This is a genomic window from Paraglaciecola sp. 2405UD69-4 (assembly GCF_047525415.1).
GTDB lineage: Bacteria > Pseudomonadota > Gammaproteobacteria > Enterobacterales > Alteromonadaceae > Paraglaciecola.
The window spans coordinates 1256590-1314260 of sequence record NZ_JBLIXM010000001.1 but is presented as its reverse complement, the minus strand read 5'-3'; the positions used below and the strand labels follow the sequence as shown (position 1 = coordinate 1314260).

Here is a 57671-nt window from a genome sequence, read left to right as displayed (position 1 = left end):
TTTTTTACTGGCCACAAATATTTAATAGTTATGCTATCAAACTACTAATTTACAACCCCTTAACAAGCCAAACAGCGTCAATAAAAGCCATAATAATCATATAATTAGAGTTTAAAGACTGAGAAATCATTAAAACCTAAGGTGTAACATCAACAATTACAATGAATAAACATTCAAAGCAAGTTAATACCCATTAACTTCATTGAAAAAACTTTAGAATCAATAAAAATAATAGAACAATAAACAAACAAAATAAAAAACCACTAAAAATCAACAAGATAAAATAATCATAAACCCAAAATATAAAATTATCTCTTCAAATAAAATATAAGCATTAGTTTTTATAATGCTTAATATCAATTTATTTCAGTTGTGTGACACTAGATTATGCATAGAATAGCACTTGTTCTTAGAGCTACAGAGTAACTTTAAAGCGAAGCTGCTAAAAGTGAAAATAGTTATTTGACATGTTCCTTGGATTTATTCCCTTTAACTAATTTTTTAGTTGCTCGCCCACACCATTGGTGTGGGCTTTTTTTTGCCTAAAATAAATCAATTACTCTGGCGAGTAATCTTTCCCAAAGTGCAAAAATGCCCTTTGTGATGCAATTCGTCCTCTGGGGGTTCGCTGTAAAAAACCTTGCTGAATTAAGAAAGGTTCAATAACGTCTTCAATGGTATCTCTTTCTTCACCAATAGCCGCCGCTAGGTTATCTAGTCCTACTGGGCCACCTAAAAATTTCTCTATAATGGCCAGTAACAACTTACGGTCCATGTAATCAAAACCTTCTTTATCAACATCCAGCATGTCTAAAGCTTCTGCCGCTACCTCAGCTGTAATCTTGCCGTTTGCTCTTACCTCTGCAAAATCTCTAACTCGCCTTAATAAACGGTTACTGATCCTAGGAGTGCCTCTTGAGCGCTTTGCTACTTCTAGCGCGCCCTCATCTTCCATGGTTAAATCTAAATAACTGGCAGAACGCTTTACAATTTGCGTTAAGTCTTTGACATTATAAAACTCTAACCGCTGCACAATACCAAAACGATCTCTAAGTGGGGACGTTAAAGAGCCCGCGCGGGTTGTTGCACCTATTAATGTAAAAGGAGGTAACTCTAACTTTATTGAGCGAGCAGCTGGGCCTTCGCCAATCATAATATCCAGTTGATAATCCTCCATGGCTGGATACAAAATCTCCTCTACGACTGGGCTTAAGCGATGTATTTCGTCAATGAATAACACATCATTTTCTTCAAGATTGGTTAAAAGAGCCGCTAAATCACCGGCTTTTTCTAACACTGGGCCAGAGGTGGTTTTAATATTCACCCCCATTTCATTGGCGACAATATTTGCTAGTGTGGTTTTACCTAAACCAGGAGGCCCAAAAATTAATAAATGATCGAGTGCATCATTACGCTTTCGAGCGGCTTCTATAAAGATTTCCATTTGCGAACAAACATGATCCTGCCCAGTATAATCAACCAACATTTTGGGTCGAATGGCACGATCAACCACTTCATCTTCATGGCTGGCTGTGGGTTTTATAATGCGGTCTGCTTCAATCATTGTGACTTATTGATAATTACTTTAGTGTCTTTTTATACAGTACCAAATTTATTGATGACAGTCTCTAAAAGAGTGTAACTAGCTTGCCATTGCGCGCAATGCTTCGCGAATTAACACTTCGCTACTCATATCTTCTTGGTGCACTGAATTAATCACTTTTGTGGCTTGCGGGGCTTTATAACCCAAAGCTATCAACGCACTTAAGGCTTCTTCTTTAGCATCAGTGCGTTGTACAAAGGTGTTTTCTACTGGAAGGTCTGGCGTTAAATGGACGGTTTCTGCGTAGCCTTGTTCTTTGGCAAGTTTACTCAAGCGGTCACGCATTTCTATTACTAATCGTTCAGCTGTCTTTTTACCAACCCCTGGCAATTTAGTTAGTCCGGTGACATCTTCCATACTCACACATTGCATAAACTGTTGAGCATTCATTCCCGATAAAATTGTTAGCGCGAGTTTAGGCCCCACTCCACTGGCTTTTATAAGCTCACGAAAAACGGCTCGCTCTTGCTTATTAGCAAAACCAAATAAAAGTTGTGCATCTTCGCGCGTCACAAAGTGAATACATAAGTTCGCTTCTTGCCCAATGTCAGGTAATTGATAAAAACTAGTCATGGGCACTTGTACTTCGTAACCCACCCCACCAGCTTCTATTAATATTTCAGGAGGCTGCTTCTCTAGTAAAATACCGCGAAGATTACCAATCATTGTGTTTCCTTATTTATTATTCAGTTTAACGCAGGCGACCACGAACAGTTTTAGAGGCTTGGCCAGACATCTTGATTAAGCTCTGTTGGGTGTGATTGTGACATAAGGCAACAGCTAATGCGTCTGCCGCGTCGGCTTGAGGTTTAGCACCAAGGCCAAGTAAGTAGGTAACCATATGCTGCACTTGAGATTTATCAGCACTTCCCTTCCCTACAACAGATTGCTTAATTTGCCTTGCTGAATACTCGGCTACGGGTAAATCAAAGTTAGTAGCTGCCACAATCGCAGCCCCTCTAGCTTGCCCAAGCTTTAGTGCAGAGTCGGGATTTTTTGCCATAAACACTTGTTCAATAGCAAACTCTTTGGGTTGAAACTGATGAATAATTTCACTTACGCCATCAAATATTTGCTTGAGCCTACCGGCGAGTTCATCACCCTGTACACGAATACAACCACTGGCGATATATTCTGATTTTTGTCCTGACTTTTTAATTACGCCGTAACCTGTAATCCGAGAGCCAGGGTCAATACCTAAAATTATCGCCATTATTGGGATACACTCATATTAAGGTGTACTCCCCATACAAAATATTTTACCGAGTGAACTTTACTCGGGAACATATGCAGCAATAGCCTCACGGTTAGTATCTGACCAGACCTTTTCCATTGCAGCTTGTTTATCTAACCAAAAATAGGCTGAGTGCTCAGTAAGCACAACAGCTTGATCGTTGGCCACTTCAACAGCAAACACATACTCGGTATTAAAAGGGGTATTAGGTGGGTACCTGTGTTTCCACATGTCCCGTATTTCGTAGGTATTAATTTTTTGACAGTCTAGAAGCTGATAACCATTTTTGGCGATATCAATTCCGGTTTCTTCTAAGACTTCTCGCATGGCAGTATCAAAGGGGTGTTCCCCCTCTTCAAGGGTACCAGTTACAGATTGCCAAAACATTGGGTCATCATTACGCTGCATCACCAATACCTGCCCAGCGCTGTTATAAACCACTGTCAGGGCAGATTTTGGAATACGGTATTTTGATGTCATTACAGCTAAAACTTAATCAGCTTTGTTTTCGGTTTCTTTTTTCTCGATAACCGTGCGAATAGAAAGCTCTTTAAGTTGCTCTGGGTTAGCTTCACCCGGTGCATCTGTCAGTGGGCAAGCCGCAGTCGTCGTTTTAGGGAAAGCCATAACATCACGAATAGAGGTAGCGCCCGTCATCAGCATTACCATACGGTCTAAACCAAAGGCCAGGCCAGCATGAGGCGGTGCACCAAACTTTAAGGCTTCAAGTAAGAAACCAAACTTCATTTCTGCTTCTTCGTCGCTAATGCCTAGTAACTTAAACACACAAGCTTGCATCTCTTGGTTGTGAATACGAACCGAGCCGCCACCAAGCTCACAACCGTTTAATACCATATCGTAAGCATTCGACAAGGCTCCAGCAGGATTAGCCGCTAGCTCTTCTGGTGTCATGTCACGGGGAGCAGTAAAGGGGTGATGTAACGCATAAAATTGGCCGTCTACTTCTTCAAACATTGGGAAGTCAACAACCCAAAGTGGTTTCCACTCGCCTTCAAGTAGCTCTAAGTCTTCACCTAGTTTTAATCTAAGCGCGCCTAGCGCTTCGGTTACTACTGTATTGGTATCAGCACCAAACAATAGAATATCGCCACTTTGTGCGCCTGCGCGCTCAACAATGCCTTTAGCTACGTCTTCATTTAAGAACTTAAGAATTGGCGACTGTAAGCCTTCCATACCGGCATCAAGGTCGTTGATTTTCATCCAGGCTAAACCTTTAGCACCATAAATACCTACGAACTTACCGTAGTCATCAATTTGTTTACGGGACAATTTAGCTCCGCCAGGTACACGTATAACTGCAACGCGCCCCTTGGCATCGTTCGCAGGGCCAGAGAATACTTTAAACTCAACGTTTTTCAGTAAATCTGCAACATCGGTTAATTCTAGTGGGTTACGTAAATCTGGCTTATCACTACCGAAACGGCGCATAGCATCGGCGTAAGTCATAGTTGGGAATTCACCCAAATCGACATTCAACATTTTTTGGAATAAGTCACGTACTAACCCTTCGGTAATAGACATCACACCATTTGCATCTAAAAAGGTGGTTTCGATATCTATTTGAGTAAACTCAGGTTGACGGTCTGCACGCAAATCTTCATCACGGAAACACTTCACGATTTGGTAGTATTTATCCATACCCGACATCATCAACAATTGCTTAAACAACTGTGGTGATTGCGGTAATGCAAAGAACTGCCCTTTATGAGTACGACTAGGCACCAAGTAATCACGGGCCCCTTCTGGAGTAGCCTTAGTCAAAATAGGCGTTTCGATATCTAAAAAGCCATCGTTTTCTAGGTAATTTCGCACATTGCTGGTGACTTTTGCTCTAAATTTAAGCCTGTCGCTCATCAAAGGACGACGTAAATCTAAATAGCGATACTTTAAACGCTGCTCTTCTGAATTTTCTTGATTCCAATCTAATGGTAATGGTGCAGCTTTATTTAAGATAGTCAAAGACTTACCTAGCATTTCAATTTCGCCGGTAGACATATCTTTATTTATTTGGCCTTCAGGGCGAGCTCTTACTAATCCAGTCAACTGTACACAGAATTCGTTACGTAAACTATTGGCTACGTCAAATACCTCAACTAGATCAGGATCAAACACCACTTGCACCACGCCTTCGCGGTCTCGTAAATCAAGGAAGATAACTCCCCCTAAATCACGGCTACGGTTAACCCAACCGCATAAGGTGACAGTTTGTCCGATATAAGAAGAATTGATGTTGCCACAATAGTCTGTGCGCATGGAAAACGACCTCTAAAAAGCGTAAAAATTGATAAAATTTAAGGCCGCGTAGTATATACCGAATACAGCACCCTCTAAAATAAAATATTGGTTTTCGTAAGAAATTGTTGCATCTATAGACTAATACTCTGAAATTAATCATATTTGGATAAATAAACAACAATTTCAGGGAACAAGGCATGCTAAAAATTAACGACGTAACCAAAACCTACGACAATGGTGTAAAAGCTCTAAACGGTGTAAACCTAGATATTCCCAAAGGCATGTTTGGATTACTTGGCCCAAATGGTGCTGGCAAGTCTAGTTTAATGCGCACAATTTCTACCCTGCAACAGCCAGACACAGGCACAATCCAGTTTGATGGCACAGACGTGCTCAGCCAGCCTAACGAGTTACGTAAACGTTTGGGCTATTTACCACAAGATTTTGGCGTATACCCTAGGGTTAATGCCTACGACTTATTAGATCACCTCGCCATTTTAAAAGGCATAGCCAATAAAGCAGAGCGTAAAGAAGCCGTAGATGGACTGCTGGCACACACCAATTTGTTCCAACACCGCAAAAAAGCCGTAAGTGGATTTTCTGGCGGTATGCGCCAGCGATTTGGCATTGCCCAAGCATTATTAGGTGACCCAGACTTAATTATTGTTGATGAGCCCACGGCAGGCCTAGATCCTGAAGAGCGTAACCGCTTTCATAATTTATTGGTTACATTAGGTGAAGAAAAAGTCATTATTTTATCAACTCATATTGTGGATGATGTATCAGAACTTTGTTCAAACATGGCGGTACTAGGCAGCGGTCAAATTTTATTGCAAGGCAACCCTATTGAAGTGACAGATAAGCTAACGGGGCAAATTTGGCGTAAAACAGTATCAATAGATGAAGCGGCAGAGCTTGAAAGCACGCTACCTGTCATTTCAAAACGCCTATTTGCAGGCCGCACAGTTTTAAATGTCATGGCAACAGAAGCACCAGAAGGATTTGAAGCAACCCCAGCTACCTTAGAAGACGTTTACTTTTCTACTTTGCACAACTCTCGCTTAAACCAAGCAGCATAAGGAAGCGCAATCATGTTTAGCAAAATGTTAGGTTTTGAATGGCGTTATTTTACTCGCCAACCCTCGTTTATTGTGACCTGTTTGGTGTTTTTTCTACTGCCTTTTTTAGCCATTACCATAGACCAAGTACAAATTGGCTCTGGTGGTAATGTGCTGTTTAACAGTCCCTTTGCTATCACTCAAATTCTATTAATTTTAAGTGTGTTTGGCATGTTTATGGTGGTGAACTTTGTATCGGGCACCGCCACCCGTAACCACACATCATTCATGTCTGAAATCATTTACACCAAACCTATTAAACCCTTTAGTTACAACCTAGGGCGTTTTTTAGGGGCATACCTTATATGCCTGACGGTATTTGCAATGGTGCCTTTAGGTACATTTATTGGCACCTTAATGCCATGGGTAGACGGCGAACGCATTGGCCCAAATAGCCTAATGATGTACCTACAGCCTTTTTTAATATTTTCTACTACCACTATTTTTGTTGTGGCTGCATTGTTTTATGCGGTAACTAACCTGTTTAGAAACATGATGGCGGGTTATATCTGCGCACTAGGGTTGTTTATACTTTATGTAGTCGCCGGGCAGGTCTTTAATGAACCCGAACAGCGCACTATTCGCGCCTTACTCGACCCATTTGGGCTCAATTCATTTCGTGAATATGCAAGATATTGGACTGCCTTTGAAAAGAACTCCTTAATGGTTTCTTTAGATGGTGCAGTTTTACAAAATAGGCTGTTATGGGTAGCTGTGGGCGGTTTTATATTACTAGCTGGAGGCGGCTTGTTTAAACCCTTAAACCTAACGCCAAATAAAGCCAGCAAAAAAACACACAAAGAAAACGCCAGTGTCATTCCTAAAACAATGAACATTGCCATTAAATCTACCGCAAACAATGGGTTTGCACAGTTTGTCACTCGCACTAAATTTGAGATAAAACAAGTGATGTTGAGCCCAGCATTTGCGGTGTTGTTACTGTTTTCTGCATTTCAATTAGTGGCGAGCTTTTTCAATATAAACGGTCTTTATGGCACCCCAAACTGGCCCTTAACTCAAACTTTAGTGCAAATCATCATAGGCGCATTTTCGCTTATGACCATAATTGTAATTACCTACTACACAGCAGAAGTAGTATGGCGTGAACGCAATGTAGGCATGGGCGATATTGTAGACAGTATGCCCGTGCACAATGTCACCTTTTGGTTATCTAAACTCATAGCTGTGATGTTAGTGATTGTGTCTTTACATTTTGTGGGTATGGCCCTTGCCATCATCAAACAACTGTTAAGTGGTTACGAAAACATAGAATTTGGTCAGTACCTAATAAGCCTTTTATATTTTGGCGTACTGCCATTTTGTTTAACCGTAGTATTGGCTTTTTTGATTCAGGTACTCAGCCCTAATAAGTACGTGGGTATGTTAATTTTTGTTGGCTACATATTTGTATCTCTTGTGTTTCCGCAAATAGGCATAGAACATAACATGTTCAACTTTGCAGCCGCCCCTATCCTGCAATACTCAGGATTAAACGGCTATGGCTGGTTTATGCAAACCCAAAATTGGTACATGTTGTACTGGTCCGCCTTAGCGGTAGTGCTAAGTGTGCTGAGTTATGGCTTGTGGAAGCGAGGCCCGCAAACCTCGTTAAAACAACGTTTTAGCTTGTTAAATTATCAACTAGGCACTCAAGGTAAGAGCATTGCTGTTGTAGCTTTAGTGGTATTTATTAGTAGCGGTGCTTACATTCATTACAACACCAAAGTGTTAAATACTTTTTATAGCCAAGACGACACCTTAAATACCCAAGCAGATTACGAAAAAGACTTTGTTGAATTTCGTGATGCCCCAATACCAACCATAGTGAGTGTTGATGCTGCTATTGATGTATTCCCTGAAAGTAGGCGCATAGATGCCAATGCTAAAGTAAAAGTCATTAACCGCACTAACACGCCTATCACGCGATTTTTAGTGAATATTCCCCAGCACACTAAAGCTTATACCGTTGACATACCCGGTGGCACCTTAGGTGAAATTGACAGTAAATATAATGTGGGCTGGTATGAACTCAGCGAACCACTTGCCCCTAACGAAGCAAGGCAAGGCACTATAACGGTATCTAGGTACCACAATGGCTTTAAAGACAGAGGTGAAGACAGCACCTTAGTCAAAAACGGCACCTTTATTAATAACTTTGATTTGTTCCCGTCTTTTGGTTTTAACGAGGGTTACCGCATAACCGACCAACACGAAAGACGCAAACGGGATTTACCGCCATTACAGCGAGCCTATAAACTAGAAGACACCTCACGTTATACCGAAAGCTTTTTTGGTAAGGGAGTCGAATTTATTGACTTTAGCGCCACTGTATCCACCAGCGCCGATCAATTTGCTATTGTGCCCGGGTATTTACAAAAAGAATGGCAAGAAAACGGACGCAACTATTACAGGTACGAAATGGATGCCCCTATGGTTAACTTCTTCAGTATTATGTCTGCCAAACTTGAAAGTAAAAAGGTTGAACACAAAGGCATCAAGATTGAAGTTTACTACCATAAAGATCATCACTGGAACATAGACCGAATGATAGAGTCTAGCCAAGACTCACTGGATTATTTTCAACAAGCATTTGGCCCATATCAACACAGGCAATTAAGGATCATTGAGTTTCCGGGTTACCGCAGTTTTGCACAAAGTTTTGCGAATACTGTGCCTTACTCAGAAAACATAGGCTTTATAACCGACCTAAGAGATCCAGAAAACATTGACCCTGTTTACTACATCACTGCCCACGAAGTTGCTCACCAATGGTGGGGCCACCAGCTTAATGCAGCCAATGTACAAGGCAGCGCGATATTGTCTGAAAGTCTATCTCAATACAGCGCGTTAATGGTGATGAAGCAAAAATATGGTGAAACCAAACTCCGTAAATTCTTAACCCACGAGCTAGACCAGTACCTACAAGGCCGTAGTGCCGAGCGTATTGAAGAAATGCCATTGCTGCGTTCTGAAAACCAGCAATATATTCATTATCAAAAAGGCTCGATTGTGATGATGGCGCTAGTCAACAAGCTAGGTGAAACTCGACTTAATCAGGCACTACAAGCCTTGCTAAATGAATATAAATTTAGAGAAGACTTGTACCCCACCACACTTGATTTAGTGAGGCACTTAAATAACGTCGCAACGGCACAAGAGCAAGCTTATATTCAAGACTTGTTTTCGCAGATCACCATCTACGACCTACAAGCCAAAGAAATATCACAGGCAACCGATGAAAACGGACAAACTACAGTGTTGTTCACCGTATCGGCCCAACAGTTTGCAGCAGACGGCAAAGGTAAAGAAACCGAACAGCCCTTCTCACAAGAAGTCGAGATAGTGCTATTTAGTGACGACCCCAACAACTTTGCCGCCGACAATAAGGTAATTTACAAAGGCCTACATACCATTGAAAGTGGCAACACCACCATTGAATTAACGGTTGATGAAGTCCCCAACTACGCTGGCATAGACCCATTCGTACGCTATATTGACCGCGACACGGGCAACAACATCATTAAGTTGTAACGGTAACTAAACCCAAAACACAAAGCCCTCAAAGTTGAGTAATGCCGATCAGTTAAGAAAAATAACTTGACGCTCAGCGTAATGAGATCAAAATCCTGTGATCACGGTCACAGGATTTTTTTATGTCTCTCGTCTCAGTTTTAGAATCAACGTTAGCCGAATCATCTGAACTTACCTCACTCGATAAGCTTCAAGGGTTACTCCACCCAGAGCTGCTAGAGCAAGACTTTGAACATGCAGGTGTGGCCACAGTACGTAGACGTCGTTTACCGCTGGATGCAGTGATATGGTCTGTCATTGGCATGAGCCTATTCCGTCACGAGTCAGTGTGGGATATTGCTAGCAAACTGGACATTTCATTGCCCGGTAAACATAAGTTAGTCGCACCCAGTGCCTTGGTACAAGCGCGTCAGCGACTTGGCTTTGAAGCGGTTCAAAAAACATTTGAATTACAAGCATCTAGAGCATTTGGCTCCTATACATTCGAACAATGGAATGGGCTAAATCTTCTCGCTGTAGATGGCGTGGTATATCGAACTGAGGATACCCCTGAAAACTTCACTGCATTTGGTTGTGATAGAAATAATCACAGCCTGAGTCCTTAGCCGTAGGTACGGATGTGTTGTCTGATGGAGGTATCCAGTCACCTGTTGCTAGGTAGTGCCTTTGATGGACGACACGTAGGGAAAATGCGTTTAGCCCAAGAACTTATAGCCCATGTCCCCAGTCTTTCATTAACACTGTTTAATAGAGGTTATTACTCTGTTGGATTACTTCATCAGTGGCAGCAAGCTGGTGAGAGTACGCATTGGATGCTCCCCGCTCGAAAAGACTTACAGTTTACAGTAGCACAGCAACTTAACGAAAATGATGCGCTCATCACATTGACGCCTTCGCCCCAAGCTAGAAAACGATTTGAATCGCTCCCCGATACGATAGAAGCGCGGTTGACGACATACTACGTAAAAGGTAAAGCCTATCGAGTACCGAGTTCATTAACCGACCCGCTACGCTTTCCCTATGACTCATTAACCGAAGTCTATGCAGAGCGCTGGGAAATTGAACTGGGCTTCAGAGAGATGAAACAAAGCTTACTGCACGCAAATTATACATTAAGAAGTAAGAAGCCTGACATGGTTCGTCAAGAATTATGGGGGCTGCTGCTTGCTTATAATCTTGTTCGTATAGCCATGCTTGATGCGACTAAAGAGCTGGACATCACACCAATACGACTAAGTTTCTCTCACTGCGCCCGACATGTAATGGCATTCTTAACCACTATTCCCATACGAAGCGCAAACAAATTACCGTTGCACTATCAAGAATTACTTGGCACGTTAAAACTATTTGTTTTACCCGACAAACGCCCAGAAAGGCAGTACCCAAGAGCGGTAAGAAGGAAACCTAAGAAGTATCCATACAAAAGAAAATGCCAGTCAGTTGTTAACTGACTGGCATTACTCAAAGTTGAGGGCTTTTTTGTTTAAAAATTTCGTGAACTTCAGGCGCAATATAAAAGCCAAGTAATCTTTTAATCCCATGTCATTCCCCAGAATTAAAAGCGACAAGGCCTGCCCTTCAGGAGTGAGGTTCAATAAAGTATCGGTATGTGTAAACAATAGTTAAAACTTTAAACGGGATAATGTCACTGCAATAAATAGTAAGCCATTATAAATCAATACCTTACTACTTTCATTTAACTTATGATTCCAATAGTTATTGCAGTAAGTATGCATTATACAGGATAATGTTAAACACTAAAATTTACTCCTATTAATAATTGTAACGCCACTGATTTATTGTTCGGGTAATAACAATAATGAAAAGAAGATAAACGCCTTTGCAATATACTTAATTTATAACAAATGACACAAAAACATAGCTAATCTAAAATATAAAATTAATGGAGTAAATTTTGAAAAATAGAATAAAATTCATTGACATTGCTAAAGGGATTTCAATAGCACTAGTAGCTTTGCACCATAGTGATGTAAAGCTTTATTTTCCAGAGTTAACACAAACTGTGTCATTATTTAGAATGCCATTGTTTTTCTTTTTGTCTGGTATTTTTTTTTCTTATTCATCAAATACTAAATATTTTATCCTTACTAAAGCGGATGCTCTTCTAAAGCCTTATTTCTTTATGCTTTTTGGTATTTTGGTACTCCATGCTCTAACTGGAAAAGGAAGTATTACAGACGAATTTTGGGGGATATTTTATGGAAGCAGTCATACACTTAGCATCATTACATTATGGTTTTTATCTCATTTGTTTATTGTGTATCTTTATGCCTACATAGTATTCCGTGGCCTAAAATTTGATAGATTTTCGAAAATTTATCAATACTTGTTTATTTTCGGCACTATGCTGGCTGGTATAATTTCCATCGGCTTCTTTTGGCAAAAAGAAATTCAAATAATGGGCACCCCCTACACCCTTCTGGGGCTGCCCTTTTCTATAGATATTACGCTAATCACGGGAAGCTATTTTATTGCAGGTTATTTGATGAAAAGTTACTTCGCTAAATTTAAGCCTAATATTTTCATTTGCATTGCTTCTATCTTAATTCTAGTTGCTATTTGGGGATTCTCAGACGCTAAGCTAGATTTAGCTGAACGAATATACTCTAGCCCCCTTTATGCGTTAATGGGCTCCATATGCGGCATTTATGCCGCTATATCAATATCATTTGGTATTTCAAAGTATAAATGGCTTAGTACAGTCCCTCTCCGTATGGGGGAAGCGAGCTTGTTTATACTGATATTCCATATGTTCATCTACGCAAATACTATGAAAGTTATGACCATATTGATCCCCAAACCTGAAAAAAATATATTGATGTTGGTTGAAGTGTTTTGTTACTTACTTAGTGTATTTTTACCTATTATCATTAGAAAAATAGTCGTAAGTAATGACGTTCTCGCTATGGGATTTTTGCCTTTTAAGAATAATAAATTGTTTAAAAAACTCAGCAATACTTAATGTCGGGCAGAACTTAACTAGCCATCCAAGTAATACTGGAATCGGCCCAGAACTTTGGCGCCGACAATAAGGTAATTTACAAAGGCCTACATACCATTGAAAGTGGAGACACCACCATTGAATTAACGGTTGATGAAGTCCCCAACTACGCTGGCATAGACCCATTCGTACGCTTTATTGACCGCGACACGGGTAACAACATCATTAAATTGTAACCGTAACTAAACCCAAAACACAAAGCCCTCGAAGTTGAGGGCTTTTTTGTATAAAAATCTCGTGAACTTTAGGCAATCGAAAAGCCAAATAATCTTTTAATCCCATGTCATTCCCCAAGGATTAAAAGCGACAAGGCCTGCCCTTCAAGAGAGGTTCAATAAAATATCAGGAGGTGTAAATAATAGTTAAAACTTAAAAAGGAACAATTTCACTTTGAGAAATAGCAAGCCATTATAAATCAATGCTTTACAAGTTTAATTTAACACTGCCCTCAATAATTACCAATAGTTGTAATTGAATACTTATAGTTTTTTGCACTAAACCTTGGGAGATGGTTTGCGCTATGACTTACTTGATTTTGCTAAAAACTAGACAATTTGCTCGGGTAATAATAGATTACTAGTAGGTTATATAAACATATGATTTGTAAAGGAATGAAAGCTTGATAGAAATCCCAGATCAAAAGCCATGGAACGAGTTAAAAGTGCTGGTTATTGATGGGCAACCTCTCGTACATACCGTTATTCAAAACGCTTTGGTTGATGCGGGCATAAATAATATTCACAGCGCGTTTAATGCCTATGCGGCGTTACGTTTATGCGGCACTATTAAGTTTGATATGGTGCTGATTGCATTTGATGTTAAAAGTGACAAGGACGGCTTTAACCTCTTAGAAGAAATGAAGTTTAAGGGGTACATTAGCAAAACCACTTGTGTGATTTTTCTGAGTGCAGATACCAGCGAAAGTTTAGTGAACTGTGTTGTAGAAATGGAGCCCACAGATTTTTGGGTTAAGCCATTAGATAAATCTAAAGTTGAGCATCGTATTAAGCAACTTTTGATGATTGAAAAAAAGCTTTACGCTTTACGTTATTGTTTTGAACAAGAAGAATATGCCACGGCTATTTATTACGCTGAAAGACAACTAAAAGACGACACATTAGTTTTATATCACCCCCATATAAACCGTTTAATTGGCCGCAGTTTAATTAACCTTCGAGAATACAAAGACGCTCAGCGATTTTATGAAAAACTGGCAGAAACATATGACTACGCTTGGGTACATGTAGGGTTAGCCAACTCACTTTTAAAGCAAAACATGATAACAGAGGCCACTGAGTTAACAGACGCTTTGTTAAAACGTGAAGACACAAAGTTTGCTACCTATGATTTATTGGCCGAATATTATATTGCCAGAGAGGAGTTTCAGCTTGGCTACGAGATCATCCAAGAGGCCACAAAACTCGCCCCTCGCAATATAGAGCGTAATAAAAACTCTTGGAATTTAGCCAGGTTAAACCATGATAGGTTAGGTCAATATGTTGCTACTAAAAACATGTTGAAATACGCCAAAAACTCCATCCATGATACTCCCTTACTACAACTTAACGTTATACGTTCTGCTATCGATCTAGCGCCTACCCTCACTTATGACGAAGCTAATAAGTTAATAGCGAGAACCGAAAGAATTGTTAATGAGCTTAAGTCTGACTTTGGTGCAGCCAATGAGCTGGGTGAACAATTAGATATTATTGAAATTCGTATCATGAATTCTCGGAAGAATAAACGGGAAGCAGAAACCGCCTTACAAAGGCACTTTCGGCAAACTTTACCGGTTAGAGCACAAAAATACTTTGAGGATAACTTAGATAAAGTTAAGGCATATCATGAAGTGGGCATGTGGGAGCAATCCATGTTACTACTTGAACAAATGAAAGAGTTTATGTCTCAAGACTCTTTCACAGGAAAAGTATTAACAGCTTACATAGACCAAGAGTCCCGCGAGCGTAAAGATATTAGGTATAACCCTAGAGAAATTGCCGAAATGGCATCTTCTTACTATAAAAACCAGCGCTACCATCCAGCGTACAATCTGTTGTGCCAAGCTACCCAGCTATCTCCAAAAAACAAAAGTATATTAATTAGTATTTTAAAAGTACTGGCTATTATTGCAGAAGAAGAAGGCCTTACCGAAGCAGAAACAGAGCATGCAAAAGGATGTATAGAAAATTTAGATGGCTCGGTGTTAACAGCTACCCAAGAGGAAGACTTTGAAGAATATAAAACACGCATTTCAAAGGCGCTAACAAAAGCAGCGTTAGGGATTTAGTTAGCTGTATAGGCTAATGTAGGTGCACTTAGTACTCTGCTTTACTTCAGCGTAGTAGTAATTGTACTCATTCATTAAGCCTATCACCCGCTCGTTTTGCATGAGGATAAGGGTTCTATCTCGTTCCCATGGCGGTACTTTCCATTGTTTAAACCATTGTTTGATAGGTTTACTATGGGGGCTACCGCTAGGCTTAAACTTGGCTGAGTATCCACCTAAGCGCACTGTTAATGGCCCAAAATCTGGGTTTATCACCAGTGCCTCTTTATTTGAATTTGATTTATGTTCACTAAAGCATAAATGACCAAGGCTTTCAGGCAGAGGCATCATGGCTTCACCTTGCCACACCTTTGTAAACTCTGGTAATTCCTTTGGCACAGGGATCACATAAAGGTTTTGATTAAAGCGTCTAAACTGCCAATCTTGCCATTGTAATATAGGGGTGGCATCGTCTGCTGCTAACAAAACTTGTGGTAATAGTTTATTTAAAACCGCTAGAGGCGGGCTCGAAATACTTTGTTGTAGTAACCAGTAGCGCACCACTTGATGTAACCACTTTTCAGTTAATTTACTAAGCTCGCTAATGGATAAGCTGTTTTCAGCGGTTTGAATATCAACTAATTTTTCGGCGCTTATCTCATCTAACATGTCTTGCTGTTGCGCGCATAAACTCGCACTACGAGAGACCGATTTAGCTAGCTCAGGCCACCTTTGTATTAAATTGGGGACAACATCTTGACGTAAAAAGTTTCTGTCAAACTGTGTATCTTGGTTCGACTCATCTTCACACCAATTAAGTTTTGCCTGAGTGGCATACTCATTAACTGCTTCTTGGCTAACGTCTAAAAGTGGGCGATAAAAATGCACCTGCTTTTTATCTGTATTCCCTGCGTTAACAGTCCACTTCTGATTCATAGCCGATAACCCCTTGGGGCCAGCGCCTCTTTTTAACTGTAATAAAAACGTTTCTAGTTGGTCGTCTTGGTGCTGAGCTAAAAGCACATAGCTTTTGTTGGGAGCTAACTCTACAAGCTTTTGATACCTAGCATCTCGAGCTTGGGCTTCTAAACTTTGTCTAGCTTTGACTGTAACGGCTACCTTGGCAGTTTGAAAAGTGACGCCCAATGCCTTGCAGGTTTGTTGGCAATGCTTTTGCCATTGATCGGCGTTTTTACTCAGCCCATGATGAATATGAATGGCATGTAAAGTAAACCTGTAACCATGGCTTTGCTTAAGCTGGCTAAGTGCATGAAGCAATACATGGGAATCAACCCCACCACTGTATGCAACTACTAGATCTTTGGCCTCATCCAAAGGGGCTGTCGATAAGTGAGTATGTAATCTAGTGAGTAGTGACATTTTATCCCAAAAACAAAAAAGCCATTCGCCTTAAACCAGCAAATGGCTTTGTAGTATATCCTAAGCTTAACGCTTAGCAGTAGCCAAAAGACATCAAACGTTTGTAACGCTCTTCTAGCAATTCTTCTACTGATAAACTCGCTAGTTGCGCCAGCTGTTGCTTAATAGTGGCTTTTAAGTTTGCAGCCATACTGTCGTGATCTCTATGGGCTCCGCCTAATGGCTCTTCAACTATATGGTTGATGAGTCCCAACTCTTTAATTTGCGTGGCACTAACACCCATTGCTTCAGCAGCTTGTGGGGCTTTCTCAGCGCTTTTCCATAAAATAGAAGCACAACCTTCAGGAGATATAACAGAGTAAGTGCTGTATTGCAGCATGTTCACTCTATCGCCAACACCAATTGCTAAAGCTCCACCAGAGCCACCTTCACCAATTACGGTACAAATAACAGGAACTTTTAATCCAGCCATTACTTTTAAGTTTTTAGCTATGGCTTCACTTTGACCACGCTCTTCTGCACCAACCCCAGGATAAGCGCCTGGTGTGTCGATAAAGGTGATAATAGGTAAGTTAAAACGTTCTGCCATTTCCATTAAACGCAGGGCTTTACGGTAGCCTTCAGGTTTAGGCATACCAAAATTACGTATAATTTTTTCTTTAGTATCACGGCCTTTTTGATGACCAATGATCATCACAGGTTGTCCGTCAATTTCAGCTAAACCGCCTACTATTGCTTTGTCGTCAGCAAAAGCTCGGTCTCCAGCTAGCTCATTAAAATCGGTACATATACGTTCGATATAGTCATAAGTATAAGGGCGCATCGGATGACGAGCCAATTGAGATACTTGCCATGCACCTAAGTCAGCAAAAATCTTGCGGCTTAGCTCTGCACTTTTTTCTCGAAGTTTAGTTATTTCTTCTTCAAGACTAACATCGAATTCTCCCCCTTGATTGACTAACCTTAACTCTTCAATCTTCGCTTCTAAGTCAGCGATGGGCTTTTCGAATTCCAAAAAATTTACACTCATTGAACACCTAATAATAATTTGTTGCGCATTTCATTTATAGCTTACTGACTACATTAATGAAATTCTAAATTAACCTGCGGCTTACCTAACAACTGTTGTAGGTCATATATTAACTCATCTTGTGGCGTAACGTACCACTGAGCGCCCAAAGTTAAGTCTGCTTTTGCATCCGGATGTACATAATGTACCTGAACTGGGCAACTTCCGCCCTGATATGGCTGAAATATTGTTTGTAGTTTACCCACGGTTGAAGCATTGCACCAGCTTGATTGCATTTGTAATTGCAAACATTTTGCATTTTTCTCCCGTGCTTGCACTAAGTCCATAGCATCGCGGGCCGACATTGTATTGCCACCTGAGAATTCATCAAAGCTGACCTGTCCAGTTATGACCAATATTTTATCCGTTTGCAGCAATTCTTCGTATTGTTCCAGCATATCGGGGAAAAACCTAACATCAATTCGGGCACTTTTATCATCTAAGGTCACTAACGCCCAGCGCTTGCCTCGTTTGTTTGTCATCACTCTGACCCCTAATACTAAACCAACAGCATAAGCAGTTTGGTCTTTAAAGGTAGGTTTTAAGTCAACTAAGCGAGTGGGTGCATAATGCTTGATTTCATTGACATATTGATTAATGGGATGACCCGTTAAATATAAACCTAAGGTGTTTTTCTCTCCCTCAAGCCAGACTTTTTCTGGCCATTCTGGAACATTAGCAAAGGCCTGCTGTACTTGTTCTGGCTCAGTGGTAAGTAATCCAAACATATCTGATTGACCAGACGTGAGATCTTTAGCGTGCTGCCCAGCGGCTGCTAATGCATCAGGCAATGATGCCATTAATGACGCTCGGTGCGGACCTAAATTATCTAATGCGCCTGCCAATACTAATTTTTCTAAAATACGCTTATTGATACGCTTAATATCAATTTTGGCGCAAAAGTCGAACAAGTCGCTAAATTTGCCTTGTTGTTCTCTTGCTTCAATAATGGCTTCGATTGGCCCCTCACCTACACCTTTTACAGCACCAATGCCGTATACAATGCGCCCTTCACTGTCTACTGTAAATTTATGACTACCTGCATTTACATCAGGAGGTAATATGGTTAATCCCATGCGGTCGCATTCATCCACCAAGGTCACTATTTTATCTGAGTTATCCATATCGGCAGACATAACTGCTGCCATAAACTCGGCGGGATAATGGGTTTTAAGCCACAGAGTTTGATAAGAAACCAAAGCGTAAGCTGCAGAGTGAGATTTGTTGAATCCGTAACCCGCAAACTTTTCAACCAAGTCAAAAATTTTACCAGCTAGGTTAGGATCAATACCGTTTGCTTCAGCTCCGTCTTCAAACGCTCCCCTTTGCTTTTCCATCTCTTCGGCTTTCTTTTTACCCATAGCTCGGCGTAATAAATCGGCGCCACCTAAGCTATAGCCCGACATAACTTGCGCTATCTGCATAACTTGTTCTTGATACAGGATAATGCCGTATGTGGGTTGCAGAATTTCCGTCAAGCACTCATGTTGATATTCAGCATCTGGATATGAGACTTCCTCACGGCCATGTTTACGGTCAATGAAGTTATCTACCATGCCCGACTGCAAAGGACCGGGTCTAAATAAGGCTACAAGTGCAATAATATCTTCAAATGAATCCGGCTTGAGGCGCTTGATAAGCTCCTTCATTCCTCGGGATTCTAATTGGAATACAGCCGTGGTTTCGGCGTTTTGCAATATCTTAAATGAGCGAGGATCATCTAAAGGAATGGATGCGATATTTACATCGATATTTTTCCCTAGCTTAATCATATCTATTGCCCATTGGATAATGGTCAAGGTACGTAAACCAAGGAAGTCAAACTTCACCAATCCTGCTGTTTCTACGTCATTTTTATCAAACTGGGTAACGGGGTTTTTACCTTCGTCATCACAATAAAGGGGGGCAAAGTCGGTAATAACTGTGGGGGCAATAACCACACCACCGGCGTGTTTACCTGCATTTCGAGTCACACCTTCAAGAATACGGCACATATCGATGAGTTCTTTGACTTCTTCGTCTTCATCATATGCTTCTTGTAACCTAGGCTCTTCTACAAATGCTTTTTCAAGAGTCATACCCGGAGTAGGAGGGATTAGCTTTGAAAGACGATCAACAAAACCATATGGGTGCCCTAACACCCTACCAACATCTCTTACTACTGCTTTTGCGGCCATAGTTCCGAAGGTAATAATCTGTGATACCGCATCACGTCCGTACATTTCCGCAACGTGGTCAATAACCTCATCACGTCTGTCCATGCAAAAATCGACATCAAAGTCAGGCATAGAAACCCGCTCTGGGTTCAAGAATCGCTCGAATAGCAAATCGTATTCAAGTGGATCTAAGTCGGTAATATCCAATGCATAAGCAACTAAAGATCCGGCACCTGAGCCTCGACCAGGTCCCACTGGAATATTGTTATCTTTACTCCATTGAATAAATTCCATTACGATCAAAAAGTAACCTGGGAATCCCATTTGGTTAATCACGCCCAGTTCGATGTCTAACCTTTCGTCATACTCTGGACGCTTTTCCTGACGCTCCTGTTCATCAGGAAATAAAAACGCTAATCGTCTCTCTAACCCTTCTTTAGATACCTTGACCAAATAATCCTTAATATCCATGCCTTCGGTTGGGAAGTCAGGCAAAAAGTAAGTTCCTAATTGCACGGTAACGTTACACCGCTTAGCAATTTCTACTGTGTTATGTAAGGCTTCTGGAATGTCTGAAAACAGCTCTGCCATTTCTTGTGGCGAGCGTAAGTACTGTTGTTCGCTGTATTCTTTTGGCCTACGAGGGTCAGCTAAGGTATAGCCATCTCGTATGGCTACGCGTATTTCGTGCGCTTCAAAGCCTTCTTTGTCAATAAAGCACACTTCATTCGTTGCCACCACTGGTAGTTCGTGATCAGTGGCCCACTCAACAGCGCGGTGTATATAGTCTTCTTCACCTAATCGCGCGGTACGTGTTAATTCAATATAATAACGGTCTGCAAAGTGTTCTTGATAAAACTGAGTAACTGCCAAAGCGACTTTATGGTTGCCTTTGGTTAAGGCAATACCTAAGTCTCCTGACCTTCCTCCAGAAATAATTAACACACCTTGATTGTGCTCAGCTAGCCAGTTTTTTTCTATTACAGGTTTGTCTTGAAGGCTGCCACGTAAATAAGCTTTAGAAATAAGTAAGGTAATGTTCTTGTAACCTTGGTTATCCATTGCCAATAAGGTTAAACGAAAAATTCTTCCTTCCATTTCATCACTTTGAACCCAAAAATCAGTCCCTATGATTGGCTTGATACCATTACCATGTGCTTGACTGTAAAACTTCACCAAGCCACACATATTCATTTGATCGGTTATTGCCACCGCAGGCATGTTCAAGTCTTTGACTCGTCCCATAATCGGCTTAATTTTATTTAACCCGTCGACCATAGAAAAGTCGCTATGTACCCTTAAATGTACAAAGCTTGGTGGAGCTGATGGGAGATGTTCTGTCATTTATGTGCCTGCTACTTAGCTAAGTCGTACTATGAGAGCCCGCTCTACTGGCTTAAAACTCATTCTATATTCTGGTAAAGGCCCCAATTCTTGTAACTTAGCCAGATGAAAAGCTGTTGGATAACCTTTATGTTTTGCAAACCCGTACTCTGGGTGTTTAGCGTCTAGCTCTAACATTTCTTGATCACGGGTGACTTTAGCGATAATCGAAGCTGCTGATATTTCTGCTATCAGGCCATCACCTTTTACCACTGCCTCACTTGAGTAACGCCACTGTGGGCAGCGATTTCCATCAACCATGACATGCTCCGGCTGTATGGTAAGGCCATCAACCGCTCGCGTCATAGCTAACATAGTGGCATGTAAAATATTTAACTCATCAATTTCTCTTGGGCTAGCGCGGCCAATAGACCAAGCCAAAGCTTTTTGCTTAATTTCTAGAGCCAATGTTTGACGTTTTTTTTCTGATAATTTTTTTGAATCTGTTAATCCAGATATGGGTTGGTTAGGGTCGAGTATTACCGCTGCGGTGACCACGTCGCCTACTAAAGGGCCGCGCCCTACTTCATCAACACCTGCTATCAAACGGCTCATTATTTTGCCTCTATTAGTTGCGATACCGCTAGGGCTGCTTGCTTATCAGCCCCTTTACTCAATGACTTATGTAAGCTTTCAAACTTCTTTAGCAACGCCTTTTGCGCTTCAGAGTCTTTATCTTTCAACATAGGTAACAGTAAATTCGCAATTGTTTGCGGGTTTACGTCATCTTGTAATAGTTCTGGAATTAACTTTTCGTTTGCCAATACATTAGGCAAAGTAAAATACTTGGCTTTGTAGAGCCACTTCATCATCTGATAAGTCAACTCACTTAGCTTATAGGCAGCAACCATATTTTTCTTACACAGCATTGCCTCTAGTGTTGCGGTGCCAGAGGCTAACAAAACTGCATTTGAGGCAATCATTACGTCTCTTGCGTGACCAATTACAATTTGAATATCCAAGTCGGGTAAGTTTTGCCGAATATAATCATCAACTTGGGCTTTACGTTGTCTATTTACAACGGGAATAACCACTTTGAAGTTTTCAAGGCTTGGCTTTAACAACAACGCAGCCTTGATAAATATATCTAAAAGTGTGTCTACTTCTCGTTTACGGCTACCGGGTAAAACAGCTAAAACAGTCTGAGTATCTTGTATGTTTAACGACTTTCTTGCCTTGGCAATATCTGGGGTGATATCTATGTCGTCTGCCATGGTATGGCCCACAAATTCACAAGGGATATTGTGTTTATCGTAGACTTGTTTCTCAAATGGAAAAATACTCAAGACTAGGTTTGTAGCTTTAGCAATTTTGAAGATTCGTTTCTCGCGCCAGGCCCAAACAGTTGGGCTAACATAATGCACAGTTTTTATCTTGTGTGCTTTTAACTTACCTTCTAAGGCTAAATTAAAATCTGGAGCATCAACACCAATAAATACATCGGGAGGGTTATTTAAAAAGTGCTGTAAAACGGATTTGCGTATGTAAAGTAGACGTCTGAGCTTAGGTAATACTTCTATTAACCCCATTACCGACAACTCTTCCATTTCGAACAATGAGTGGCAGCCTTGGGCCAACATTTTTGGCCCAGCTATACCTTCAAATATAGCATTTGGATAGCGTTGTTTTAGTTCTTTTATTAGGCCAGCAGCGAGTATATCTCCGGACGCTTCACCCGCGACTATCCCTACCCTAAGTATGTTGTCGCCCATGATTTAGCGCGCAATACCTCGTGAAGAATTTGCCACGAAGTCTGCCATGAGTTTAATTTCTGGTAAATCACCGGGCATTTCAAGTAACAACTTAACAGCTTCTTCAGCCCTGTGACCTTGACGATACAGAATTTTATAAGCACGCTTAATTTGCATAATAGTTTTACTATCAAAGCCTCTACGTTTAAGCCCTTCGGCGTTTATAGTCCTTGGAGTGCTGTCGTTTCCTAGCATCACAAATGGAGGGATATCTGCTAACACAATTGCTCCACCACCAACAAAGCTATGGTCGCCGATTCGGCAAAACTGGTGACAAGCTGTGGCTCCACCCATAATCACCCAATCACCAATATGTACATGACCGGCTAAAATTGCGCTAGTCGCCAAAATGCTATTGCTACCAATTGAACAATCATGGGCAACATGTACGTAGCACATTAATAAGTTATTAGAGCCTATTGTGGTAACGCTATTATCTTGTACCGTTCCACGATGAATAGTTACAGACTCACGAATAACGTTATTGTCACCAATAATAAGTTCTGTTAATTCACCGGCGTATTTTTTATCTTGGCAATCTTCACCTATCGATGCGAACTGATAAATGTGGTTGCCTTTACCTATAGTGGTTTTGCCTTTCACCACTACATGAGACTCAAGTTTGGTGTTGTCACCTATGGTGACATTCTCATCAATAAAACAGAAAGGCCCAATACTGACATTCTTGCCAATTTTGACACTTGGGTGAATAACGGCTGTTGAATGGATCACGTGTTACATTTTCCTCATTGCACACATAAATTCAGCTTCACATGCATCGACACCATTTACACTAGCAACACCATGAAACTTCCAAATACCACGACGTTCTTTAATTAGATCTACGTGCATGTCTAAACGATCGCCAGGTACTACAGGTGTTTTAAAGCGAGCTTTATCAACACCGGCATATAAGTATAGGTCATCTGTATTACCTTGGGTTTTGAATCCTAGAACACCGGCCACTTGAGCCAAAGCTTCTAAGATCATAACGCCTGGAAAAATAGGCTTACCAGGAAAATGTCCTGTAAAGCATGGCTCATTAAAGGTAATGTTTTTATACGCATCAATAGATTCATTGATAGTATAGTTAGTCACTCTGTCTACTAATAAAAATGGATATCTGTGGGGTAATAACTCCATGATATCTTCTATTTCAAGAGTGTTTAAACTATTATCCAAAGGGTATACTCCTAAACTGGTAAATGAGCAGTATTCTAACTGCCTTGCTGGGATTTTTCTAAGGTTTTAACACGCTGGTTTAGAGAGGCAATATTTCTAAGGGCGACCATATTTTTACGCCACTCTTTATTTACAGCAGCAGGTATACCCGAAGAATATACACCTGGTTCTGTAATACTTTTTGTCACCATACTCATGCCAGTAAAAACAACGCCGTCACATATCTCTATGTGGCCATTTATCCCTACTAATCCAGCAATGCTGCAATTTTTTCCAACCACTGTGCTGCCTGCAATTACAGAACAACCAGCCATGGCAGTGTTTTCGCCAATCTCTACGTTATGGGCAATCTGACATTGATTATCAATAATAACGCCATCAGCCAAAATTGTGTTGTCTATGGCGCCACGATCAATTGTAGTACTTGCACCGATTTCAACTCGATTACCTATTACCACAGAACCTAATTGAGGGATTTTGATCCATTTACCATTTTCATTAGCATAACCAAACCCATCACTGCCAATGACAGTATTGGCTTGAACCAAACAATCTGAACCTAGTACCACATTGTGATAAATGCTGACGTTAGCCCATAATTTAGTGTTAGCACCTAATTTAGCATTTTTACCAATAAAGCATCCGGGGCCAATTTGAACGTTGTCGCCTAGTTCAACCCCAGTTTCTATAACGGAATTTGCTGCTACTTTAACATTGTCACCCAATACAACGTCAGCAGCGATAACCGCATGAGGAGATATCTCATGGGCCGCATCTGGCGTGGTATCTAACAACTGTGCAGCTTTTGCAAACCCAATATATGGGTTTTTCATGACTAAAGCTGAACGTGAACAATGAGAGAGTTCATCAGGATGTAAAATAATAGCTTGAGCCATCGAATCCTGAAGCTGGCTACGATACTTGCTATTTGATAGAAATGAAATCTGACCATTACCAGCACTAGCCAATGTTGACAGGCCGGTAATTGGAGTATTTTGAGTATCGCTATTCGCTAGGTGCAATTCGGCACCTATATGATTGGCTAACTCAATTAAACTAACCGAATGACTCAAAATGCCTCCCGCTTATTAAATATAAAAAAGTTAACTAAGTTGCTTAGTTAACTTTACTGACTTGTTCTAATACTAGTTTAGATATGTCGTGGTCAGGATTAATAAAAGCAACTGAGTTTGCATTCAAAATAACGTCATATTTTTCTTTTGCAGCTACAGCATCAACACCTTGCTTAATTAAACCAAGCAATTTATTTTGCTCTTCTTGCAGACGTTGTTGAATTTCTTGCTGAAGCGGTTGAGCTTTACTTGCATATTCATTGCGAAGCCCTACGATTTTTTCTTCAAGCTCTTTCTTTTCTTTTGCGCTCATAGTGGCCGCATCACGTTGGTTTTTCTCAAGATAGTATTTAATGTCTTTTTCTAAGCGACTTACTTCTTCTGTTTTATCTTTAAACTCAACAGCAATAGCTTCTTGAATATTTGCAGCTTGCGGCATGTTTTGAAAAATACCTTGAACATTAACTGCACCAATTTTTTGTTCTGCAAATGCAGCTGAGCTTGTTACAGCGGTTGCGAACAAAGCACTTGCTACTAAACTTTTAGTAAATTTTTTCAAAAGAAACTCCTATTTCATAGTGATTGTCTACGCAATCATAAAATTAAAATGTTTGACCGATGTTAAAGGTAAAGAATTTAGAGTCATCGCCATCACGTGATTTTATGGCTTTGGAGAAACTAAATACCATTGGCCCCATTGGTGATAACCATTGTACAGAGATCCCGCTAGAAGCTCTATAAAGGAATGGGTCACTATAATCTAATAATGGATCATCATTAAATTGGGTGTTTAGCGTAAGGTCTCTGTAAGAGTCATAATCGAACTCAGTATCCCAGACGTTACCAACATCAACAAATAAACTGGTACGCACTGAGTTATCAAAATCCACCTCAACAAAAGGTGTAGGAACGATTAATTCAATGCCACCTAAAAACATAGCATTACCACCTAATGAACGTGACGATATAGTAACAGTATCACTTGTAGAATCACCTAATATCGCATTACCATTAGGATCTACAGCAGCAGTTGTTGGCGTTAACTGTACACCACGGGGCCCAACTGTATTGTTTTCAAAGCCACGTAAGCTATCTGCCCCACCAGCTGTAAAGTGTTGGGTAAAGGGTAAAATTTGGTCTATGCCACCGGCATCACCGTAACCGTTACCATAACCTGCTTTTAATCTTGCTAAGAAAGACCAACGCTGGTTACGGGAAAGTGGGAAATACCACTTACCGTCAATTTCTGTCTTAAAGTAGTTTACGTCCGAGTTAGGTGTAGTAATACCAAAAGATGCTCTTTGTGAAGACCCAGCAGTTGGGAACACGCCTCGGTTTAACGTTGAGCGAGACCAAGCGACAGAAGCTAAGAAGCTATCGTAGTTAATTGCTGAGTCTGGATTTTCTTCATCAACGAACTGGTTATTAAAACGAGTGGTTTGCTCGTAGGCTTGTCGTTGGAAAAGTTCAACATTACTGTAGGTTAATCCAAAATTAATACGGTTAAACTGGTTAATTGGATAACCAATATTAGCACCCAAAGAATACTGCTTACTGTTGTATTGAATTAAGTTAGCTGAACTACCGTCAAACTCACTGTAAGAAACAGAACCCCCTAAACTTATACCGTCAACTGTGAAGAAAGGGTCAGTATAAGAAAGTTGAACGCTTTTTTGATACGAAACTGTGCTCACGTTAAAAGCAATACGTTTACCTGTACCTAAAAAGTTATCTTGCTGAATGCCGGCATTCAAACTTAATTTAGTACGGTCACCATAACCGATACCTGCATTGAAGGCGCCTGATGGCTGCTCTTTTACCGAAAAGTTAACGTCAACTTTGTCTTCTTCACCCGGTAAACGTACAGTCTCGAAATCAACGGTTTCCATGTAGGTTAAACGTGATAATGCATTTTTAGATTGCTCTAAGGTTGCATTAGATAACCAAGAACCTTCCATTTGAGATACTGATTGGCGTAACACTTCGTCTGCGGTACTGGTATTTCCTGCAAAATTAATTCGACGTACATAGATGCGTTTGCCAGGGTCAACGGATAAAACCAGTTTTACTGTTTTATCTTCATCGTTAATATCGGGAATAGTTGTGACTGTTGGATATGCATACCCAAATCGGCCTAAGTATTTACTGATGAATTCTTCTGTGTAGGTGACTTCTGCTTGATTATACATTTCACCTTTTTTAAGAGGCAATACAGCATTTATGTAGTCTTCGTGACCTAAAACGTCACCAATAAGCTCAATATCAGAAATAGTATATTGTTCACCCTCATCGACATTTAGGGTCACATAAATCCCTGTTTTGTCTGGCGTCATGGTGACTTGGGTAGAATCTATGTTAAAACGAATATAACCGCGGTCCTTATAGTAACTAGTAATAGTTTCCATATCACCAGTTAAAGTTTGCTTCTGATAACGTGTTTCAGATAAAAAGTCCCACCAAGGAGCATCAAATTTTAGCTCAATAGGATCAAGTAATTCTTTATCGGTAAATGTTTCATTACCCACTACGTTTATCTGTTGAATTTTTGCTGAATCGCCTTCTTCAAACAAGAGTTTCAAATCTACTCGGTTTCTAGGAAGTGGCGTGATAATAGCCGTTACATTGGCATTATATTTACCGATACTGTAGAAAAAGTCTTTCAAGCCATTTTCGATAGAAGTTAATACGGTTTTATCGAGTGGCTCACCAATAAGAATATTGGCATCATTCAAACTTTCTTGTAGTTGCTCATCTTTAATATCGTCATTGTCTTCAAATACAATACTGCTGATAGTTGGGCGCTCTTTAACCCTCACAATAAGCGTATTACCATCTCGTAAAATTTCTATGTTTTCGAAATGGGTTGAAGAATACATAGAACGAATGAGCTGGGATACCCTAAAGCTATTCATTTCATCACCCACATTTATGGGCAAATAGGTTAGTGCGGCACCTAATGCAACACGTTGTAAACCTTCTATTTTAATGTCTTCGACTACAAATTCACTACCAGAGGCAGCTTTTGCAACGCTAGTAATGGATAATATTAATCCGGCAACAACTAACTGTATAAACTTCATTTATTAGTATTCTTCCTAAAAGCACAACAATAAAGCGTGCTTGGTCTAACAGACCGATAAAAATTATAAACGCGCAATATCATTAAAAATTGCGATGCTCATTAATAGCAGTAGCAACACGCCACCAACTTTAAACCCTATTTCTTGTACAGACTCAGGGACGGGACGACCACTAAAGAGTTCGATAACGAAATACAACAAATGCCCACCATCTAGAACCGGCAAAGGCAAAAGATTAATTATGCCTAAATTCACACTAATTAGCGCTAAAAACCCTAAAAAGTATACCAGACCAGAGCTGGCGCTCATTCCCGCACCTTGCGCTATCGCGATAGGCCCACTTAGGTTCTTCACTGATACATCACCAGTGAGTAGTTTACCAAGCATTTCAACACTGAGCGTCATCATACGCCAGGTTTTATCCATGGCTTTTTTTGTAGCGTCGACTACGCCATATTGATGTGTAAACAACATACCATCAGGCCAAGCTTCAAAAGTTGGAGTAACCCCCATGTAACCTTTGCTTATTCCTTGCTCGTCTTGCTGGCCTATAGTGCCCTCAAGTCTTACATTTTGACCTTCTCTTAATACATCAACCTTCACAAATTGATTTGCTCTAGATGATACGTATCCCACTATTTGTTCCCAATTATCCATAGTAGTTCCATCTAAACGCAGAATTTTATCATTTGGACGCAACCCAATATTATCTGCAGCGGAATCAGGCAGGACATAACCTATGATATTTGACACTTTTGGGCGAAAAGGAGTCAAGCCTAAACTCGCTATAGGAGACGCCTTATCTGGATCAAAAACCCAATCTTGAATGCTAACGACAGCTGAGCGCTCAGACACTTGGCCAGCTTCTGTCCATTTAAGCTGCATGGCATCTTTGCCTATATGTGAAATAAGTTCATAATTCACATCTTCCCAATCGGCAACCTTCCTATCGCCAATTTGCGTAATAATAGCATTTTTAGGTATTTCGCTCTGACTAAATATACTCTCTGGCTGGATATCACCTACCACTGGTTTTACCGTTTCTAACCCAATTAGGTACATGATAAATAGAGCCAATATAGCAAACAAAAAGTTAACCACTGGGCCTGCCGCTACTATAGCGATACGTTTCAACACGTGCTGTTGATTAAATGCGTAGGGTAAATCTTTCTGAGCAACTACATCTACTCTTTCATCCAACATTTTAACGTAGCCACCAAGAGGAATAGCGGCAATTACATATTCGGTTCCTAACTTATCTTTTCTTTTCCAAAGAGCTTTACCAAACCCTATAGAAAACCTTTCAACTTTAACCCCACAACGTCTAGCAACCCAAAAATGTCCCCATTCATGAACTGCCACTAGGATACCTAAAGCAATAACAAAACTTGCAACTGTCCATAGAAAACTTAACATTTAATTAGCTCCTACCATATGGGTAACACTTTTGTTTTTTATGATATCAGAGGCTATTTGCCTAGCATTTTTATCGCAGGCAATTACATCTTCGATGCTATTTAAAGCATGGGACGGTATTTGTTGTAAACACTCACTATTAACTTCCGCTATTTGCGTAAAGTTAATCTTGCCTTGTAAAAACGTCTCAACTACAACTTCATTCGCAGCATTAAGACTAGTGGTAGCGTATTGCCCAGCATTACTGGCTTGGATAGCTAGATCTAAGTTTGGATAACGTTCTTTACTTGGCTCAGTAAAACTAAAATCAGCAAGCTGCTTAAAATCTAGGGCTGACACACCAGATTCGACACGTTTAGGGTAAGCTAATGCATGGGCAATGGGAGTTCGCATGTCTGGATTTCCCATTTGAGCAATGACGGAGCCGTCTATATATTGCACCATAGAATGAATAATGCTTTGAGGATGCAACACGACCTGAATGTCATCTGATTGCAAGCCAAATAACCAGCGAGCTTCAATGAACTCTAAACCTTTGTTCATCATAGTAGCCGAATCAACAGATATTTTACGTCCCATACTCCAATTAGGGTGAGCACAAGCTTGCTCTGGACGCACCTTTGGCAGCTCTTCTAACGGCATAGATAAAAAAGGGCCACCCGAACCAGTCAACAAAATATTGCTAATACCAGAACCTTGTAAATCACCATAAGTGAAATCTGCAGGTAAACACTGAAAAATCGCATTGTGCTCACTATCAATAGGAAGTAGTTGAGCATTATGTTTATTCGCACTTTGAATAAACAAGTCACCAGACATAACAAGTGCTTCTTTATTGGCTAATAAAACCTTTTTGCCTGCTTTCACTGCTGCTAAGGTAGGCAGCAAACCTGCAGCACCGACAATAGCCGCCATGACCACATCGACCTCTGAGTCACTTGCCACTTGCTCAAGGGCATCAGTGCCAGCTAAGACTTCACAGTTTAATGAACGTTGAGAAAATAGCTCTTGGGCTTTTGCGAATAAACTTAGGTCGCTTACTACTACATATTTAGGGTTGCACAATAGTGCTTGCTCTAGCAGGAGCTCAAGATTGCTATTTGCAGTTAATGCAAATACATTAAAAGACTCAGGATGTCTTAGTAATACATCAATCGTACTTTTACCAATAGAGCCAGTAGCACCTAGTATGGTAACTTGTTGGATATCACCCGCCATTACGCCATCCACATGACATAACAAAAAGCAAAAATAGGAAAGGCTGCAGTTAGGCTATCTATTCTATCCATAATCCCCCCGTGACCTGGTAACAAGGTCCCGCTGTCTTTTATCCCTGCACAGCGTTTAAACATACTCTCATTCAGATCACCTAAGGCAGAAACACCAACGGTTAAAGCGCCAATCACAACGTGCAACCATATACGAGAAGGGTCGACTTGATAATGTAAGGCGGCAAAAGTAATGATGGCAGAAGAAGCAAAAATCCCCCCCATTAAGCCTTCGTAGGTTTTACCTGGCGACACTCTGGGACGTAATTTATGTTTTCCGAATTTTACGCCCACAAAAAATGCGCCTATGTCAGCCGCCCAGACAATTCCAAGTACATAGAAAATCAAAGAAGCACCATAATAAGGGTCAACGTCATATAAACTGGTTCGTAACGAAACAACCGCTACCCAAGTGGGGATAAGTGTAAAAAACCCAAAAATCCCTCTTAATACCTTACTGCAATACCAAATAGAGCTAAACTTCGGGTACCCCAATATCATGCCAAAAGATATCGCCCACCAAATTGCAGCTACCCCTAGAATATAAATATATAGAGTATTAAGCTGCCCTTGATACCAAATCAAATCTGTTGGCAAAAGTATGGATAGAGCAACACATACACCCGCAACCAATATGGCATAAGCATATTTTGTATAAGTTCTAGTTATGCCTGACATGCTCGACCACTCCCAAGCACCTAAACCTATAATTGCGGCAATAACTAGTTGAAAACTAAACAGGGGTAAAAATAAAATAGCAAATAATGCTAAGGGCGCTAAAATAAGCGCTGTGATAATTCGTTGTTTTAACACTTTTCCACCTTAAGCCTTACTCTTAAAAGACTTGTCATTCACTAATCTGCTCGCCAGTTTTACCAAAGCGTCTTTGACGTTCATTGAACGTATTTACAGCAGATTGGAAAGTTTCCTCATTAAAATCGGGCCAGAATTCTTCGGAAAAATATAATTCAGCGTAAGCAATCTGCCATAATAAAAAATTACTAATGCGTTGCTCACCGCCAGTACGGATCAATAGATCAACTTCAGGAATATCACAGGTACTTGTATATTGATTAAAAACATTTTCATCAATATCATCCAAATTAAGCTCACCAGCCTGAACACTCTTTATTAGATTTTTGCTTGCATTGACAACATCCCAGCGGCCTCCATAATTCGCTGCAATGTTTAAGGTTAAAGCATCATTTTGAGCTGTTAACCTTTCTGCCTCACGAATTTTTTCAACTAACTTGGTATCAAAACGGCTTGTGTCGCCAATTACCCGCAATCTAACATTATTCTTATGTAACTTTTTAACTTCGCTACCTAGAACCATTTTAAATAGTTCCATTAGCACACCAACCTCTTCCTCTGGTCGGCTCCAGTTTTCACTACTAAAAGCGAACAAAGTTAGAAACTTTACGCCATTTTTAAGGGAATAAGAAACCGAAGCCCTTACCGCTTTCACTCCAGCCTTATGACCAAAGGTACGGATTTTCCCTTTATTTTTAGCCCAGCGGCCGTTGCCATCCATTATGATGGCAACATGTTGGGGCGTAATATTTGAGTTTGGTAAATTAGATGTATTCATGAAATAGAAAAAGCCCAGTTATACTTCCATTAGGTCTTTTTCTTTAGCCAACAAAATCTCATCAACTTGTTTAACATACACATCTGTTAACTTTTGAATAGATTCTTCACCACGACGGCAATCATCTTCACCAATTTCTTTTTCTTTAAGTAGCTCTTTAATATCACCATTAGCATCACGGCGAATATTACGGATTGCTACTTTACCTTGCTCAGCTTCACCCCGAACCACGCGAATAAGATCTTTACGACGCTCTTCAGTTAATGCAGGCATAGGAATTCGCATGACAGCACCAGCACTCATCGGATTTAGTCCTAAATCAGACTGCATGATTGCTTTTTCTACTGCTTGAGCCGCACTTTGGTCAAATACAGTTAGTGCTAGGGTACGAGCATCTTCTGCAACTATATTGGCAAGCTGTTTTAAAGGAGTGGGAGCGCCATAATAAGGCACCATAATACTGTCTAGTAAACTAGGGTGCGCCCGTCCAGTTCTAATTTTACTTAGCTGCCCTTTTAAAGCGACAATACTTTTTTCCATACGCTGACGCGCATCATCATTAATTTCATCAATCACGGTAATATTCCTATTATTGCTTTTATCTTAAGAGTGGCAGATCACTGTGCCTACATCTTCACCCATAACGACAGACTTTAGACAGCCAGGAGTATTCATATTAAACACTCGAATAGGTACGTTATGGTCTCTTGCTAAAGTAAAGGCAGCTAAATCCATTACTTTAAGTTCTTTATCTAACACTTCATCATATGACAAAGTTTTATAGAGTTTTGCATCTGGGTTAGTTGCGGGATCAGAATCGTAAACGCCGTCAACTTTAGTCCCTTTTAGTACTGCGTCAGCATCGATTTCGATGCCACGAAGACAAGCAGCAGAATCTGTTGTAAAAAATGGATTACCTGTACCTGCAGAGAAAATGACAACGCGGCCAGATTTCAACAAGCTGATTGCTTCTGCCCAGTTATATGAATCACAGACACCATTTAACGGAAATGCAGACATCAAACGAGCATTGACAGAAGAACGGTGCAAAGCATCACGCATGGCTAATCCGTTCATAACCGTTGCTAACATCCCCATATGGTCACCAACAACTCTATTCATTCCTGCTTTGGCTAGGCCTTCACCGCGGAATAAGTTACCGCCACCAATAACCAAACCGACTTCAATACCTAACTCCACAATCTCTTTGATTTCAAGCGCCATACGCTCTAACACTTTGGGGTCGATACCAAAGCCTTCGTCCCCCATAAGGGCTTCACCACTCAACTTTAATAATATTCTGCGATAAGTAGATTTAGGTACGTTACTCATAGGTGGTATTTCCTTAATATGAAAAGACAGAGATCTCTAGGGTTGCTCACCCTTCTTAGTACATATAAAAAAGCACCTCAAAGTGAGGTGCCAGTATTATACCCAAACAACTTTAAAATGCATGTTTCAGCATGAATTAAAATTGATTTGAAGTTTAGCTGTTTACTTTTTAGCTGCTGCCATTTGTGCAGCAACTTCTGCAGCGAAGTCTTCTTCTTTCTTCTCGATACCTTCACCTACTTCAAAACGTACGAAGTTGATAACATCCGCACCTTTTGACTTAAGTAAATCACCAACTGAAGTTGAAGGATCTTTAACGAAAGGTTGACCAGTTAAGCTGATTTCGCCTGTGAATTTCTTCATGCGACCAAGAACCATTTTTTCTGCGATTTCAGCAGGCTTTCCTGATTTCATGGCGATATCTAGTTGAATTTCTTTCTCTTTAGCAACAACTTCGTCAGCAACGTCTTCAGGTTTTACGAATTGTGGGTTAGATGCAGCAACATGCATTGCAATATCTTTAGCCAATTCTTCATCACCACCTTGTAGGATAGCAATTACACCTATACGTGCACCGTGAACGTATGCACCAAGGTTATCACCTTCAACCGTAATAACACGACGAGGACTGATGTTTTCACCGATTTTAGCAACTAAAGTATCACGAGCTTCGCTTACTTTAACGCCATCGATTTCTGCATCATTTAATGTGTCCATATCACTAATTTTATTTGCAGAAGCAACGTCAATTAGTTTTTGACCAAATGCAATAAAACCGTCATCACGAGCAACAAAATCAGTTTCACTGTTTAATTCGATCATAGTTGCAACGCCAGGAGCAACTTTAGTCAAAATAACACCTTCAGCAGCAATACGACCTGCTTTTTTAGCGGCTTTAGCTTGACCATTTTTACGCATGTTTTCGATTGCTAGCTCGATATCACCATTAGTCTCAACCAATGCTTTTTTACAATCAAGCATGCCAGCGGCTGTACGCTCACGCAATTCTTTAACTAGGGCTGCAGTAACTGCCATTTTTGTTTCCTCAGCAATATAATTTAACTTTAAACATCTATGAAAACAGGGGCGTTGGCCCCCGTTTGTTTAATTTAATGTGGCAATAATAAGATATTGCCTAAGTGCTTCATTTTGTCAGCTAATTACTCAGCCGCTTCTACGAACTCACCTTTTTCAGCTTGCGCTTCAACAGTTTGCTCACGACCTTCGATTACAGCATCAGCTGCAGCATTCAAATAAAGTTGTACAGCACGGATCGCATCATCGTTACCAGGTACGATATAATCAACACCGTCTGGGTTTGAGTTAGTATCAACAATAGATACTACTGGAATACCAAGGTTACCAGCTTCAGTGATAGCGATATGCTCGTGGTCAGCGTCAACTACGAATAAAACGTCAGGCAAACCGCCCATGTTTTTAATTCCACCAAGACTTGTTTCAAGCTTAGTCATTTCACGCTGAAGCATTAATACTTCTTTTTTAGTCAACTTGTCGAACGTTCCGTCTTGGCTTTGTTGCTCAAGATCTTTTAAACGTTTGATAGACTGACGAACTGTTTTCCAGTTAGTTAACATACCGCCTAACCAGCGTTTGTTAACATAAAATTGGTCACACTTATCAGCAGCTTCTTTAACTGCATCACTTGCAGCACGTTTAGTACCAACGAAAAGAATTTTTCCTTTCTTAGCAGCAACGCCACCAACGAAGTTAAGTGCTTCGTTAAACAAAGGAACTGTTTTTTCTAGGTTGATAATATGAACTTTATTACGTGCACCAAAGATGAAAGGTTTCATTTTTGGGTTCCAGTAACGAGTCTGGTGTCCGAAGTGTACGCCTGCTTGAAGCATGTCGCGCATAGATACATTTGCCATTATATAGATTCCTCAATATGGGGTTAGGCCTCCATACATCCCAGATTTCGATCCTCTTAGGTTTACCCTAGAAAGACACCCCGAAATATGTGTCGATGTATGTGTGTTATTAATGCTAGAAAACCTAGCTACTTCGCGATAATTTGAAGACTATAATGTCCCCATTAATTTCAGCGGTGCGCTTTATAACATGAGTATTTTGAGGATTCAAGTTTTAGTCTAAAAATCCACGATTTATGCACCAATTCCCTAAAATTAGACCCTAGCGAGAATCTCTCCAAAAAGTTACAATAGCCTCCATTAATAAATGAATGAACTAGGATATTCGTTTTGTCAGGTACCATTAAAACCGCTGAAGAAATTGAAAAAATGCGAGTAGCAGGTCGTCTTGCTGCTGACGTACTACAAATGATTGGGCCGTACGTCAAAAAAGGCGTTACTACCAACGAATTAAATCAAATTTGTCATGACTATATAGTTAATGAACAAAAATGTATCCCTGCTCCACTAAATTACGGGCAGCCACCTTTTCCTAAATCTATATGCACCTCAGTCAACCACGTTATTTGTCATGGTATTCCAGCAGACAAGAAGCTGAAAGATGGAGATTCTGTAAACATAGATGTCACTGTTATCAAAGACGGCTACCACGGTGATACATCTAAGATGTTTGTAGTTGGTAAACCATCAATACTCACTGAACGGTTAATTAGGGTAACTCAAGAGGCACTGTACATAGGCATTAAAATGGTGAAACCAGGCGCCCGATTGGGTGATATTGGTCACGCTATTCAACAGCATGCTGAAAGCCATAACTATTCAATTGTTCGAGAATATTGCGGCCATGGTATTGGAGCTAATTTCCATGAAGATCCACAAGTGGTTCATTATGGTAAGCCTAATACTGGAGAAACCTTAGAGGCCGGTATGTGTTTCACTATCGAACCTATGGTAAATGCCGGTAAGCGCTATTCTAAAATCCTTCCTGATCAGTGGACAGTAGTGACCAAAGACCGAAGTTTAAGTGCCCAATGGGAGCATACTTTACTCGTCACAGAAAATGGCGTGGAAATACTAACACTTCGTGATGATGAGAATATAGATCGCATCATTAATCATTAGTTTGTATCTCGTACATTAATCATTTGAAAATAATCCTTTGCAAGGGGTAGACATTGTCGCTACAAAATTTATTAAACGAAGTTAAATCAATCAATAACATTGATAATTTTGCAGCCTGCAAAGGATTAATAACTAAGAGCTATGATTGGCTGACAAAAACTGACCTTAGTACCGCAAATATCGACGACCTAATTTTAGGAAGAGCCACTTTTATCGATGCTCTGCTAGGTCAAATTTGGGAGCTAATGGGATTATCTGCACAAAAACACATAAGTTTAGTGGCGGTTGGAGGCTATGGACGGGGGCAGTTACAACCTTATTCTGATATCGATCTGCTGATACTTAGTAAAAAAGCGCTATCAAAAGAACAACAAGAGCAAATTGGCACATTTATTACATTTTTATGGGATATAGGTCTGGATATAGGTCAATCTGTTCGCACTATCAAAGAAACCATCCAACAAGCTAAACAAGATGTCACCATTGCAACCAACTTAGTGGAAGCCCGTTTATTAACGGGTAGCGAAGATAACTTTTTAGCGCTACAACAAAAACTTCAAAGTAGGGGTTACTGGAGTAGCAAAGACTTTTTCTTGGCCAAGTATCAAGAGCAGAAGCTGCGCCACGCTAAGTTCAAAGACACATCTTATAATTTAGAACCAAATGTAAAAGAAAGCCCAGGCTGCCTAAGAGATATTCAATCAATAGGTTGGGTGGCTAAAAAACACTTTAACGCAATAGACGGCAAAGAGTTAGTCAGGCACGGCTATTTTACGCCTGAAGAGTTCTCTGAATTAATAGAATGTCGTGAAACCCTATGGCGCATACGTTTCGCTCTACACCTAGTTGCTGGGCGTAGTGAAAACCGCTTACTATTTGACTACCAAACTGACGTAGCCACTCGTTTAGGGTTTGGAAATGATGGTAAAGCCTCTGTTGAACGCATGATGAAGTCATTTTTTAGGACTGTCAGACGTATCAGAGAGCTAAACGATATGTTGCTGCAAAGATTTGGACAAGACGTTTTGGCACTGAAAGTTAAGCAAGGTGTTGACGTTAACCAAGACTATGAGCTGCTCGATGGCTTAATTGCTCCGAAGCATGAAAATGTATTTGCATCACCCGAGGATATTCTTAAGTTTTTGCTACTTGTTGCCAGCACTCCAGAAGTCAAAGGACTTCACTCAAGCTGCTTACAACAACTAAGACAAGCAAGGCGGACCTTCAGTAACCAATACTATGTTGAAATAGAGTCTTGCAGAACACTATTTTTAGAGTTGGTTAGGCATCCAAATTTCTTTGGTCTTGGATGGGATATCATGCATAAGCACGGTATTTTACAAGCTTATATCCCAGAGTGGGACCACATAGTAGGAATGATGCAGTTTGACCTCTTTCACGCTTATACAGTGGATGAGCATACCCACAGACTAGTTAAGAACATTCATCATTACAGCTCACCAGAGAACAAGGAATTTCCACGGTGTGGCAATATAATGAAAAGCCTCAGTAAACCTGATTTGCTCTTTATCGCAGCTATTTTTCACGACATAGGTAAAGGTCGTAATGGTGACCATTCCAAGTTAGGCGCTGTAGATGTGAAAAAGTTTTGTGAGCACCACGGCTTAAAAGACAAAGATACCGAGCTAATTCGCTGGTTAGTAGAAAGTCATTTACTTATGTCTGTGATAGCCCAAAGAAGAGACATATACGACCCTGAAGTCATTAATGAATTTGCACAAGCAGTGCGTACTCACAATAACTTAAACCATTTATATGTGTTAACCCTAGCTGATATCAGAGCTACCAATGACAACCTTTGGAATGATTGGAAAGCATCTTTACTGAGAGAGCTTTATTTGCTTACTCAAAAAGCTTTGGATAATGGTCTTGAATGTAAGGTTGCTCTGCAAGATAGAATAAACGAACACCAAACCATAGCCCGAGAGTCTTTGTTGGCCAATGGAATGAATAACACCCAAATTTCGCAATTTTGGCATAGGCTGAGTGATGACTATTTTGCTCGATTCAAACCAGAACAAATAGCTTGGCATGCAAATGTTATTTTAGCGTCACATCCTATGACTGACGACTTTTTATTGGTAGGCACCAGTGAAGGGACGTCTAAAGCCGGTGCAGAACTTATCGTTTACGGCAAAGACCGCGCCAGAATGTTTGCACAAATTGCTTCTGTTTTAGACAGTAGAAACTGCTCAATACGTGACGCACAAATCATGCGCACTCATGATGGGTACATATTCGATAGTTTCATTATTCAAGAGCATAATGGAGATAGGATAACCTCCCCATCCAGACTTAAGAGCTTAAAAGAAGCCGTTGAAGAACAGCTCAATAAACCCGGCGTACAGCATACTAATAAAAGAAAAATGTCTCGCCAAATGAAGCAGCTAGACGTTCCCACTAAAGTTCGTTTTTATACCAGCAAAACAAATACTTCAATTGTTGAGCTTGAAGCTTTAGACGCACCAGGCCTTTTGGCCACTATTACAGAGCAATTTATTGCCTTAAAGTATAAGCTGCACCAAGCTAAAATCACTACCATTGGCGAGAGAGCTGAGGATTTGTTTATTATTACTAACGAGCATGACCAACCACTGACCCATGCCGAACAAGTTGAACTTAAAAATCGACTTCGAGAAGCTTTGGATTAACACTCACCTAGACTACGCCCATTAAGATCCACCGGGCGTAGTCAATGTTACTTGTCACAAAACCGCCATTGTTTTGGCACTAAACTGTCATATTCACATAATACCCTTTAGCAAAGCTAATAATGAATTTGACAAGTGTTCTATGTTTTCAGTATCTGATGTTCTTGAGAAGCATTACCCTCAGGTAGCCAATAAACCCTTATTATCTAAAACCTTACGATTTATACTAAGGCGTTTACTCCACGAGCGTGAAATCCAAGAGTTTGGTCAAACCTACCCTCACTATCAAGGGTTAGACTTTGTAGAGCAAGTGCTGGAATACTTCAACATAAGCTACTCAACCAGAGACGTTGAAAAAGAGCGTATTCCACACCAAGGAAAACTTGTCATTATTGCCAACCACCCTATTGGCTCGTTGGACGCATTAGCACTAATCAAACTAGTAAGTGAAATCAGGCAAGATATAAAAGTTGTGGCCAATCAAATGCTAATGGCACTTGAGCCACTACACCCTATGTTATTACCTGTAAATAATATGAGTGGCGGCACAGCTAAAGAGCATATTCAAAACATCCAAGCACACCTGCAAACTGAAGGCGTTGTGATTGTATTTCCCGCCGGAGAGGTATCACGATTGCGCCCCCAAGGAATTCGCGATACGCGTTGGAGAAGCGGCTTTTTACGCATTGCCAAACAGGCAAAATCCCCCATTTTGCCTGTATTTATCGATGCTAAAAACTCCCATCTATTTTATGGTTTGTCTATGATTTACAAGCCCTTAGCAACTATCTTGTTAGTCAAAGAAATGTTCAAACATAAGCGCCATCACCTGCCAATGAGAATTGGTGAGTTGATACCCTTTGAGTCATATGACAACAATAAGATCACTCGCGCTCAACATGTATCTTTGTTTAAAAAGCACTTATACAAAATAGGGCATGGTAAAAAAGCTATATTTAAGACTCAAAAATCCATAGCGCCAGCAGAAAACAGAGCGGAGTTGTATCTTAGTCTCAAACAAAATTGTCAACGATTAGGCGTGACTAAAGATGGTAAAGTTATGTTTCTCTACCAGCACAAAGGAAGCTCTCCCATAATGCGGGAGATTGGTAGGTTGCGAGAAGTGTCTTTTAGAGCTGTGGGCGAAGGAACAGATAAACGCCGTGATATTGACCCCTACGACACCCACTATTACCACTTAATATTATGGGATCAAGAAGATTTAGAAATTGCCGGAGCATACCGCTTTGGGCCAGCAAAAAGTATCATTGAAAAACAAGGTGTTGAGGGTTTGTATTCTGCTAGTCTGTTCGATTATGGCCCAGAGATGGATACATACTTCGAACAAGGATTGGAACTAGGAAGAAGCTTTGTACAGCCTAAATACTGGGGTAAACGCAGCTTAGACTACTTATGGTTTGGTCTAGGTGCATTTATTCAACATCATCCAGAGTACCGTTATTTATTTGGAGCGGTAAGTGTAAGTGACCACTACCCTAAAGCCGCCAAAGACTTATTAGTACAGTTTTACAGTTTATATTTTGGGAGCAAATCGAAAATAGCCCAAGCTAAAATACCCTATTTGCTTCCGCGAGATTATCAACATAATTTTAGTGGTGAGGACTACAAAACAGATTTCACCCTACTTAAACACACCCTTGCCAATATGGGAATGGCCGTTCCAACCTTATATAAACAATATACTGAAACCTATCAAGACGGTGGAGTTCACTTCATTGACTTTAACATAGACCCTGACTTTAACCATTGCATAGATGGATTAGTATTAGCAGATTTAAACACGCTAAAACCTAAGAAGCGAGCACGGTATATGCCAGATCAAACCTGTGAGTAACCTAGCAAAAATTTAACAATGGGTTGGGCCAGTCAAGTGCAACCAAGTAAAGCTAATGAACAGAACTTAATGCTTCAAACGACGGAGTGTATGACCTAACAACACCTGTATCAGGGTATGAAATGTAAATCACATCTCCCTGTTCAATGGTTTTCAAAATAAAGTCCTCATAAGCGGTAACTGCCGAGCCTGCTCCATCTTCAATATCGAAAGAAACAGGCTCAGAATATACTGGAGTTTCTCCGATTCTCGCCCCGTCAGGTATAATATTTTCGAAGACTAAAACGTGACCGGGGGATTTAGTCACAACGGCAAAATATTTTCTAGTTTGGTCTCCAGGTCTAATGCCAATAAAAGATCCATGCACTAATGATTGTGGTATACCTGAAGTCCAACTAAATACTTGCTGTTCAAATTCATTGTTATCAAATTGCCCAATAACAGTAAGGCTATGCTTGCCATCAACTTCACCATCACTCATTAAAACTGCCAAATAATGTGGTGACTCGCTCTCAGTGCCAGAGGAAAACACATCTAGTATTCTCATACTCCTATCACTAGCTCCTAGTATTGGAATGACGCTGAGTTCTCCATAATGTCTATCTTCGTTGGTATCACCATACAAAACAAGAGAGTTAGACTGATGAGACTAAATTGACTGTATATGATTGTTACGGGAACTGTAACAAACTTCCTAAATTCGTTAAAGCGGGTGCTTTAAAGCAAGATAAACGCAAATTGAAAACTTCATATCAAACTAGCCCATTAAAATTTGAGAAAGCTCTGGATTACCCAAAATAATGCTAATTCAGTCAATTTAAAAAATTAAAGTCTTAACCGTTTTGATTTTGAGTTAGTGTGAATAAAAAAGCCAAGGCTATAGAGTTAAGCACCCTCCAATAGTTGGCTTTTAAACTTAAATATCTTATTTGAATATAACTTCTCTTAAAGCATATTCTCCAGTCAAAGTCCGTACCTCTGGGTATTTAGCTGATAGCTCCTTAGATTGTTCGTTATTTTCTTTGCCCCAAGCGTCCATAAAAGCCATATATTTCTTTTTTGATGGTTCCAAATCAGCTGAGTTTTCAAACGTTGTAATTAGGATTAAATTAAAGTCACCACTTAACGGAAAATCACTTCCAAGCACTTTCCAGTCTTTGATAAACCCTAATTTTTTTTGCAGCTTTACAGCTTTCACCCAACTTTGGGCTAAACCAGCCAAGTAAACCTCCTCCATATTAGGATCAACTTTCACTGTAGTCATTAACGTTATTTCAGTGCCTAAATCGAAATCTTTATAAATTTCTAACCTATCTTTAGCAAAAGCAGACGTTGAAAAAAGGCAAACAAGATATAGTAATTTTGATAGATGTAACTTCATGTATTTCACTCTCCATTTAGTTTTATTCCCCAATTTTGAAATACTGCATTGAGGTATAAAAGTATAGTTGAATAAAAAAAATACACCCTTTTAAATAGAAGAATTAAGGTTAGAGCTAAGGAATAAAAAGAAAAACCGCTTGTTTAGAGGGAAGACATAGCATATTCACCATGTACACAGTTACTTAGAGGGTACGCTTGCCACTTTACTCGAAAAAGAAAGCCATCTAGGCTTTCTTTTTATCAATATCAACGACTTCAGCTTTCTCTTCAGCTAACAAACTTTCTGCTGTAGTACCTTTTAATAATTTAGTTAGCGAGTCTTTATTTTTAGACAGCATAATAGAAAGCTCTTCTAGAACAGAAGCATCAAGGCTAAAACCTTTACCTTCAATGTATTCGCTCAAGTTATCAGCTACGTCTAGCATTTTGTCATATTGATCAGCTGCTTTTTTATCTGCACTCACAAACTTTTCCACCCCTTTGTGTTCAACTACATATCGCGTAATAACGGCCATAACTTTTCTCTCTATTTAAATCAGTGAAATAACAATAGCACAACAACTGTATAAAAAAACAGTTTAAATTTAAAATTTGCATATAAAAAAACCAGCTAATCGCTGGTTTTTGTTTAACTCAATCTTTAAGGCAATATTAATGCCCTTCACTCACTTGGTTAACCGTATATTTAGGGATCTCTACTACTAAGTCCTCATCCTTGATTATTGCTTGGCACCCCAACCGAGATTCAGGCTCTAATCCCCAAGCCTTATCAAGCATATCTTCTTCTAGCTCATCGCCTTCTTCTAAAGAGTCGAATCCCTCTCTAATAACTACATGGCAAGTTGTACAAGCACATACCTTTTCGCAAGCATGTTCAATTCCAATACCATTTTTTAAAGCTAAATCAAGCACAGAGGTACCTTTTTCGCCCTCTAATACTGCTCCATCTGGGCACAACTCTTCGTGTGGTAAAAAGATTACTTGTGGCATAAATGATTTCCTAACATTCTGTAAATTAATTTAAATTTGATCGACTGATTGCCCTGAAAAGGCATTTTTAATTGATTGATCCATTCTGCGCTCTGCAAAAACTTGGCTCAACTTATCTACTTGCTCAATGCCAGCCTTAATTGCTTCTTTATCTGTACCTTGAGCCAATGTTTGCAGCTCTACTAAACCTTGTTCAATAATTTGCCTTTCTTCACTATTTAGTAAGGTGGCACCGTCAGCATGTAATGCAGCAGTTAAGGTCTCGTGAACCCTAGCGGCTTCTACTTGCTGCTCTTTTAACATTCTAGCTTGCATATCATCTTGGGCGTGTTCCATAGATGCTTTAAGCATATCTGCTATTTCGTTATCTCCTAAACCGTATGAAGGTTTAACTTGAATATCAGCTTTAACTCCACTGGATTTCTCCATAGCTGTTACGTTTAGCAAGCCATCAGCATCAACTTGAAAAGTCACGCGAATATGTGCTGCGCCAGCGGCCATTGGAGGAATACCTTTTAATGTAAACTTAGCCAATGACCTACAATCACTAACTAGTTCTCTTTCCCCTTGGACCACATGAATCATCATAGCCGTTTGCCCATCTTTAAACGTGGTAAATTCTTGGGCTTTTGCAACAGGGATAGTGGTATTTCGACCAATAACTTTTTCAGTTAAGCCCCCCATGGTTTCTATTCCCAAAGACAAAGGCAAGACATCTAATAACAGCATATCGCTGTCAGGCTTATTACCCACTAAAATATCCGCTTGTATTGCAGCGCCCACGGCTACAACTTTATCTGGGTCTATAGATGTTAAAGGAGTGCGCTCAAAAAACGCCCCAACTTTTTGGCAAACTGCAGGAACACGCGTCGAGCCACCTACCATCACAACTTCTAATACTTGTTCTTTTTCAAGCTGAGCATCTTTCAAGGCACGGCGACAAGCCCTTAACGTATTCTTAATTAAAGGTTCGATTAAGGCTTCAAATTGTTCAAGGTTTACCTGTACCAGGTGGGATTTAGCTACATCATCGGTAAATTCTACATTTACAGTAGACTCTTGGCTTAGTGTTTCTTTCGCCTGCTTTGCTTTATCTAACAAAGTTCGATGTAGCTCTTTTGACAACTCACCTGTTAAGTCAGCTTGTTCACGGATAAACTCAACTAATACTGCATCAAAGTCATCACCACCTAAAGCCGAATCACCACCAGTCGCAAGTACTTCAAATACACCTTTGCTAAGCCTTAGAATAGATATATCAAAGGTACCACCACCTAAATCATATACTGCAATCACACCTTCTTGCCGAGAGTCCAAACCATAAGCAATAGCCGCTGCAGTAGGTTCGTTCAATAACCTTAAAACATTTAAACCAGCTAAGGTGGCAGCATCTTTAGTACCTTGGCGTTGGGCATCATCAAAATATGCGGGAACAGTTACCACAACCCCTTGAAGTTCATCGCCTAAGGTTTGCTCTGCACGTTGCTTGAGAACAGCCAATATTTCAGAAGAAACTTGTACAGGGTTTACATTACCAGACGCTACTACAATGTTTGGAGATTCTGCATCGGTAAATTGATAAGGTAAGTGGGGATAGGCTTTTTGGATATCAGCTACCGAGCGACCTAAAAAGCGTTTAACAGACACTATGGTATTGGAAGGATCAGCACTTGCCTGGGATTTAGCTTCTAGCCCAACAGTAACACCTTGTTGTAAATATCTAACAACAGATGGTAGTAAATGATTACCTTGTGCATCTGGTAAAGTGAGAGCTTCGCCACTTCTAACAGAGGCAACAAGAGAGTTAGTCGTACCTAAATCAATACCAACTGCCAATTTACGTTGATGGGGGGCGGTACTTTGACCAGGTTCAGATATTTGCAATAATGCCATGATTAGGTTCTTTTGAGTTTAATGAATTTAGAAGTCGTTTAAGGCTTCTTCTTTGAGCTCTATTTCAGCTAACATTTTGTATAAAAATTTAAGCTTACGGATCACATCAGCTGCATCTGTAGCAGCCTCTTCTAGCTCACTAGCTAACAAACCTTGAAGTTTATTTATATCTAGTTTTATATTTTGTTTGATTTCGTCTTCTAGCGCTTCTAAAGCATCTAACGGATCACTTGAATCATCTAACTCAGCCAATGCTTCTCGCCATTCCATTTGCTGCATCAAAAATGCCGTGTCTTTAATAGTTTGCTGCTCATGTTGCAGCTCAATGCCTTTTAAAGAAAGAATGTATTCAGCTCGTGATAAAGGAGCCTTTAGTACAGTGTAAGCATCATTGACTTGAGCATTTTTTTGAATAGCGATAAGTTTATCTTGCTCACCACTACTAGCAAACTTATCGGGATGAGTAAGACGCTGTAATTTTTGGTAGGTTTGAGATAATGCAGACAGATCTACATCAAAAGAAATGGGAAAATTAAATAGTTCAAAATAGTTCATTTGATTCAAATAGGCTTAATGTTTTTGATTGCGAGAGTATCAAACTAAACGTTAAAGCTTTCGCCGCAACCACACTCACCGTTTGCATTTGGATTAGTAAACTCAAACCCTTCATTTAATCCATCTTTAGCAAAATCTAAATGGGTCCCATCCAGATATACTAAGCTTTTACCATCTACAATTATTTTGACACCATTATCTTCAAAAAGTTGATCATCTGAATTCAAATCATCAACAAATTCAAGAACATAAGCTAAACCAGAACAGCCAGTTGTCTTGACACCAAGACGCAACCCTAACCCTTTCCCTCTATTTTCAAGAAATGTTTTAGCACGTTGTGCTGCGCTATCGGATACGGTAATTGCCACTGGCTACTCCTATTACTTAAAAATTATATAACTTAGTTTTGGCGACTTTTATAGTCTTCAACTGCTGCTTTAATTGCGTCTTCAGCAAGAATTGAGCAGTGAATTTTCACTGGAGGTAATGCTAGTTCCTCTGCGATATCAGTATTTTTAATTTCTACTGCTTCATCGATAGACTTACCCTTAACCCACTCAGTTACTAATGAGCTAGAGGCAATAGCTGAACCGCAGCCATAAGTCTTAAACTTTGCGTCTTCAATAATACCGTTATCATCAATCTTTAATTGTAATTTCATTACATCACCACAAGCAGGAGCACCTACCATACCAGTGGCAATTTTAGGGTCGTTTTTATCAAAACCACCCACGTTACGAGGGTTTTCGTAGTGATCAATTACTTTTTCGCTGTAAGCCATTCTCTTATACCTCAGTTTATGTGTTGCCGTGCTTCAGCCCAACAACACATTAATTTTAAAATGCGTTAACTTAGTGGTGAGCCCACTCAACAGAATCTAAATCAATACCTTCTTTGTACATATCCCACAGTGGAGACATTTCACGTAGCTTATCGATAGCGTTACGGATAACGCCAATAACATAGTCAATTTCTGCTTCGGTAGTAAAACGTCCCATTGTAAAACGAATGGAGCTATGTGCTAACTCATCGTTTAAACCAAGTGCACGTAATACATATGATGGCTCGAGGCTTGCTGATGTACATGCAGAGCCAGAGGATACAGCCATATCTTTAAGGGCCATAATCAGTGACTCACCTTCAACGTAAGCAAAGCTCACATTAAGATTGCCTGCGATGCGACTGTCCATATCACCGTTTAAGTAAACGGCTTCCATATCTTTAATGCCGTTCCATAACTTATTACGTAACATTAATAAACGCTCGTTTTCGGCGCCCATTTCTTCTTTAGCGATTCTAAATGCTTCACCCATACCTACAATCTGGTGAGTTGCCATAGTACCTGAACGCATACCACGCTCATGACCACCGCCGTGCATTTGAGCTTCTAAACGAATACGAGGCTTACGGCGCACATACAAAGCACCAATGCCTTTTGGACCATAAGTTTTATGAGCAGAGAAGGACATCAAATCAACTTTCATTGTTTGTAAATCGATTGGCACCTTACCTGTGCTTTGTGCTGCATCTACATGAAACAAGACCTTACGCTCACGGCATAATTCACCGATTGCAGTGATATCTTGAATCACACCAATTTCATTATTAACATGCATCACGCTTACTAAAATTGTATCTGGACGAATAGCAGCAACCAGCTTGTCTAAATCAAGTAAACCATTTGGCTCTGGGTCTAAATAGGTCACTTCGAAACCTTCACGCTCTAACTGACGCATGGTATCTAAAACAGCTTTGTGCTCAGTTTTTACGGTAATGAGATGCTTGCCTTTTTTACCATAAAAATTTGCTGCACCTTTAATTCCAAGGTTATTTGACTCTGTCGCACCTGAAGTAAAGACTATCTCTCTAGGATCTGCATTTACCAAATCTGCAATTTGATTACGTCCAATATCCACTGCTTCTTCAGCTACCCAACCAAATTTGTGAGAACGAGAAGCTGGGTTACCAAATACACCTTCAGTAGTTAAACACTCTGCCATTTTTGCGGCAACACGAGGGTCCACAGGTGTAGTTGAAGAATAATCCAAGTAGATTGGAAGCTTTAATTCGCTCATTTTTTACTCCGCTTAAAGCTGCAAACTGATTGTAATATCATTTGACGCTATATTATTAAGATGTTTATTTTTGTCTTGGCGCTGTGCAATCTGTTTTACTTCATGCTGTTCCATTAATTCGCCTAGAGTAATGCCATTTAAAAACACGCTGATTCTGTCGCTTAAACCTTCCCATAAATTATGGGTTAAACAACGTTCACCACCTTGGCACCCTCCTTGACCCTGGCACTTAGTAGCATCTACGGATTCATTTACCGCACTGATCACTTCACCAATAGATATATCACTAGCTTTACGTCCTAGCCTATATCCACCGCCTGGGCCTCTTACACTTTCTACAAGTTCTTCTCTTCGAAGGCGAGAAAAAAGCTGTTCTAAATATGATAATGAAATTTCCTGGCGCTCTGATATTTCAGCCAGAGACACTGGACCTCGTTGAGAATGTAAAGATACATCCAGCATTGCGGTTACCGCATAACGCCCTTTAGAAGTCAATTTCATACTATTAAACCCAGCAACTAAGATGCTGCTGATTTTCACATACCCTACTATTTTAGTCAAGTATTTAACCTAGTAAATCACTCAAGTATTAAGGTGACCTTCTTAGACTAGATTTGTGGGTCGAAAGCATCGCATGCTTTCTTTATATCCTTTGCCATTTCATCATCTGAAAAACTATCAATTTCTAGACTAGGTAGAGATTTTCCACACACATCTCCTCCCATCCTGTTGATGGCTTTGCACATTTCTTCTACTTTTGTATCAATAAGATGAACGTGGTCCACCATCACTCCTATTGCCTGAGCAACAGGATCTGGATTATCAGTGGCGACAGCATACGCATCAAACCCATACTTTTGGGCGATTTTCTCTCTTTCACCTTGATTAGGTGGAGTGGGCTTTTTCTGAGACACCACCACTCTTCCTGGTATACCAATTACGGTGGCGTTTTCTGGTACGTCACGTACCACTACCGAATTAGAACCAACCTTTGCTCCCTTGTGCATAGTAATTGGGCCTAATACTTTTGCACCCGCGCCTACAACTACGTTATCTTCTAAAGTAGGATGGCGTTTTCCGGCATTCCAGCTAGTGCCCCCTAAAGTAACCCCGTGATACAAAGTTACATCATTACCAATCTCTGCAGTTTCTCCAATAACCACACCCATACCATGATCAATAAAAAAGCGGCGACCTAAAGTGGCACCAGGGTGAATTTCAATACCAGTTAACCAACGAGAAAACGTCGATATAGAACGCGCTAGCCACTTCCAATTTGCTTTCCAAAGTCTATGGCCTAACCGATGTAACCATATAGCATGCAAACCAGGATAGTTTGTCAGGACTTCAAAGGTTGTTCGAGCTGCAGGGTCACGATGAAAAACACTCTGCACATCTTCTTTCATTCTGTTAAACATAGTTATTCTTTGTTTGAAGTGGTTTTACCAATAGATGCTAATATTCCTCGTAAAATATTTAGCTCTTGTGACTCTGGACGGGCCCGATTAAACATTCTGCGTAGTTTGGTCATAACCATACCGGGATGTTTAGCTATGATGAAATTCGTTTTAATAAGGGTTTGTTCCAAATGACTATAAAAACCTTCTAACTCTTCAGATAAAGGGTAATCATTATTCTCTGGATGATTTTCTGGGTGCTGGCTTCTGGTTAAGTTTAAATAAGCCATTCGTACTTCATAGCATAAAGTTTGCACTGCGGCAGCTAAGTTCAACGAGCTGTAATCTGGGTTTGCAGGAATACAAACATGAAAGTGACAAAGTTGTAGCTCCTCGTTACTTAACCCGTTATTTTCACGCCCGAATACTAGTGCGACTGGGTATTTAGGCACCTCGGCTATAAGCTTCTCACCACAACCTCTTGGTTCTAACATGGGCCAAGATAAAGTCCGAGAACGGGCACTAGTTCCAACCACTAGACCACAATCAGCCACAGCTTCAGCCAAAGTCGCGACTGTTTTCGCGTTCGCTAACACATCCCCAGCCCCTGCAGCTAATGCACTTGACTTCCCGTCTGGTGGAGATACTGGGTCAACTAAAACTAAATTACTTAGCCCCATAGTTTTCATCGCCCTTGCCGCTGAGCCTATATTTCCGGTGTGAGAAGTGTTAACTAACACAACACGAATATTTTCTAACATGACGGCTGACTCCGGGGGCTATAGGGAAATTCTGGGCGCGGATGATAGCATAAATGTTTGAAGTTATTCACCCACTGTTACTATAGTTAATTAAACAAATCTCGAGTTTTCACCAAATAATGCTGCATTTACAAAGACCATGCTTTAATTCTTCGTGTAATGGAGCTTTTTTACTTGGCTCTTTGCTCCTTGAGTAACTTCCATGCTGCGCACTACACGCTTAGTAAAAGACTGCCGAACCTTAATAAAATAGGAAATATAGACCTTTAACATTCAAACTAAGAAGCATCATCCATAGCCATTTTTACAATTACTCTATTGATATCAATAAAAGTACTCTCACCCCCATATTATGGTTTTTGCAGTAACTATCGTTACATTGAATCCCTCATTAAGCTCAGGCTCTTGGAAGTATTTGGTCATTATTTCAAACATTTCTTTTGTATCTGTTGCGGCTCTCTCTGGATGTTTAATACGTCGCTTTTCTATTTGTTGAAGACAAATTTGATCTGGTATTTTTAGATATAGGAGTTCATGGGGAGCTCCTATTTCATGAAAAATACTTTTTAACCATACTCTTTGAGTAACAGTGTTTGCCGGATAGTCCAAAACAAGGTTAGTGCCTGTTAGTAATATGTCTTGAGCTAACTTTTTCATTTGTGGTTTGATTAAGTTGGACCGCCTAATATAGTCCTCAACCACTTGAATCTCGTTTGGAAAGAGGGCACTAAGCCATGCATCTTCACTTATGAGTACAGCATTATCCCTTTTTGCTATTACTTCGGACATAGTGGACTTTCCAGCCCCCATTTTCCCCGTAAACAATGTTAGCTTTCCTGTAGCCACAAATTACCTCATTTTATTTAGCCTAAATTTTACATTGAAGATATGACATTTAACTACAATAAAACGAAAAGTCACGATAAATACTCATTGCGTAATTTACTTGTTCTGGTACACTGCGCGGCGATTTTTTGTGCAGCTGTTTAGTTGTTTTTTCTCCTACAGCTGTCTATTTACTGTTCTTTTAAAATTGGTGGTTAACTATGCATCCTATGCTGAATATAGCGATCCGTGCTGCGCGGACGGCGGGCAACATTATTGTTAAAGGGTTTGAAAATCAAACGGACCTAATGACAGAAGCAAAAGGCGATAACGATTATGTTACGCGTATCGACAAAGAAGCCGAACAAGCAATTATTCATAAAATTAAGCAATCTTACCCTGAGCACAGCTTTGTTGGTGAAGAAGGTGGTGTAGTTGAAGGTGACAACGATTTTAAATGGATTATAGATCCTTTAGACGGCACTACCAATTTTATCAAAGGCATACCTCACTTTGCCGTATCTATCGCACTTATGCACAAAGGCCGTATAGACCAAGCTGTAGTATTTGACCCAATACGTGGTGAACTATTCACTGCCAGTAAAGGTACTGGTGCGCAATTAAATGGTTTTCGAATTAGAGCCAGTAAAGCAAAAGAATTGAGCCAAACGATTCTAGCAACGGCATTCCCATTTAAAGCAAAAGAAACACTCTCTGAGTACCAAGAAGGGTTTAACAAGATTTTTATGCAAGCAGGTGACATTCGTCGTTCTGGCTCTGCAGCATTAGACTTAGCCTATGTGGCATCTGGTCGCTACGACGGTTATTGGGAGCGTGGAATCAAACCTTGGGATATTGCAGCGGGTGAATTATTGGTACGTGAATCAGGGGGATTAGTCACTGATTTTTCTGGAGGCAATGATCCTATGCATAAAGGTGACATTGTGGCCGGAAGCCCCAAGATAGTTCAAACTATTGTGAAACATTTAAAATAAAATACTAGGCGGGTTATCACCCGCCTTTTTTATTGGAAGATTAGTTAACGACTTAAACTTTGATGAAAGTCATCAATATCCATTACCTTTTGAGCCCCTTTTAACTCTATAAACCCTTTATCAATAAAATTACTGCCACGCATTTGTACCAGCAACCTACCAAATTCGTTGCCTGTTTGAAGCCTGTTATAAATCTTAATAACGTCATCAAGGGTGACTTTTTCAAGTTCATTTATTAACTCTTGCTTGCTGCCAAACGTCCAGTTTTCATACTCCCAATCTTCGATAAATTCTCCCATTTCTTGAGACAAGTTTTTAGCGGGTTGTTTCAGAGTAATTAAGATACTGTTTTTTGTAGTATTAAAGGTTTCAGTACTCACACTTTTTAGCTTCTCTTCGAAGCTACTGCGGAACAGTGCAATTCGCTCATTTACCTCATCAAGACCTTTTGCTGGGGATTGAATGTAAAATCCTAATAGCATTTGATCTCGCCATGTCTCTCCAAAGAAACCTACGGCATAGGCTAGCTGCTCTTCGGTCCTAATTTGTTGAAATAAGCTTGGGCGTATTAGCTGCGATAAAACTCGTGCGGCAGCTAAATCAGCATTATTAAGAGGGGTAAGATATGCATCAATCAAACCGATATCTGTCATCTCAACGTCTTCCTCCCAGCTATAAATACTGCCTTGAGAAGGGTGTAGCGTGGGAGTTTGATAAATTGGCGATATATCACGATTATCGGGCAAATTAGCTAATACGATTTCAGCTAACGAAGTAACATCTTCTTTAGTGTAATTTCCAAAAGCAAAAACTCTTAAATTAGCCCGCTGCAATATTTGGTTTTTGAATACCTTGAGATCTGCCGGTGAAATATCGTTAACTTCAGTCAGTAATGCCCTATCGCTAAATCCATCTAAATTCACAATTTCACTGAACTTTGGAAATAATTGATTAAGTAATATTTGCTTTTTACTACTTTCTATATCTGATTGAAAACTGGCCTTAATATTTTCTAAATCCTCTGAGCTGATATCAAAAGCGAGTAATTGCTCTAAAGTTTTAGAGAGTAAAGCGCCCTGCTTATCTGTAAAGCCACTTAAAGTCACTGATAAGCCATTGTGTAAACTAGTACTCAGCCCCATCCCCGCAGCACCCGCTTCTGACTGCAACTCAATTAATTTCTGCCCTAGCGCTCGGCTAAATAAACTCGCAAGTACATGACTCTTAGCGCTTGCCTTGGTATACCCAGTATTCAAGTCTAGAGTGACCCGCCCCTTAGGTTGCTTAAATAACGCTGAATGTCCTAAATGAATATTGTAACCATCTTCAGCAACCAGATGTTGTGGATGCTCTGTATAAATACCATTAACCAAGTCAAAATTATCAGGCATGAGAGAGTTCAGCCTTGGTAGCGTTAAGTCGAATAAGGTTTCATTTGCTTTCCAGGCTTCTACTTGATCAGCGCTTATATCATTAACACTATATTCACCCGCAAAGTATTCCATTTGAGTGTTTACAGGCTGTTCCTTATCAATATAAAAAACTCTAGCGTTTTCCAGTGTTAATTGATCAAGCACTTTTTGAATGGCGTCGGCATTGAAAACTTGATATTCATAATCGCTGCTTAGTACATACTCGGTTGGTATGTGTTGTAAATTAGCAGCAATTTGCATGGCATAGTTATAATCAGCGGTTTTTTCTTTAAATCGAAAATCATTACTTAATGACTTTTTAATTTCATTGAAATATAAAGGGTTGACTCCACTCTCGCGCAGTAGCCTTAAATACTTAAGTACTGCCCCCATGACTTTGTCTCTATTCAGTACACCTGTCTCTGTTAAGTCCACATATAAGGTAAAGCTACCTCCGTTACCGTATTTATTAGCGTCATAAGTTGAATAAACAGCCTCACTCAATCCTGCCTCGCGCAGTTCTGATGCTAAAGTTCCTGGCATTTCATTGGCAAGTAGATAATTTACATAACCATTAGGTTTAACAGCAAACTGGCTCGCATTATTTTCAATAACAAAATGAAGACTCAGCTGTTTCATATCCGCTTGGGGGACATAATGAACTATTTTCTTGCCATGTTTTGCAGTGGCAACGGGGACAGAAATACTTGGCCTGGGTGTATTTTTATTTGGAATATTAGAAAAATAGCGTTGTGCCAATACTTTCATTTGTTCAATTGGCAAATGACTAATCATGGCGCTTTTCATTAAATTTGCTGAATAATAGGTCTGGTATAACTCAACTAAGGCATCTTGGAGCTTGATATTATTGCGGTCTGTTAGAGAGTCTAAATTCCCCCAGTTAAAATGAGATACTGGATGCTCTGGGTTAAGTGTTTTACCCTCAAGTTGTTCCAAAATCACCCAATCATTTGGGCTTTTCATGGTCCACTCTGAATGCACAGCGTTTCGCTCTTTATCGGCATATTTTTCATCTAACAATGCTTCATAAAAAAAGCCGCTAAATCGTGACAGCGCTTCTTCATAGGCGTCATTATTTACCGCCACCATAAAGTTTGTGTGATCTAGCTCAGTATATGCATTCTGAGTGCCTCCATTTAAGGTGACAAACTCGTTATACCCACCAACTTCAGGGTAGCTTTTAGTCCCCATAAATAACATATGTTCAAGGTAATGTGCTAAGCCACCCAAGCCTTTTGGCTCTTGATACGACCCTACAGCAACACTTAAAGCCACTGCAGATTTCTCAATAACGGGGTCTGAAACCAGTAAAATTTGTAAGCCATTATCTAAAACAATAGAGGCATATTCTCTGTTGTCATTTTGACTTTTGACAATACTTGTTTGTCTGTCTGGCTCAGTAGCAACCTGTTGCTTAGGTTTTTCATAAAGGGAGCTGCAAGCAGACATTATCAAGAAAAGGCCCAAAACCATCGCTGAGCCCAAGCTGTACTTCTGGGGTAACATCATGAATTTCCTAAAAAAGATCATAGACAAGTCTACGACAAAATATACCTTATTAGTGAAGAAGAAACGCTATAAAGGCAGTAAAAAATAAGCTAGACACTATAAAACAAAAAGCCAGCATTAAATGCTGGCTTCAAATTCAAAAACTGACTTTAATACTATGTTGTAATCGATAGCTTAAAGCACCGCGTCTTGATCCGCACCTTCTTTTTCCACTTCAGTAGGCATTAAATCTTCTTTGCTAATACCTAACATTAAGGCAACTAAACTTGCTACATAAATAGATGAATAGGTACCAATTAACACACCAAATAACAAGGCAGTTGCGAACCCATGTATAGTTGCCCCACCTAAAAAGAATAAAGCTAACAATACTAAAACTGTAGTTAAAGATGTAATCACAGTTCGGTTAAGGGTTTGTGTAAGAGAGATATTAATAATTTCTTCAGACTCTCCTTTACGTACCTTTCTGAAATTCTCACGGATACGGTCACACACCACTATTGTATCATTTAGTGAATAACCGATAACGGCCAAAACAGCGGCAAGAACAGTAAGATCAAATTCAAGTTGAAAGACAGAAAATAACCCTAACGTTATAATTACATCATGAGTTAATGCTGCGACTGATCCTAGAGCAAAACGCCATTCAAAACGCATGGCTACGTAAATTAAGATACAGATCAATGCGACCAGCATAGCTAATCCACCTTGCTCTGTTAATTCCTCACCTACACTTGAACTAACATAAGAGCTACCACGCATTTCAGCAGTCTCATCAGCTTCCTTCAAAACCTTCAATGCTGCATCACCTAACTCAGCCGGCTTAACGCCATCTCGAGAGGCTAGCCGAATCAATACATCTGTACTACTACCAAAGTTTTGAACCACAGCATCTGCGAAGTCAGAAGACTCTAAAACATCACGAATTTCTTCTAAATTAGCTGCATTTTCATATCCGACTTCAATTTGAGTACCGCCAGTAAAGTCCAGTCCCCAATTCAATTGATTAATAGCTAATGAAACTAGCGAGCCGACAACCAAGATAATAGATAAGGCTGCCGCTGGCTTTTTTAACGCCATAAAAGCTATGGTGTCTTTAAAATTAAATATTTGCATGGCTATACTCCTAAATTGACAGCTTGGTTAGACGCTTGCCGCCCCACCATGCATTAACTATCGCTCGAGTCACGATAATGGCAGTGAACATAGATGTCACAATACCGATCATTAAGGTAATCGAGAACCCTTTGATAGGCCCTGTGCCAACAGCAAAAAGTATTAATCCTACTAGGAAAGTTGTGATATTTGCATCGAAAATCGTTGAAAACGCACTATCGTAACCATAATGAATAGCTTGCTGCGGGCTTCTTCCGTCTTTTATTTCTTCCCGTATTCGTTCAAAAATAAGGACGTTTGCGTCCACCGCCATACCAACGGTTAACACTATACCCGCCATGCCAGGTAAGCTTAATGATGCACCTGGGATCATGGACATAATGCCTACAATCATAATTAAATTAATAGTTAATGCGATGTTTGCGACCACACCAAATTTTTTGTAATAAACCAACATAAAAATCAATACAGCTATGAAGCCACAAACAATAGCTTCCATTCCTAACTTAATGTTTTCTTGCCCTAAACTCGGACCCACAGTTCGCTCTTCAATAATTTGAATAGGCGCAATAAGTGCCCCAGCCCTAAGAAGCAAGGCTAAGTCATGGGCTTCGCTGGGAGAATCTAAACCTGTGGTTTCAAACTTATTACTAAATACGCCGTTTATAGTAGCAACACTAATTACTCGACGTTTTTCTTCAAAGATCAGCTTGTCATTTTCGTCTCGTTTGTCTGTTGCCTTATATTCAATAAATACAACAGCCATTGGTTTGCCAACTGCACGCTTGGTGAAATTAAGCATTTGTGCTCCGCCTTTCGCATCAAGGGAGATAGAAACTTTAGGCATACCATTTTGGTCGACACCGCTATTCGAGTCGATAATTGAGCTACCTTTAACAATAACCTTCTTCTTAAGTAATTGAGGACCACCTTTTTCATAAGGCAATAATTCAGAGCCGGCTGGTACTCGCCCATTAATGGCATCACGAACATCATGCTCTAAATCCACTTCACGATACTCAAGGGTCGCCGTAGCATTTAATATCTCTTTTGCTTTAGCTGTATCTTGAATGCCTGGTAGTTGAACTACAATTCTGTCTGGTCCCTGTTTTTGAACGGTTGGTTCAGCCACACCTAATTGATTAACACGATTACGAATAATGGTTATATTTTGCTTTACTGCATAATCGCGGGTTTCAAGTAATTTCTGCTCTGACATTTTCACCAAAAGCACTAAGTCGCTTTTGTTACTAAATACATAGTCGCGATTACGGTTCTTTAAGAAAAACTCAGCTTTATCAAGTTTTTCTTCATCACGGAAATAGATTTCAACACCATCATCAACCTGTTTCACCGTACGATAGCGGATCCCTTCTTCTCTTAAAGCAGACTTGAAGTCACCAACCATATCTTCATATGATTTTGATAGCGCTGACTTCATATCAACTTCCATCAAAAAGTGAACACCACCACGTAGATCTAACCCT

The 57671-nt window shown here is 40.1% G+C and carries 49 protein-coding genes (1 of these 49 running past the window's edge); 10 read left to right on the top strand and 39 right to left on the bottom strand.

The genetic code is table 11. From position 1 onward, the window contains the following. Window positions 1-556: 556 nt before the first annotated feature. The 5 genes from ruvB to aspS all read right to left on the bottom strand — a co-directional run bounded on the left by ruvB (window position 557) and on the right by aspS (window position 5111). Window positions 557-1564 (bottom strand): Holliday junction branch migration DNA helicase RuvB, encoded by a 1008-nt coding sequence (gene ruvB, locus ACMUMK_RS05805; RefSeq protein ID WP_414700172.1) that lies wholly within the window; start codon window positions 1562-1564, stop codon window positions 557-559. Window positions 1565-1642: 78 nt separating this feature from the next. After that, entirely contained in the window at window positions 1643-2269 is a 627-nt protein-coding gene (gene ruvA, locus ACMUMK_RS05800) for a Holliday junction branch migration protein RuvA (RefSeq protein ID WP_414700171.1), read from the bottom strand. 25 nt (window positions 2270-2294) lie between these two features. Further along, window positions 2295-2816: a crossover junction endodeoxyribonuclease RuvC gene (gene ruvC, locus ACMUMK_RS05795; RefSeq protein ID WP_414700170.1), complete on the bottom strand. Its 522-nt coding sequence runs from the start codon at window positions 2814-2816 to the stop codon at window positions 2295-2297. Window positions 2817-2876: 60 nt separating this feature from the next. Then, window positions 2877-3317, bottom strand: a complete 441-nt coding sequence (nudB, locus tag ACMUMK_RS05790) for a dihydroneopterin triphosphate diphosphatase (RefSeq protein WP_414700169.1) — start codon at window positions 3315-3317, stop codon at window positions 2877-2879. A 12-nt stretch (window positions 3318-3329) separates the two neighbouring features. Further along, window positions 3330-5111 (bottom strand): aspartate--tRNA ligase, encoded by a 1782-nt coding sequence (gene aspS / locus ACMUMK_RS05785; protein WP_414700168.1) that lies wholly within the window; start codon window positions 5109-5111, stop codon window positions 3330-3332. 179 nt (window positions 5112-5290) lie between these two features. Here aspS and ACMUMK_RS05780 point away from each other — a divergent pair, with 179 nt between their 5' ends. The 6 genes from ACMUMK_RS05780 to ACMUMK_RS05755 all read left to right on the top strand — a co-directional run bounded on the left by ACMUMK_RS05780 (window position 5291) and on the right by ACMUMK_RS05755 (window position 15051). Beyond that, complete coding sequence (locus tag ACMUMK_RS05780) at window positions 5291-6172, top strand: ABC transporter ATP-binding protein (protein ID WP_414700167.1); 882 nt, start codon at window positions 5291-5293, stop codon at window positions 6170-6172. Window positions 6173-6184: 12 nt separating this feature from the next. Beyond that, complete coding sequence (locus tag ACMUMK_RS05775) at window positions 6185-9742, top strand: ABC transporter permease/M1 family aminopeptidase (RefSeq protein ID WP_414700166.1); 3558 nt, start codon at window positions 6185-6187, stop codon at window positions 9740-9742. A 122-nt stretch (window positions 9743-9864) separates the two neighbouring features. Then, entirely contained in the window at window positions 9865-10347 is a 483-nt protein-coding gene (locus tag ACMUMK_RS05770; protein ID WP_414700165.1) for a transposase domain-containing protein, read from the top strand. Between the two features lie 24 nt (window positions 10348-10371). Next, complete coding sequence (locus tag ACMUMK_RS05765) at window positions 10372-11193, top strand: IS4 family transposase (RefSeq protein ID WP_414700164.1); 822 nt, start codon at window positions 10372-10374, stop codon at window positions 11191-11193. A gap of 464 nt (window positions 11194-11657) precedes the next feature. Then, window positions 11658-12725, top strand: a complete 1068-nt coding sequence (locus ACMUMK_RS05760; protein WP_414700163.1) for an acyltransferase family protein — start codon at window positions 11658-11660, stop codon at window positions 12723-12725. A 658-nt stretch (window positions 12726-13383) separates the two neighbouring features. Further along, entirely contained in the window at window positions 13384-15051 is a 1668-nt protein-coding gene (locus tag ACMUMK_RS05755) for a response regulator (RefSeq protein WP_414700162.1), read from the top strand. Here ACMUMK_RS05755 and tilS read toward each other — a convergent pair whose 3' ends face one another. The 18 genes from tilS to rpsB all read right to left on the bottom strand — a co-directional run bounded on the left by tilS (window position 15052) and on the right by rpsB (window position 35603). Next, on the bottom strand, window positions 15052-16410 hold the full coding sequence (gene tilS, locus ACMUMK_RS05750; RefSeq protein WP_414700161.1) for a tRNA lysidine(34) synthetase TilS: 1359 nt from the start codon (window positions 16408-16410) through the stop codon (window positions 15052-15054). It abuts the gene before it with no gap. Between the two features lie 73 nt (window positions 16411-16483). Continuing rightward, on the bottom strand, window positions 16484-17440 hold the full coding sequence (gene accA, locus ACMUMK_RS05745; protein WP_414700160.1) for an acetyl-CoA carboxylase carboxyl transferase subunit alpha: 957 nt from the start codon (window positions 17438-17440) through the stop codon (window positions 16484-16486). Window positions 17441-17493: 53 nt separating this feature from the next. After that, complete coding sequence (dnaE, locus tag ACMUMK_RS05740; RefSeq protein WP_414700332.1) at window positions 17494-20913, bottom strand: DNA polymerase III subunit alpha; 3420 nt, start codon at window positions 20911-20913, stop codon at window positions 17494-17496. Window positions 20914-20994: 81 nt separating this feature from the next. Beyond that, window positions 20995-21573, bottom strand: coding sequence for a ribonuclease HII (gene rnhB, locus ACMUMK_RS05735; RefSeq protein ID WP_414700159.1), 579 nt, complete (start codon window positions 21571-21573; stop codon window positions 20995-20997). Continuing rightward, window positions 21573-22730, bottom strand: coding sequence for a lipid-A-disaccharide synthase (gene lpxB / locus ACMUMK_RS05730; RefSeq protein ID WP_414700158.1), 1158 nt, complete (start codon window positions 22728-22730; stop codon window positions 21573-21575). The genes rnhB and lpxB overlap by 1 nt, the downstream gene beginning before the upstream one ends. Before the next feature lie 3 nt (window positions 22731-22733). Continuing rightward, on the bottom strand, window positions 22734-23501 hold the full coding sequence (lpxA, locus tag ACMUMK_RS05725) for an acyl-ACP--UDP-N-acetylglucosamine O-acyltransferase (protein WP_414700157.1): 768 nt from the start codon (window positions 23499-23501) through the stop codon (window positions 22734-22736). Window positions 23502-23504: 3 nt separating this feature from the next. Further along, window positions 23505-23951: a 3-hydroxyacyl-ACP dehydratase FabZ gene (gene fabZ / locus ACMUMK_RS05720; protein WP_414700156.1), complete on the bottom strand. Its 447-nt coding sequence runs from the start codon at window positions 23949-23951 to the stop codon at window positions 23505-23507. 35 nt (window positions 23952-23986) lie between these two features. After that, a complete protein-coding gene (gene lpxD, locus ACMUMK_RS05715) occupies window positions 23987-25024 on the bottom strand; it encodes a UDP-3-O-(3-hydroxymyristoyl)glucosamine N-acyltransferase (RefSeq protein ID WP_414700155.1) in 1038 nt (345 codons plus the stop codon). A 43-nt stretch (window positions 25025-25067) separates the two neighbouring features. Further along, a complete protein-coding gene (locus tag ACMUMK_RS05710) occupies window positions 25068-25583 on the bottom strand; it encodes an OmpH family outer membrane protein (protein ID WP_414700154.1) in 516 nt (171 codons plus the stop codon). 43 nt (window positions 25584-25626) lie between these two features. Beyond that, a complete protein-coding gene (gene bamA, locus ACMUMK_RS05705) occupies window positions 25627-28104 on the bottom strand; it encodes an outer membrane protein assembly factor BamA (RefSeq protein ID WP_414700153.1) in 2478 nt (825 codons plus the stop codon). A 63-nt stretch (window positions 28105-28167) separates the two neighbouring features. Beyond that, on the bottom strand, window positions 28168-29520 hold the full coding sequence (gene rseP / locus ACMUMK_RS05700) for a sigma E protease regulator RseP (protein WP_414700152.1): 1353 nt from the start codon (window positions 29518-29520) through the stop codon (window positions 28168-28170). After that, window positions 29521-30726 (bottom strand): 1-deoxy-D-xylulose-5-phosphate reductoisomerase, encoded by a 1206-nt coding sequence (gene ispC / locus ACMUMK_RS05695; protein ID WP_414700331.1) that lies wholly within the window; start codon window positions 30724-30726, stop codon window positions 29521-29523. It lies immediately after the preceding gene. Between the two features lie 11 nt (window positions 30727-30737). Next, the gene (locus ACMUMK_RS05690; protein WP_414700151.1) at window positions 30738-31601 is read right to left on the bottom strand and encodes a phosphatidate cytidylyltransferase; all 864 of its coding nucleotides are present in this window, start codon (window positions 31599-31601) and stop codon (window positions 30738-30740) included. A gap of 34 nt (window positions 31602-31635) precedes the next feature. Then, complete coding sequence (gene uppS / locus ACMUMK_RS05685; protein ID WP_414700150.1) at window positions 31636-32379, bottom strand: polyprenyl diphosphate synthase; 744 nt, start codon at window positions 32377-32379, stop codon at window positions 31636-31638. 18 nt (window positions 32380-32397) lie between these two features. After that, window positions 32398-32955 carry a ribosome recycling factor gene (gene frr, locus ACMUMK_RS05680; protein ID WP_414700149.1) on the bottom strand — a complete coding sequence of 186 codons (558 nt, stop codon included), beginning with the start codon at window positions 32953-32955 and terminating at the stop codon, window positions 32398-32400. A 27-nt stretch (window positions 32956-32982) separates the two neighbouring features. Continuing rightward, a complete protein-coding gene (gene pyrH / locus ACMUMK_RS05675) occupies window positions 32983-33711 on the bottom strand; it encodes a UMP kinase (protein ID WP_414700148.1) in 729 nt (242 codons plus the stop codon). A gap of 162 nt (window positions 33712-33873) precedes the next feature. Beyond that, window positions 33874-34746: a translation elongation factor Ts gene (gene tsf / locus ACMUMK_RS05670; RefSeq protein WP_414700147.1), complete on the bottom strand. Its 873-nt coding sequence runs from the start codon at window positions 34744-34746 to the stop codon at window positions 33874-33876. A gap of 125 nt (window positions 34747-34871) precedes the next feature. Then, window positions 34872-35603: a 30S ribosomal protein S2 gene (rpsB, locus tag ACMUMK_RS05665; RefSeq protein ID WP_414700146.1), complete on the bottom strand. Its 732-nt coding sequence runs from the start codon at window positions 35601-35603 to the stop codon at window positions 34872-34874. A 330-nt stretch (window positions 35604-35933) separates the two neighbouring features. On the opposite strand from rpsB, the gene map reads away from it, so the two are divergent. The 3 genes from map to ACMUMK_RS05650 all read left to right on the top strand — a co-directional run bounded on the left by map (window position 35934) and on the right by ACMUMK_RS05650 (window position 41252). After that, window positions 35934-36725 (top strand): type I methionyl aminopeptidase, encoded by a 792-nt coding sequence (gene map, locus ACMUMK_RS05660; RefSeq protein ID WP_414700145.1) that lies wholly within the window; start codon window positions 35934-35936, stop codon window positions 36723-36725. Window positions 36726-36778: 53 nt separating this feature from the next. After that, window positions 36779-39397 (top strand): [protein-PII] uridylyltransferase, encoded by a 2619-nt coding sequence (gene glnD, locus ACMUMK_RS05655; RefSeq protein ID WP_414700144.1) that lies wholly within the window; start codon window positions 36779-36781, stop codon window positions 39395-39397. A gap of 142 nt (window positions 39398-39539) precedes the next feature. Then, window positions 39540-41252 (top strand): GNAT family N-acyltransferase, encoded by a 1713-nt coding sequence (locus ACMUMK_RS05650; protein WP_414700143.1) that lies wholly within the window; start codon window positions 39540-39542, stop codon window positions 41250-41252. A gap of 52 nt (window positions 41253-41304) precedes the next feature. Here the strand turns inward: ACMUMK_RS05650 and ACMUMK_RS05645 are convergent, their stop codons facing one another. From ACMUMK_RS05645 to ACMUMK_RS05585, 13 genes are all read right to left on the bottom strand, one after another. Next, the gene (locus ACMUMK_RS05645) at window positions 41305-41799 is read right to left on the bottom strand and encodes a hypothetical protein (RefSeq protein WP_414700142.1); all 495 of its coding nucleotides are present in this window, start codon (window positions 41797-41799) and stop codon (window positions 41305-41307) included. Window positions 41800-42177: 378 nt separating this feature from the next. Beyond that, the gene (locus ACMUMK_RS05640; RefSeq protein WP_414700141.1) at window positions 42178-42633 is read right to left on the bottom strand and encodes a hypothetical protein; all 456 of its coding nucleotides are present in this window, start codon (window positions 42631-42633) and stop codon (window positions 42178-42180) included. 226 nt (window positions 42634-42859) lie between these two features. Then, window positions 42860-43150, bottom strand: coding sequence for a YebG family protein (locus ACMUMK_RS05635; protein ID WP_414700140.1), 291 nt, complete (start codon window positions 43148-43150; stop codon window positions 42860-42862). A 136-nt stretch (window positions 43151-43286) separates the two neighbouring features. Then, window positions 43287-43625, bottom strand: coding sequence for an ISC system 2Fe-2S type ferredoxin (gene fdx / locus ACMUMK_RS05630; RefSeq protein ID WP_133470597.1), 339 nt, complete (start codon window positions 43623-43625; stop codon window positions 43287-43289). Window positions 43626-43655: 30 nt separating this feature from the next. Continuing rightward, the gene (gene hscA, locus ACMUMK_RS05625) at window positions 43656-45518 is read right to left on the bottom strand and encodes a Fe-S protein assembly chaperone HscA (protein WP_414700139.1); all 1863 of its coding nucleotides are present in this window, start codon (window positions 45516-45518) and stop codon (window positions 43656-43658) included. A gap of 27 nt (window positions 45519-45545) precedes the next feature. After that, window positions 45546-46073, bottom strand: a complete 528-nt coding sequence (gene hscB, locus ACMUMK_RS05620) for a co-chaperone HscB (RefSeq protein WP_414700138.1) — start codon at window positions 46071-46073, stop codon at window positions 45546-45548. Between the two features lie 44 nt (window positions 46074-46117). Further along, a complete protein-coding gene (gene iscA / locus ACMUMK_RS05615; RefSeq protein ID WP_133470594.1) occupies window positions 46118-46441 on the bottom strand; it encodes an iron-sulfur cluster assembly protein IscA in 324 nt (107 codons plus the stop codon). 32 nt (window positions 46442-46473) lie between these two features. Beyond that, window positions 46474-46854 (bottom strand): Fe-S cluster assembly scaffold IscU, encoded by a 381-nt coding sequence (gene iscU, locus ACMUMK_RS05610; RefSeq protein WP_133470593.1) that lies wholly within the window; start codon window positions 46852-46854, stop codon window positions 46474-46476. A 70-nt stretch (window positions 46855-46924) separates the two neighbouring features. After that, window positions 46925-48148, bottom strand: coding sequence for an IscS subfamily cysteine desulfurase (locus ACMUMK_RS05605; protein ID WP_414700137.1), 1224 nt, complete (start codon window positions 48146-48148; stop codon window positions 46925-46927). A 12-nt stretch (window positions 48149-48160) separates the two neighbouring features. Beyond that, window positions 48161-48649 (bottom strand): Fe-S cluster assembly transcriptional regulator IscR, encoded by a 489-nt coding sequence (iscR, locus tag ACMUMK_RS05600; protein WP_414700330.1) that lies wholly within the window; start codon window positions 48647-48649, stop codon window positions 48161-48163. A 107-nt stretch (window positions 48650-48756) separates the two neighbouring features. Beyond that, window positions 48757-49566 carry a serine O-acetyltransferase gene (cysE, locus tag ACMUMK_RS05595; RefSeq protein WP_414700136.1) on the bottom strand — a complete coding sequence of 270 codons (810 nt, stop codon included), beginning with the start codon at window positions 49564-49566 and terminating at the stop codon, window positions 48757-48759. Between the two features lie 2 nt (window positions 49567-49568). Beyond that, the gene (gene trmJ, locus ACMUMK_RS05590; protein WP_414700135.1) at window positions 49569-50306 is read right to left on the bottom strand and encodes a tRNA (cytosine(32)/uridine(32)-2'-O)-methyltransferase TrmJ; all 738 of its coding nucleotides are present in this window, start codon (window positions 50304-50306) and stop codon (window positions 49569-49571) included. Between the two features lie 339 nt (window positions 50307-50645). Continuing rightward, window positions 50646-51152, bottom strand: a complete 507-nt coding sequence (locus ACMUMK_RS05585) for an AAA family ATPase (RefSeq protein WP_414700134.1) — start codon at window positions 51150-51152, stop codon at window positions 50646-50648. 200 nt (window positions 51153-51352) lie between these two features. On the opposite strand from ACMUMK_RS05585, the gene suhB reads away from it, so the two are divergent. Next, on the top strand, window positions 51353-52126 hold the full coding sequence (gene suhB, locus ACMUMK_RS05580; RefSeq protein WP_414700133.1) for an inositol-1-monophosphatase: 774 nt from the start codon (window positions 51353-51355) through the stop codon (window positions 52124-52126). Between the two features lie 44 nt (window positions 52127-52170). Here suhB and ACMUMK_RS05575 read toward each other — a convergent pair whose 3' ends face one another. The 3 genes from ACMUMK_RS05575 to secD all read right to left on the bottom strand — a co-directional run. After that, the gene (locus ACMUMK_RS05575) at window positions 52171-55068 is read right to left on the bottom strand and encodes an insulinase family protein (RefSeq protein WP_414700132.1); all 2898 of its coding nucleotides are present in this window, start codon (window positions 55066-55068) and stop codon (window positions 52171-52173) included. A 174-nt stretch (window positions 55069-55242) separates the two neighbouring features. Then, complete coding sequence (gene secF, locus ACMUMK_RS05570) at window positions 55243-56184, bottom strand: protein translocase subunit SecF (RefSeq protein WP_414700131.1); 942 nt, start codon at window positions 56182-56184, stop codon at window positions 55243-55245. Between the two features lie 10 nt (window positions 56185-56194). Further along, window positions 56195-57671 carry the 3' portion of a protein translocase subunit SecD gene (secD, locus tag ACMUMK_RS05565; RefSeq protein WP_414700130.1) on the bottom strand. The gene runs 368 nt beyond the window's last position, so only the last 1477 of its 1845 coding nucleotides appear in the window; its start codon lies off the right edge, out of view; it ends in the stop codon at window positions 56195-56197.

What these genes read in the sequence shown, in the direction of transcription:
- hscB (WP_414700138.1), bottom strand. Translation starts at nt 46,073, where the DNA reads ATGAACTATTTTGAACTATTTAATTTTCCCATTTCTTTTGATGTAGAT.
- suhB (WP_414700133.1), top strand. Translation starts at nt 51,353, where the DNA reads ATGCATCCTATGCTGAATATAGCGATCCGTGCTGCGCGGACGGCGGGC.
- accA (WP_414700160.1), bottom strand. Translation starts at nt 17,440, where the DNA reads ATGAGTGTAAATTTTTTGGAATTCGAAAAGCCCATCGCTGACTTAGAA.
- fdx (WP_133470597.1), bottom strand. Translation starts at nt 43,625, where the DNA reads ATGCCACAAGTAATCTTTTTACCACACGAAGAGTTGTGCCCAGATGGA.
- ACMUMK_RS05640 (WP_414700141.1), bottom strand. Translation starts at nt 42,633, where the DNA reads ATGAAGTTACATCTATCAAAATTACTATATCTTGTTTGCCTTTTTTCA.
- uppS (WP_414700150.1), bottom strand. Translation starts at nt 32,379, where the DNA reads ATGAATACATCTAATTTACCAAACTCAAATATTACGCCCCAACATGTT.
- secF (WP_414700131.1), bottom strand. Translation starts at nt 56,184, where the DNA reads ATGCAAATATTTAATTTTAAAGACACCATAGCTTTTATGGCGTTAAAA.
- tsf (WP_414700147.1), bottom strand. Translation starts at nt 34,746, where the DNA reads ATGGCAGTTACTGCAGCCCTAGTTAAAGAATTGCGTGAGCGTACAGCC.
- cysE (WP_414700136.1), bottom strand. Translation starts at nt 49,566, where the DNA reads ATGTTTAACAGAATGAAAGAAGATGTGCAGAGTGTTTTTCATCGTGAC.
- ACMUMK_RS05575 (WP_414700132.1), bottom strand. Translation starts at nt 55,068, where the DNA reads ATGATGTTACCCCAGAAGTACAGCTTGGGCTCAGCGATGGTTTTGGGC.
- ACMUMK_RS05775 (WP_414700166.1), top strand. Translation starts at nt 6,185, where the DNA reads ATGTTTAGCAAAATGTTAGGTTTTGAATGGCGTTATTTTACTCGCCAA.
- ruvB (WP_414700172.1), bottom strand. Translation starts at nt 1,564, where the DNA reads ATGATTGAAGCAGACCGCATTATAAAACCCACAGCCAGCCATGAAGAT.
- lpxB (WP_414700158.1), bottom strand. Translation starts at nt 22,730, where the DNA reads ATGGGCGACAACATACTTAGGGTAGGGATAGTCGCGGGTGAAGCGTCC.
- aspS (WP_414700168.1), bottom strand. Translation starts at nt 5,111, where the DNA reads ATGCGCACAGACTATTGTGGCAACATCAATTCTTCTTATATCGGACAA.
- rnhB (WP_414700159.1), bottom strand. Translation starts at nt 21,573, where the DNA reads ATGAGCCGTTTGATAGCAGGTGTTGATGAAGTAGGGCGCGGCCCTTTA.
- ACMUMK_RS05650 (WP_414700143.1), top strand. Translation starts at nt 39,540, where the DNA reads ATGTTTTCAGTATCTGATGTTCTTGAGAAGCATTACCCTCAGGTAGCC.
- dnaE (WP_414700332.1), bottom strand. Translation starts at nt 20,913, where the DNA reads ATGGTCGACGGGTTAAATAAAATTAAGCCGATTATGGGACGAGTCAAA.
- trmJ (WP_414700135.1), bottom strand. Translation starts at nt 50,306, where the DNA reads ATGTTAGAAAATATTCGTGTTGTGTTAGTTAACACTTCTCACACCGGA.
- ACMUMK_RS05780 (WP_414700167.1), top strand. Translation starts at nt 5,291, where the DNA reads ATGCTAAAAATTAACGACGTAACCAAAACCTACGACAATGGTGTAAAA.
- iscR (WP_414700330.1), bottom strand. Translation starts at nt 48,649, where the DNA reads ATGAAATTGACTTCTAAAGGGCGTTATGCGGTAACCGCAATGCTGGAT.
- ruvA (WP_414700171.1), bottom strand. Translation starts at nt 2,269, where the DNA reads ATGATTGGTAATCTTCGCGGTATTTTACTAGAGAAGCAGCCTCCTGAA.
- nudB (WP_414700169.1), bottom strand. Translation starts at nt 3,317, where the DNA reads ATGACATCAAAATACCGTATTCCAAAATCTGCCCTGACAGTGGTTTAT.
- tilS (WP_414700161.1), bottom strand. Translation starts at nt 16,410, where the DNA reads ATGTCACTACTCACTAGATTACATACTCACTTATCGACAGCCCCTTTG.
- bamA (WP_414700153.1), bottom strand. Translation starts at nt 28,104, where the DNA reads ATGAAGTTTATACAGTTAGTTGTTGCCGGATTAATATTATCCATTACT.
- ACMUMK_RS05765 (WP_414700164.1), top strand. Translation starts at nt 10,372, where the DNA reads ATGGAGGTATCCAGTCACCTGTTGCTAGGTAGTGCCTTTGATGGACGA.
- rpsB (WP_414700146.1), bottom strand. Translation starts at nt 35,603, where the DNA reads ATGGCAAATGTATCTATGCGCGACATGCTTCAAGCAGGCGTACACTTC.
- iscU (WP_133470593.1), bottom strand. Translation starts at nt 46,854, where the DNA reads ATGGCTTACAGCGAAAAAGTAATTGATCACTACGAAAACCCTCGTAAC.
- pyrH (WP_414700148.1), bottom strand. Translation starts at nt 33,711, where the DNA reads ATGAGTAACGTACCTAAATCTACTTATCGCAGAATATTATTAAAGTTG.
- hscA (WP_414700139.1), bottom strand. Translation starts at nt 45,518, where the DNA reads ATGGCATTATTGCAAATATCTGAACCTGGTCAAAGTACCGCCCCCCAT.
- ACMUMK_RS05605 (WP_414700137.1), bottom strand. Translation starts at nt 48,148, where the DNA reads ATGAGCGAATTAAAGCTTCCAATCTACTTGGATTATTCTTCAACTACA.
- ACMUMK_RS05645 (WP_414700142.1), bottom strand. Translation starts at nt 41,799, where the DNA reads ATGAGAATACTAGATGTGTTTTCCTCTGGCACTGAGAGCGAGTCACCA.
- ruvC (WP_414700170.1), bottom strand. Translation starts at nt 2,816, where the DNA reads ATGGCGATAATTTTAGGTATTGACCCTGGCTCTCGGATTACAGGTTAC.
- rseP (WP_414700152.1), bottom strand. Translation starts at nt 29,520, where the DNA reads ATGTTAAGTTTTCTATGGACAGTTGCAAGTTTTGTTATTGCTTTAGGT.
- ACMUMK_RS05770 (WP_414700165.1), top strand. Translation starts at nt 9,865, where the DNA reads ATGTCTCTCGTCTCAGTTTTAGAATCAACGTTAGCCGAATCATCTGAA.
- ACMUMK_RS05635 (WP_414700140.1), bottom strand. Translation starts at nt 43,150, where the DNA reads ATGGCCGTTATTACGCGATATGTAGTTGAACACAAAGGGGTGGAAAAG.